This is a genomic window from Pandoraea sp. SD6-2 (genome assembly GCF_000389825.1).
Lineage (GTDB): Bacteria > Pseudomonadota > Gammaproteobacteria > Burkholderiales > Burkholderiaceae > Pandoraea > Pandoraea communis.
Genome location: NZ_KB944457.1, coordinates 328956 through 385562, shown reverse-complemented (window position 1 = coordinate 385562; position 56607 = coordinate 328956). Strand labels below are relative to the sequence as shown.

General features: G+C 62.4%; 53 protein-coding genes and 1 pseudogene (2 of these 54 running past the window's edge). 29 read left to right on the top strand and 25 right to left on the bottom strand.

What is annotated here, in order from left to right:
* The 5 genes from C266_RS24975 to C266_RS24955 all read left to right on the top strand — a co-directional run.
* Positions 1–673, top strand: partial view of an inner membrane protein YpjD gene (locus tag C266_RS24975; protein WP_010803940.1) — the 3' portion only. It extends 212 nt beyond the left edge of the window; only the last 673 of its 885 coding nucleotides appear in the window; the start codon falls outside the window, past its left edge; its stop codon occupies positions 671–673.
* A 6-nt stretch (positions 674–679) separates the two neighbouring features.
* The gene (locus tag C266_RS24970; protein ID WP_010803941.1) at positions 680–985 is read left to right on the top strand and encodes a PP0621 family protein; all 306 of its coding nucleotides are present in this window, start codon (positions 680–682) and stop codon (positions 983–985) included.
* A gap of 175 nt (positions 986–1160) precedes the next feature.
* A complete protein-coding gene (locus C266_RS24965) occupies positions 1161–1673 on the top strand; it encodes a DUF1269 domain-containing protein (RefSeq protein WP_010803942.1) in 513 nt (170 codons plus the stop codon).
* A 463-nt stretch (positions 1674–2136) separates the two neighbouring features.
* Positions 2137–2736: a 1,6-anhydro-N-acetylmuramyl-L-alanine amidase AmpD gene (gene ampD, locus C266_RS24960; protein ID WP_010803943.1), complete on the top strand. Its 600-nt coding sequence runs from the start codon at positions 2137–2139 to the stop codon at positions 2734–2736.
* A 375-nt stretch (positions 2737–3111) separates the two neighbouring features.
* Positions 3112–6066 carry a ribonucleoside-diphosphate reductase subunit alpha gene (locus tag C266_RS24955; RefSeq protein ID WP_010803944.1) on the top strand — a complete coding sequence of 985 codons (2955 nt, stop codon included), beginning with the start codon at positions 3112–3114 and terminating at the stop codon, positions 6064–6066.
* Positions 6067–6177: 111 nt separating this feature from the next.
* Here the strand turns inward: C266_RS24955 and C266_RS24950 are convergent, their stop codons facing one another.
* Positions 6178–7140: a hypothetical protein gene (locus C266_RS24950; protein ID WP_010803945.1), complete on the bottom strand. Its 963-nt coding sequence runs from the start codon at positions 7138–7140 to the stop codon at positions 6178–6180.
* A gap of 556 nt (positions 7141–7696) precedes the next feature.
* Between C266_RS24950 and C266_RS24945 the strand changes: the two genes are divergently transcribed.
* Together C266_RS24945 and C266_RS24940 are read left to right on the top strand one after the other, a co-directional pair.
* Positions 7697–8839: a ribonucleotide-diphosphate reductase subunit beta gene (locus C266_RS24945; RefSeq protein WP_036664344.1), complete on the top strand. Its 1143-nt coding sequence runs from the start codon at positions 7697–7699 to the stop codon at positions 8837–8839.
* Positions 8840–9566: 727 nt separating this feature from the next.
* Positions 9567–10082, top strand: a complete 516-nt coding sequence (locus tag C266_RS24940) for a histone H1-like DNA-binding protein (RefSeq protein WP_010803947.1) — start codon at positions 9567–9569, stop codon at positions 10080–10082.
* Positions 10083–10296: 214 nt separating this feature from the next.
* Here the strand turns inward: C266_RS24940 and C266_RS24935 are convergent, their stop codons facing one another.
* The 10 genes from C266_RS24935 to C266_RS24890 all read right to left on the bottom strand — a co-directional run bounded on the left by C266_RS24935 (position 10297) and on the right by C266_RS24890 (position 18357).
* Positions 10297–10776, bottom strand: a complete 480-nt coding sequence (locus C266_RS24935) for a hypothetical protein (protein ID WP_010803948.1) — start codon at positions 10774–10776, stop codon at positions 10297–10299.
* A gap of 19 nt (positions 10777–10795) precedes the next feature.
* Positions 10796–11731, bottom strand: a complete 936-nt coding sequence (locus C266_RS24930) for a carbohydrate kinase family protein (RefSeq protein ID WP_010803949.1) — start codon at positions 11729–11731, stop codon at positions 10796–10798.
* Between the two features lie 186 nt (positions 11732–11917).
* Positions 11918–12418 (bottom strand): thiol peroxidase, encoded by a 501-nt coding sequence (gene tpx, locus C266_RS24925; RefSeq protein WP_010803950.1) that lies wholly within the window; start codon positions 12416–12418, stop codon positions 11918–11920.
* 32 nt (positions 12419–12450) lie between these two features.
* Entirely contained in the window at positions 12451–13545 is a 1095-nt protein-coding gene (locus C266_RS24920; protein WP_010803951.1) for a DUF3426 domain-containing protein, read from the bottom strand.
* A gap of 32 nt (positions 13546–13577) precedes the next feature.
* Positions 13578–14471, bottom strand: a complete 894-nt coding sequence (gene prmA / locus C266_RS24915) for a 50S ribosomal protein L11 methyltransferase (protein WP_010803952.1) — start codon at positions 14469–14471, stop codon at positions 13578–13580.
* Between the two features lie 27 nt (positions 14472–14498).
* Positions 14499–15860 (bottom strand): acetyl-CoA carboxylase biotin carboxylase subunit, encoded by a 1362-nt coding sequence (accC, locus tag C266_RS24910; RefSeq protein WP_010803953.1) that lies wholly within the window; start codon positions 15858–15860, stop codon positions 14499–14501.
* Between the two features lie 100 nt (positions 15861–15960).
* Positions 15961–16419 (bottom strand): acetyl-CoA carboxylase biotin carboxyl carrier protein, encoded by a 459-nt coding sequence (gene accB / locus C266_RS24905; RefSeq protein ID WP_010803954.1) that lies wholly within the window; start codon positions 16417–16419, stop codon positions 15961–15963.
* Between the two features lie 69 nt (positions 16420–16488).
* Positions 16489–16935: a type II 3-dehydroquinate dehydratase gene (aroQ, locus tag C266_RS24900; protein WP_036664542.1), complete on the bottom strand. Its 447-nt coding sequence runs from the start codon at positions 16933–16935 to the stop codon at positions 16489–16491.
* A 144-nt stretch (positions 16936–17079) separates the two neighbouring features.
* Complete coding sequence (locus C266_RS24895) at positions 17080–17604, bottom strand: TlpA disulfide reductase family protein (protein WP_010803956.1); 525 nt, start codon at positions 17602–17604, stop codon at positions 17080–17082.
* A 99-nt stretch (positions 17605–17703) separates the two neighbouring features.
* Positions 17704–18357, bottom strand: coding sequence for a hypothetical protein (locus C266_RS24890; protein ID WP_036664537.1), 654 nt, complete (start codon positions 18355–18357; stop codon positions 17704–17706).
* Positions 18358–18475: 118 nt separating this feature from the next.
* Between C266_RS24890 and mpl the strand changes: the two genes are divergently transcribed.
* The 7 genes from mpl to mtgA all read left to right on the top strand — a co-directional run bounded on the left by mpl (position 18476) and on the right by mtgA (position 26460).
* Positions 18476–19858: a UDP-N-acetylmuramate:L-alanyl-gamma-D-glutamyl-meso-diaminopimelate ligase gene (gene mpl / locus C266_RS24885; RefSeq protein ID WP_010803958.1), complete on the top strand. Its 1383-nt coding sequence runs from the start codon at positions 18476–18478 to the stop codon at positions 19856–19858.
* 53 nt (positions 19859–19911) lie between these two features.
* Complete coding sequence (locus C266_RS24880; protein ID WP_010803959.1) at positions 19912–20523, top strand: YqiA/YcfP family alpha/beta fold hydrolase; 612 nt, start codon at positions 19912–19914, stop codon at positions 20521–20523.
* Positions 20524–20600: 77 nt separating this feature from the next.
* A complete protein-coding gene (locus tag C266_RS24875; RefSeq protein WP_010803960.1) occupies positions 20601–22805 on the top strand; it encodes a ribonuclease catalytic domain-containing protein in 2205 nt (734 codons plus the stop codon).
* Complete coding sequence (locus C266_RS24870) at positions 22799–23758, top strand: energy transducer TonB (protein ID WP_010803961.1); 960 nt, start codon at positions 22799–22801, stop codon at positions 23756–23758. The genes C266_RS24875 and C266_RS24870 overlap by 7 nt, the downstream gene beginning before the upstream one ends.
* A 91-nt stretch (positions 23759–23849) precedes the next feature.
* On the top strand, positions 23850–24746 hold the full coding sequence (lpxO, locus tag C266_RS24865) for a lipid A hydroxylase LpxO (protein WP_010803962.1): 897 nt from the start codon (positions 23850–23852) through the stop codon (positions 24744–24746).
* Between the two features lie 91 nt (positions 24747–24837).
* Complete coding sequence (aroE, locus tag C266_RS24860) at positions 24838–25710, top strand: shikimate dehydrogenase (protein ID WP_010803963.1); 873 nt, start codon at positions 24838–24840, stop codon at positions 25708–25710.
* A 9-nt stretch (positions 25711–25719) separates the two neighbouring features.
* Positions 25720–26460: a monofunctional biosynthetic peptidoglycan transglycosylase gene (gene mtgA, locus C266_RS24855; RefSeq protein ID WP_010803964.1), complete on the top strand. Its 741-nt coding sequence runs from the start codon at positions 25720–25722 to the stop codon at positions 26458–26460.
* Between the two features lie 91 nt (positions 26461–26551).
* Here mtgA and C266_RS24850 read toward each other — a convergent pair whose 3' ends face one another.
* The gene (locus C266_RS24850; protein ID WP_010803965.1) at positions 26552–27427 is read right to left on the bottom strand and encodes a mechanosensitive ion channel family protein; all 876 of its coding nucleotides are present in this window, start codon (positions 27425–27427) and stop codon (positions 26552–26554) included.
* Positions 27428–27685: 258 nt separating this feature from the next.
* Here C266_RS24850 and corA point away from each other — a divergent pair, with 258 nt between their 5' ends.
* Together corA and pyrF are read left to right on the top strand one after the other, a co-directional pair.
* A complete protein-coding gene (gene corA / locus C266_RS24845) occupies positions 27686–28648 on the top strand; it encodes a magnesium/cobalt transporter CorA (RefSeq protein ID WP_010803966.1) in 963 nt (320 codons plus the stop codon).
* A 161-nt stretch (positions 28649–28809) separates the two neighbouring features.
* On the top strand, positions 28810–29622 hold the full coding sequence (gene pyrF, locus C266_RS24840; protein ID WP_010803967.1) for an orotidine-5'-phosphate decarboxylase: 813 nt from the start codon (positions 28810–28812) through the stop codon (positions 29620–29622).
* A gap of 223 nt (positions 29623–29845) precedes the next feature.
* Here pyrF and C266_RS24835 read toward each other — a convergent pair whose 3' ends face one another.
* From C266_RS24835 to thiL, 3 genes are all read right to left on the bottom strand, one after another.
* Positions 29846–30349: a CinA family protein gene (locus C266_RS24835; protein ID WP_010803968.1), complete on the bottom strand. Its 504-nt coding sequence runs from the start codon at positions 30347–30349 to the stop codon at positions 29846–29848.
* 159 nt (positions 30350–30508) lie between these two features.
* Complete coding sequence (locus tag C266_RS24830; protein WP_010803969.1) at positions 30509–31030, bottom strand: phosphatidylglycerophosphatase A; 522 nt, start codon at positions 31028–31030, stop codon at positions 30509–30511.
* Positions 31027–32028: a thiamine-phosphate kinase gene (thiL, locus tag C266_RS24825; RefSeq protein WP_010803970.1), complete on the bottom strand. Its 1002-nt coding sequence runs from the start codon at positions 32026–32028 to the stop codon at positions 31027–31029. The genes C266_RS24830 and thiL overlap by 4 nt, the downstream gene beginning before the upstream one ends.
* Before the next feature lie 488 nt (positions 32029–32516).
* On the opposite strand from thiL, the gene C266_RS24820 reads away from it, so the two are divergent.
* The 3 genes from C266_RS24820 to C266_RS24810 all read left to right on the top strand — a co-directional run bounded on the left by C266_RS24820 (position 32517) and on the right by C266_RS24810 (position 36067).
* A complete protein-coding gene (locus tag C266_RS24820; protein WP_010803971.1) occupies positions 32517–34820 on the top strand; it encodes an NADP-dependent malic enzyme in 2304 nt (767 codons plus the stop codon).
* A gap of 295 nt (positions 34821–35115) precedes the next feature.
* Complete coding sequence (locus C266_RS24815) at positions 35116–35511, top strand: ribonuclease domain-containing protein (protein WP_010803972.1); 396 nt, start codon at positions 35116–35118, stop codon at positions 35509–35511.
* Positions 35512–35518: 7 nt separating this feature from the next.
* Positions 35519–36067 (top strand): barstar family protein, encoded by a 549-nt coding sequence (locus C266_RS24810; protein WP_036664343.1) that lies wholly within the window; start codon positions 35519–35521, stop codon positions 36065–36067.
* A gap of 368 nt (positions 36068–36435) precedes the next feature.
* Here C266_RS24810 and C266_RS24805 read toward each other — a convergent pair.
* Both C266_RS24805 and gstA read right to left on the bottom strand, forming a co-directional pair.
* Positions 36436–37033: pseudogene (locus C266_RS24805) on the bottom strand (LysR family transcriptional regulator); the annotation flags it as partial.
* A gap of 15 nt (positions 37034–37048) precedes the next feature.
* Positions 37049–37654 carry a glutathione transferase GstA gene (gene gstA / locus C266_RS24800; RefSeq protein ID WP_010803976.1) on the bottom strand — a complete coding sequence of 202 codons (606 nt, stop codon included), beginning with the start codon at positions 37652–37654 and terminating at the stop codon, positions 37049–37051.
* A gap of 132 nt (positions 37655–37786) precedes the next feature.
* Between gstA and C266_RS24795 the strand changes: the two genes are divergently transcribed.
* A complete protein-coding gene (locus tag C266_RS24795; protein WP_210400024.1) occupies positions 37787–38680 on the top strand; it encodes a LysR family transcriptional regulator in 894 nt (297 codons plus the stop codon).
* Positions 38681–39108: 428 nt separating this feature from the next.
* On the opposite strand, the gene C266_RS24790 is transcribed toward C266_RS24795, so the two are convergent.
* The 4 genes from C266_RS24790 to C266_RS24775 form a co-directional block, all read right to left on the bottom strand.
* A complete protein-coding gene (locus C266_RS24790) occupies positions 39109–39747 on the bottom strand; it encodes a YidB family protein (RefSeq protein WP_010803978.1) in 639 nt (212 codons plus the stop codon).
* Between the two features lie 49 nt (positions 39748–39796).
* Positions 39797–40534: a 16S rRNA (uracil(1498)-N(3))-methyltransferase gene (locus C266_RS24785; protein ID WP_010803979.1), complete on the bottom strand. Its 738-nt coding sequence runs from the start codon at positions 40532–40534 to the stop codon at positions 39797–39799.
* A gap of 78 nt (positions 40535–40612) precedes the next feature.
* Positions 40613–41035, bottom strand: coding sequence for a glyoxalase/bleomycin resistance/extradiol dioxygenase family protein (locus C266_RS24780; protein ID WP_010803980.1), 423 nt, complete (start codon positions 41033–41035; stop codon positions 40613–40615).
* Positions 41036–41176: 141 nt separating this feature from the next.
* Positions 41177–42094 carry a spermidine synthase gene (locus C266_RS24775; RefSeq protein WP_010803981.1) on the bottom strand — a complete coding sequence of 306 codons (918 nt, stop codon included), beginning with the start codon at positions 42092–42094 and terminating at the stop codon, positions 41177–41179.
* A gap of 197 nt (positions 42095–42291) precedes the next feature.
* Here C266_RS24775 and tkt point away from each other — a divergent pair, with 197 nt between their 5' ends.
* Both tkt and gap read left to right on the top strand, forming a co-directional pair.
* Complete coding sequence (tkt, locus tag C266_RS24770) at positions 42292–44304, top strand: transketolase (protein WP_010803982.1); 2013 nt, start codon at positions 42292–42294, stop codon at positions 44302–44304.
* 28 nt (positions 44305–44332) lie between these two features.
* Entirely contained in the window at positions 44333–45343 is a 1011-nt protein-coding gene (gene gap / locus C266_RS24765) for a type I glyceraldehyde-3-phosphate dehydrogenase (protein WP_010803983.1), read from the top strand.
* A 300-nt stretch (positions 45344–45643) separates the two neighbouring features.
* Here gap and fur read toward each other — a convergent pair whose 3' ends face one another.
* The gene (fur, locus tag C266_RS24760) at positions 45644–46075 is read right to left on the bottom strand and encodes a ferric iron uptake transcriptional regulator (RefSeq protein WP_010803984.1); all 432 of its coding nucleotides are present in this window, start codon (positions 46073–46075) and stop codon (positions 45644–45646) included.
* Positions 46076–46241: 166 nt separating this feature from the next.
* On the opposite strand from fur, the gene C266_RS24755 reads away from it, so the two are divergent.
* From C266_RS24755 to C266_RS24725, 7 genes are all read left to right on the top strand, one after another.
* On the top strand, positions 46242–46922 hold the full coding sequence (locus C266_RS24755) for an outer membrane protein assembly factor BamE (RefSeq protein WP_246831224.1): 681 nt from the start codon (positions 46242–46244) through the stop codon (positions 46920–46922).
* Positions 46923–46950: 28 nt separating this feature from the next.
* Positions 46951–47748 carry a 4-hydroxy-tetrahydrodipicolinate reductase gene (gene dapB, locus C266_RS24750; RefSeq protein WP_010803986.1) on the top strand — a complete coding sequence of 266 codons (798 nt, stop codon included), beginning with the start codon at positions 46951–46953 and terminating at the stop codon, positions 47746–47748.
* Positions 47749–48046: 298 nt separating this feature from the next.
* Positions 48047–50641, top strand: a complete 2595-nt coding sequence (leuS, locus tag C266_RS24745) for a leucine--tRNA ligase (protein WP_010803987.1) — start codon at positions 48047–48049, stop codon at positions 50639–50641.
* Positions 50642–50736: 95 nt separating this feature from the next.
* Entirely contained in the window at positions 50737–51252 is a 516-nt protein-coding gene (lptE, locus tag C266_RS24740) for an LPS assembly lipoprotein LptE (protein WP_036664525.1), read from the top strand.
* A gap of 11 nt (positions 51253–51263) precedes the next feature.
* Positions 51264–52343, top strand: coding sequence for a DNA polymerase III subunit delta (holA, locus tag C266_RS24735; RefSeq protein WP_010803989.1), 1080 nt, complete (start codon positions 51264–51266; stop codon positions 52341–52343).
* Between the two features lie 95 nt (positions 52344–52438).
* Positions 52439–53707 carry a glutamate-5-semialdehyde dehydrogenase gene (locus C266_RS24730; RefSeq protein WP_010803990.1) on the top strand — a complete coding sequence of 423 codons (1269 nt, stop codon included), beginning with the start codon at positions 52439–52441 and terminating at the stop codon, positions 53705–53707.
* Between the two features lie 21 nt (positions 53708–53728).
* Positions 53729–54337 carry a HutD family protein gene (locus C266_RS24725; protein ID WP_010803991.1) on the top strand — a complete coding sequence of 203 codons (609 nt, stop codon included), beginning with the start codon at positions 53729–53731 and terminating at the stop codon, positions 54335–54337.
* A 338-nt stretch (positions 54338–54675) separates the two neighbouring features.
* Here C266_RS24725 and purH read toward each other — a convergent pair whose 3' ends face one another.
* The 3 genes in view from purH to dusB are tightly spaced (at most 59 nt apart) and all read right to left on the bottom strand, a layout consistent with a single transcriptional unit that may run on beyond the window.
* Positions 54676–56241: a bifunctional phosphoribosylaminoimidazolecarboxamide formyltransferase/IMP cyclohydrolase gene (gene purH, locus C266_RS24720; protein ID WP_010803992.1), complete on the bottom strand. Its 1566-nt coding sequence runs from the start codon at positions 56239–56241 to the stop codon at positions 54676–54678.
* A 59-nt stretch (positions 56242–56300) separates the two neighbouring features.
* Complete coding sequence (locus C266_RS24715) at positions 56301–56534, bottom strand: Fis family transcriptional regulator (protein ID WP_010803993.1); 234 nt, start codon at positions 56532–56534, stop codon at positions 56301–56303.
* Positions 56531–56607: the 3' portion of a tRNA dihydrouridine synthase DusB gene (dusB, locus tag C266_RS24710; RefSeq protein WP_081636400.1), read on the bottom strand. It continues 952 nt past the right edge of the window; only the last 77 of its 1029 coding nucleotides appear in the window; its start codon lies off the right edge, out of view — the gene reads right to left on this strand; the stop codon is at positions 56531–56533. The genes C266_RS24715 and dusB overlap by 4 nt, the downstream gene beginning before the upstream one ends.

Genomic DNA, 56607 nt, shown 5'->3' with positions numbered 1-56607 from the left:
CCGCGCGGACAGCATGCACTTCGGTTTCGCGTACATGCTCTCGGCCATGCTGTGGCTCTCGGTCGGCATTTACTGGATCGAGAGTTTCTTCTTCCCGCTCGACAGCCTGCGACTGATGGTCACACCCGTGGCCGCCGTTGCGTGTCTGTTGCCGATGATTTTTCCGGATGTGCGCATTCTCGGTTTTGCCGCAGATCCGATTTTCAAGGTGCACTTCATCATCGCCAACATGGCCTACGGGCTGTTCGCACTGGCCGCGCTGCACGCGCTGCTGATGATTTATGCCGAGCGGCAACTGCATCCGTCGCGCAGCAATGAGGCGACCGGCTGGCTTTCGCGCTGGCTCGAGACGTTGCCGCCGCTGCTCACGATGGAGAAATTGCTGTTCCGGTTGATCGGTGCCGGGTTCGTATTGCTGACCCTGACGCTGATTTCCGGTGTGATGTTCTCCGAGGCGCTGTTCGGGCGCGCGGTGCGCATCGATCACAAGACCGTGTTCGCAGTGGTGTCGTGGCTGATGTTCGGCGCGGTGCTGCTGGGCCGGCACTTTTATGGGTGGCGCGGTAAGGTCGCGCTGCGTTGGGTTCTGGCGTCGTTCGTGGCGCTTTTGCTGGCGTATGTCGGCTCTCGCTTCGTGCTTGAGGTGGTGCTGCATCGCATAACGGAGACTTGAAGCGCGATGCGCAATATCCTGCTGTTACTGGTGTTGTTGGTGGCTGGCACATGGTGGATGCGGTACAACGAGCGTAAGCGCAACACCGAGCGCGATGAGCGCAACGAGCGCAACGAACAGCGGCGTCCGCCGTCGGCGAACGGTCCGCGCCCGACCGTGCGCGAAGCGCTGCCGCCGACGGAGCGTATGGTGCAATGCATCGAGTGCGATACCTACCTTCCCGAGAGCGAAGCCATCGGCGGTTCAGGCGGCAAACATTTTTGCAGCGCTGCGCACCGCGACGCCTATCTCACGCGCGAACACCGCGCCTGAGTCCCGCTGCGCAGCCAGACTGCGCAGCGATTCCGAATTTCCCCCTCGTCTCTGGCATGGCGCTCGAATGGGCCGCCTTGCGCATGCCTGTCGCATGCACTAAAACACAGTAACCGGCTCTGTATAAAAGAACCATAACAACAGAGACGAGATGACAGGAGGGCGCAACATGCTAATGCGCAGACGGATGTATTTTCTTCTTCCCGATCTGGCCAGTGCCGGGCGCACGATGAGCGATTTGCTGCTCGCCCGGATCGACGAGCGTCACATCCACTTTATGGCACGTGACGAAATGGACCTGGAGGGACTGCACGAGGCTAACCTGCTTCAGACTTCCGATATCGTGCACGGCGCAGAAGCCGGACTCGTGATCGGCGGGTTCTGTGGTTTGGCAGTCGGTGCAGTCGCCGCGTTTTTCCCCATCGTGGGCACACGTCCCCAATGGGAATTGATGATCGTGACCGCACCTCTCGGCGCGCTCTTCGGCGCCTGGGTGTCGAGCATGATCGGTGTGTCGGTGCCGAACTCCCGGCTCAAGGCGTTTCGCGAACCGCTCGAGCGCGGCATGATCCTGCTCATGGTGGATGTGCGCGACGGTCGTGTTGACGAGATTCGCGACATGCTCAAGGAGCATCACCCTGAAGCGCATATGGAAGGAGTGGAGTCGGCAATTCCGGCATTTCCGTGATGGATGGCAACGAACGAGGCGATCGGATCGACATCGAATACCGGATTGACGCAGGAGACGAGTATCACCGGCCGGGAACGGCCAATAGCGCCGCACCTGTGAGCGGCGCGGGGTGGTGCGCGTGTCGTATGACACGAGTACGACGCCATCCCAGGGCGTGGTCACGCCCACAGAAGCCTCTCGGCCAAGCACGGCGGGAGGCTTCTTCTTTGGGAATTCGCCATCGCTATCGCCCAGTGGCCCGCAGGCACCCGGCAACAGGCGATATGTCGACGCACTGCTCGCATCCGGCATGCCGGGCATGCTGGCGGCAGGCGCGGGCCAAGTGGGCTACAATGGCGCCCCTCGCTCTACGGGAGTTCGCCATGCCCGTCATGCTCCAGTCATTTGCGTCCCCTAACGTTGCGCCTCGGTCGTGTGATCGTGTTGAGCGGCGCACCTTGCCGATGCCGCGAGGTCGCGCATGAACGCGCCGGATCAACGTCCGTCGCTCACCCTCGATGCCAACGGATGGGTGCGCGAAGCCGAACGTCTGCCGTCGCCCAATTTCGACACGCGGCCCGACGGGATGCCGACCGACCTGCTCGTGGTGCACAACATCTCATTGCCGCCGGGTCAGTTCGGCGGCGATGAAATTGCGGCATTTTTCCAGAATCGGCTCGACCACGATGCGCATCCGTTCTTCGACGAGATTCGTGGCGTGCACGTCTCGTCGCACTTTCTGGTGCGACGCGATGGTGCGTTGCAGCAGTTCGTGTCGTGCGATGCACGGGCGTGGCATGCGGGGGCGTCGTCGTTCGAAGGCCGTTCGCGCTGCAACGATTTTTCAATCGGCGTTGAGCTTGAAGGCACCGACGAACTGCCGTTCACTGCGGCGCAGTATGCAACGTTGGCGGCGCTCACGCGTGCGTTGTGTGAGCGTTATCCGATTCAAGCCGTGGCCGGACATGCCGACATAGCCCCGGGCCGGAAGACCGATCCGGGACCGCATTTCGAGTGGCAGCGATTGCGCCGCATGGCGGATCTGAGCCCCGAAGCATTGCCGTTTCAGCCGGCCGATTAATCCCCATCCGGGGACAGGTTTTGCTTGACAGGGCGATGGCACGGGCGTCCCCGGCGCGTGAAATTTTTGGGTTTGCGGAGTGCGTCATCTCCACTATACTTAGTGCCAATTCCAGTGCCGACCACTACATCTAGTGGTTGATGTCGGGTTCGGCCCAGGATGCAATAACCATCAATACCGTGCTTGTCCCGCGGCGTTTAGTGGGGCGGCACAGCAGCAAAGCCGTGCAGCGGACACCTCGAACCCTTGGCCGTCCGTCGGTCGTGCGGTGTTCAGCACTTCGCTCCATCGGCGCCCCCAGGGCGCATTTTTGCCGGCAATAAAACTGGTAGAGACGCGCTAACAGCACCATCTCATTGGAACGGGAGTTTTTACATGCAGACTAACGAAAACCTCACCCGCCCGAACCCCACGCCCGCCGCAGCTGCTGGCAGTGGCGCGGGTGCGTCGGCGCCCCAGACGACGGGCGCATTCGAGCCGGCCACCAACGCCGACTTCAAAGTGATTCGACGCAACGGCGCGGTGGTGGGTTTCGAGCCGTCGAAGATCGCCATCGCTGTGACCAAGGCGTTTCTTGCCGTGAACGGCGGTCAAGGTGCGGCTTCGGCGCGCGTGCGCGAACTCGTGGAGCAATTGACGCAGAACGTCGTGCGCGCGTTGGTGCGTAGCCGTCCGAACGGCGGTACGTTCCACATCGAAGATATTCAGGATCAGGTCGAACTCGCGCTCATGCGCGAAGGTGAGCACAACGTGGCTCGCGCCTACGTGCTGTACCGCGAGAAGCGTTCGCAAGAGCGTGCTCAGGCGGTCGAGACCACGCAGGAAGCCGCTGCGCCCGACGCGCCGGTGCTGCGTGTCACCGACGACGGTGTGACGCGTACGCTCGACATGGCCGTGCTGCGCGGCGTGGTGCAAGCCGCCTGCGAGAATCTCGGCGATGAAGTCAAAGCCGATCCGATCCTGACGGAGACCATCAAGAATCTGTACGACGGCGTGCCGCTGTCGCAGGTCTACGATTCGGCGATTCTCGCTTCGCGTACGCTCATCGAGAAGGAACCGGCGTATAGCCAGGTCACGGCCCGTATCCTGATGCACACGATCCGCCGCGAAATTCTCGGCGAAGAAGTGCCGCAGGGCGAAATGGCTGCGCGCTACATCGAGTACTTTCCGCGTTTCATCAAGCAAGGGGTTGAGGCCGAACTGCTCGACGAGCAACTGCTCTCGTTCGATCTGGCCAAGCTGGGCGCCGCGCTCGACGCGTCGCGCGACCTGCAATTCAACTACCTGGGCCTGCAGACGCTGTACGACCGCTACTTCCTGCACATCGACAGCCATCGTATTGAAATGCCGCAGGCGTTCTATATGCGTGTGGCAATGGGTCTGGCGCTCAATGAAGTCGAGCGCGAAGCGCGTGCGATCGAGTTCTACCAGATTCTGTCGAGCTTCGACTTCATGAGTTCGACGCCGACGCTGTTCAATTCGGGCACGCGTCGCTCGCAGCTCTCGTCGTGCTACCTGACGACGGTCTCGGACGATCTGGAAGGTATCTACGAAGCGCTCAAGGAAAACGCACTGCTCTCGAAGTTCGCGGGCGGTCTGGGCAACGACTGGACGCAGGTTCGCGCACTTGGCTCGCACATCAAGGGCACGAACGGCAAGAGCCAGGGCGTGGTGCCGTTCCTGAAGGTGGTCAACGACACGGCCGTGGCCGTGAACCAGGGCGGCAAGCGCAAGGGCGCTGTCTGCGCGTACCTGGAAACGTGGCACCTGGACATCGAAGAATTCCTGGAACTGCGCAAGAACACGGGCGACGATCGTCGTCGTACGCACGACATGAACACGGCGAACTGGATTCCCGATCTGTTCATGAAGCGCGTGATGGAAGGCGCCGAGTGGACGCTGTTCTCGCCGTCGACCTGCCCGGATCTGCACGACAAGTACGGCAAGGCCTTCGAACAGGCTTACACGGCCTACGAAGAGAAGGCCGCGCGCGGCGAGATCAAGCTGTTCAAGAAAGTGCCGGCGCAGGCGCTCTGGCGCAAGATGCTGGGCATGCTGTTCGAAACCGGCCATCCGTGGATCACGTTCAAGGACCCGTGCAACATCCGCTCGCCGCAGCAACACGTGGGCGTGGTGCACTCGTCGAACCTGTGCACGGAAATCACGCTCAACACGAGCGAGACCGAAATCGCTGTGTGTAACCTGGGCTCGGTGAACCTCGTGGCTCACCTGAAGCAGACGGCCAACGGCTACGCGCTGGATCACGAAAAGCTGCAGCGCACCATTCGCGTGGCGATGCGCATGCTCGATAACGTCATCGACATCAATTACTACGCGGTGGCGAAGGCGCGCAATTCGAACCTGCATCACCGTCCGGTGGGCATGGGCATCATGGGCTTCCAGGACTGCCTGCACCTGCTGCGCACGCCCTACGCGTCGAACGACGCAGTCGAGTTTGCCGATCGTTCGATGGAAGCCGTGTGCTACTACGCCTACTGGGCGTCGACCGAGCTGGCGAAGGAACGCGGTCAGTATTCGTCGTACAAGGGCTCGCTGTGGGATCGCGGCATCCTGCCGCAGGATTCGCTTAAGCTGCTGGCCGAAGAGCGTGGCGGTTATGTCGACGTCGACCTGTCGAGCACGCTCGACTGGGACAGCCTGCGCAAGCACATCGCCGATCACGGCATGCGCAACTCGAACTGCGTGGCGATCGCACCGACCGCGACGATCTCGAACATCATCGGCGTCTCGGCCTGTATCGAGCCGACGTTCCAGAACCTGTACGTGAAGTCGAATCTGTCGGGCGAATTCACGGTGGTCAACGAGTATCTGGTGCGTGACCTGAAGGCTCGCGGCCTGTGGGACGAAGTGATGGTCGCCGACCTCAAGTACTTCGACGGCTCGCTCGCCCGTATCGATCGCGTGCCGGCCGATCTGCGCGAGATTTACGCCACGGCGTTCGAAGTCGAGCCGAAGTGGCTGGTCGAGGCGGCGTCGCGTCGTCAGAAGTGGATCGATCAGGCGCAGTCGCTCAACATCTATATGGCGGGCGCTTCGGGCAAGAAGCTCGACGAGACGTACAAGCTGGCTTGGACGCGTGCACTGAAGACCACGTACTACCTGCGTACGATGGCTGCAACGCACGTCGAGAAGTCGACGGTGAGCCACGGCGCGCTGAACGCGGTGAGTTCGGGGGGGGTGACGCCGAGCGGAAGCTTCTCGGCCGAGCCGAGCTCGCCGCTGGCACAACCGATGCCGGAAGCCGAAGGCGCGGTCTGCACGATGCGTCCGGGCGACCCTGGCTTCGAAGAGTGCGAGGCTTGCCAGTAAGCTGAGCGTGCCGAGGTGCCCGACAGGGACCCGGCACCTGGGAAAAACCCCGTCGCCCTTGCGGGCCGACGGGGTTTTTTCTTGGGTGATTCGTCTGGCGATCTGGCCAGATCAGGCCAGATCGATGCGCATCGACAGGTCGAGCGTTTGTCCGTGCGCCAGCACGACGTGATCGTCGTCGAACTCGCCGACCCGGTGTGTCGACGGCTCGAGGCACAGGTACGGACGTCCCGCCGGCGAGTGCAGCACCAGCCAGGTGGTGTTGTCGCTGCGCACGGTGACCGAGCGCAGGCCACCAGCGTAGTCGATACGCGCGTCGAATCGTCCGGACTCGGAGGGCACTTCGGCGAACCAGGTCGATCGTCCCCCGGTATCGAGTCCGCCGCCGACGGACACGACTTCCATCGCGCCGACATGCACACGCTGCTCGCTCGGCCAGCGGATGTCTTCAGAGGGCGAACGCCAGATGGCTTCCGATTCGAACATCAGACGCGCGCCCGCAGGCCAGCGGAAGTACGGGTGCAGCCCGAGTCCGGCCGGCATGTCTTCGGCGGAGAGATTGGTGATCGACAACAGCATGTCCACCCCGTGCTCGTCGAGCGACACCGAGAGGTACGCCTGATAGTGCCAGGGCCATTCGGGTTGGGCGGGGCTGTCGAGTTGCAGCACACAACAGTCAGGGCTCTCGTCGACGACGTCCCACTCGCGCCGCAGCCCCCAGCCGTGCAGCGAACTCGACGCCGCAGGCGCCTCGCGAACGCCAATCGTGCGCTCGCGCCAGTGCAGGGTGTCGTCGCGCAACATATTGGTATACGGCAGCATCGGAAAGGCACCGGCCTTCGGCCATTCGTCAGACGAGAACGGTTCGTTGCCCAGCGGTACGAGGTAGTCGAACAGGTCGCCGCGCGTGTCGCGGCGAGCGAGTCGCGCGAGCCGGCCGCCGCAACCGGGTTGGACTTCGGCCACGAGCGAGCCTTTCGAGAGGCGGATCGGTTTGCCTGGCGTGAGTATGCGTGGGGTCGGGCCTGGCGAGCCCGCTTGAGTCTGTGCGCTGTCGGCGCTTGGGAATGTCATCGTCGGTATCTCCTTCGTCGGCGTCTGGCGGTGGCGCGCGCCGGAATCTGCCGTTCCGGTCCGCTGCGCGGTGACGCTCGCCGCCACAGGATACGCCAATGTGACGCCACCCTCTCCGGAGGCAGCGCCATGACTGTCGTGCGACGCCGTTTCGTGGCAAGATGCCGGTCCCGCGAGACCGGATGCCAATCGGCTAAGGGAAATCGCCAAACACTAGGTATAGTGGTTATCGTGCGGTGCGACACTATATCTAGTGTCGCGTGCTGGAATGAGTGACGTAATTGTGCTAAATTGGAGTCATTCAATTCGACGTCGGGAGGTCATGATGTTGTTATCGCTCTCGTGTCGGCGTTGTTGTTCAAAACTGCGCAATTGCGCATCTGCATTACCCCCGAAACACGGCAACTTTTCCGGCGAACTTCGCACTGACGGCGATAGGTCGCCGACTGCCGGATCGCAAGTTTTTTGTCAGCCTTCGCTCGCGAACGGCTGATCTGTCACTTCGGCGATGTGCGCGCCTGTGTGCATCGCATCAACCTGAACGGACTGAGACCCTATGCTTAACTGGGAAGAAGACACCACCTCCGCCAAACCGGCTGCTCCCTCCGCCGCTCCGGCGCCTGCGTCGAACATTCTTGGCACCCAAGGGGATACCCCGAGTGTGATCGCTTCGCAGTCGACGCGTCGCGTGAGTGCGTCCGACAAACGCGTGATCAACGGCACGACGGATGTGAACCAGCTGGTGCCCTTCAAGTACAAGTGGGCCTGGGAGAAATATCTCGCGGGTTGCGCGAACCACTGGATGCCGCAGGAAATCAACATGTCGCGCGACATCGCCCTGTGGAAGGACCCGAACGGTCTGACCGAAGACGAGCGCCGCATCATCAAGCGCAACCTCGGCTTCTTCGTGACCGCCGACTCGCTCGCCGCGAACAACATCGTGCTGGGCACCTATCGCCACATCACCGCGCCGGAGTGCCGCCAGTTCCTGCTGCGTCAGGCGTTCGAAGAGGCGATTCACACGCACGCTTATCAGTACATCGTCGAGAGCCTGGGACTGGACGAAGGCGAGATCTTCAACGCGTATCACGAAGTGCCGTCGATTCGCGACAAGGACGAATTCCTGCTCCCGTTCATTGAAGTCGTGGCCGATCCGTCGTTCCAGACCGGCACGCAGGAAGCCGACCAGAAGCTGCTGCGCTCGCTGATCGTGTTCGCCTGCATCATGGAAGGTCTGTTCTTCTATGTCGGCTTCACGCAGATCCTCGCGCTGGGCCGTCAGAACAAGATGACGGGTGCTGCAGAGCAATATCAGTACATCCTTCGCGACGAGTCGATGCACTGCAACTTCGGCATCGATCTGATCAATCAGGTGAAGCTGGAAAACCCGAACCTGTGGACGCCGGAGTTCCGCGAAGAGATTCGCGAGCTGTTCAAGAAGGCGGTCGAGTTGGAGTATCGCTACGCTGAAGACACGATGCCGCGCGGCGTGCTTGGTCTGAACGCGGGCATGTTCAAGAGCTATCTTCGCTTCATCGCGAACCGTCGTTGTGCCCAAATTGGTCTCGAAGCGCTCTACCCGAACGAAGAGAATCCGTTCCCGTGGATGAGCGAGATGATCGATCTGAAGAAGGAGCGCAACTTCTTCGAGACGCGTGTGATCGAGTACCAGACCGGCGGTGCGCTGAGCTGGGACTAAGCCCAGAGTGAAAAATGTGTGCTCGCTGCAAAGCGAGTATCCATGCGGGTTTCGAGAGGGTGGTGTGTGCGTGCATGACACGCGTGACCAGCAGCAAGAGAAGCAAAAAAGAACGTGCAGGTCACGCACATCATCCTCACTCGCAAGACGTTTCGATCGCTTCGCAAGTGCTTCGCAAGTGCTTCGCATGCGTCGACATGCGAGTGCGATGTGCATCAAATACAACAGATTGACTTCGTCATTACGAATGTTGTGCGCTTTTTTACGTGCAAAGTATTAACATCGCATCACAAAAGAATTATGATTCGCTCAAATAAATTGCAGTCTCGATGAACACACGAAAGCACATTGCTTTCCTCCCGCGACAGAGAGCTGGTAGTTACGGAGCGTAAAAACCTTGGTGCATAGCAAGCAGTATCGCTTATCCGCTATCGCAATCTCCTCCATCCCGATGACGGGACAGGCAAGCTACCCCCCGAAGAATCTGGCGAATCCCCCTTCTCAAGACAATCGAATTGCTGGCGGCAATGTCGCCGGCAATTTTTTTGCGCGCGTGACCACACACGGTCAGCGTCATGCGTGCAGCGCCGAATTCATTAGCGTAAGCCGTCGTTGTCCGATGCGTACGCCGATGAATAGCCCGCTCGCCGGCGGTTCACCGCACGGTGGTCGGGTTTCCTTCTCAGGTGGTTTGTTTGAGTGATCTTTCACGTTAAGGAGCAAAGTGATGGCTACTACTGCTAAGAAAAAACCCGCAGCCAAGAAGGCTGTTGCCAAGAAGCCGGTAGCGAAGAAGGCTGCCGCCGCCAAGAAGCCTGTCGCCAAGAAGGCTGTGGCTGCTAAGAAGCCGGTCGCGAAGAAGGCAGCTGCCGCCAAGAAGCCGGCAGCGAAGAAGGTTGCTGCCAAGAAGCCGGCAGCCAAGAAGGTTGCGGTGAAGAAGGTTGCCGCCAAGAAGCCGGTCGCCAAGAAGGCAGCAGTGAAGAAGGTTGCTGCCAAGAAGCCGGCAGCCAAGAAGGCAGCAGTGAAGAAGGTTGCTGCCAAGAAGCCGGCAGCCAAGAAGGTTGCGGCGAAGAAGCCCGCTGCCAAGAAGCCTGCTGCTAAGAAGCCCGCTGCTGCCAAGAAGCCGGCAGTGAAGAAGGTTGCTGCAAAGCCTGCTGCGGCTCCGGCTGCGGCACCGGCAGCACCGAAGACGGCGCTGAACCCGGCAGCGGCATGGCCGTTCCCGACCGGCAGCCGTCCGTAATTCGAGTGCCGATGCAGGAACCAGGGCACTTAGGTGTCTTTTGATCGAGTAGGCCTACTCGATCCGAAACCCGCTGTGATGAGCCATCGTCGCAGCGGGTTTTTTCATGGCGCAAATGAAAACGGGCGACCTGAGTCGCCCGAGTCATGCGTGCGCAAGCGCGATACGAGATTGCCCCCGGCAAGTACCGCGCGCGTCAGCGCAACGTGAAGACTTAGTGCGTCACACGTGTCACGCCGCCGCTCGAGAGCAGACGCACGCGCTGTCCCGGCTGGAACGCCTCGTCGGCATCCTGCGTGATCGCACGCAGCTCGCCGTTGTCGAGTCGCACCGTGATTTCCAGACCCGCCTTCTTGCTCATGCGGCTCTCGATGGCTTGACCTGCCACTGCGCCCAGCAGACCGCCGACGATGCCCGTCGCAATCGAACCGCGGCCGCCACCGATGGCGCTGCCGCCGATGGCACCGAGCGCGCCGCCGCCAGCGATGCCGAGAATGCCCGGGTCGCCGTTGCTGCTGTCGATCGTCACCGGGCGCACCGATTCGACCGTGCCCATGCGCACGACCTGTTCGCGTTGCGCCTGACGGCTGTTGTAGACGCTCGCAGAATTGCTCGGGCCGAACGCCGTGCAGGCGGACAGAGAGAGCGAAGCCGCGGCAGTGAGAATAATGAGCGGTGTGGTCAGTCGTGCCATCGTTGTGCCTTTTCTAAGATCATTCGAAGCGGTGGCCGAACGCTTCTGCAAATTGCGCCTCGATTTCGCTGCGCGCCGGTGCATACGTCTGCGGGCCTTGCTCGGCAATCTTGAGTGAACCCATCAGGCTGGCCAGGCGGCCGGTCGTCGGCCAGTCGAGGCCCTTTTCAATGCCATACAGCAACCCGCCACGGAACGCATCGCCGCAACCGGTGGGGTCGACGATGCGCTTGGCGCTCACGGCAGGAATGTCGTGTTGCTTGCCGTCGGCGAAGATCAGGGCCCCGTGTTCTCCGCGCGTGACGACAAGTGCCTCGACTCGGGACTGCAGGTCTTCCATCGACCAGCCGGTCTTCGAGCAGAGGAGCTTGGCTTCGTAGTCGTTGACCGCGAGATACGTTGCGAGTTCCACCATGCGGCGCAGTGCCTCAGCCGAGAGCAGCGGCAAACCCTGGCCCGGATCGAACACGAAAGGCACTCCCGTCGCGGCGAAGCCTTCGGCGTGGGTAAGCATGGCGTCCGGGGCATCGGGGGCGACGATACCGAGCGTGGCGCCTTTGACATCGGCCACGCGATTCTCCGCCGAAAACATCATTGCGCCGGGATGGAAGGCGGTGATCTGGTTGTTGTCCAGATCGGTGGTGATCATGGCGTTCGCCGTCATGCTGTCGGTGACGGTGCGCACGAATTCCGTCGTCATGCCAAGCGATTGGAAACGCTCGAGGTAGGCAGCGCCATCGTCACCGACCGTACCCATCACCACCGGCGACCCCCCCAGCAGATGCAGGCTGTAGCCGATGTTGCCGGCGCAGCCGCCGAAGTTGCGGCGCATCGTCGGCACGAGGAAGCTGACGTTCAGGATGTGTACCTGATCGGGCAGGATGTGCTCGCCGAAGCGGCCTTCGAACGTCATGATGTTGTCGTAGGCGAGCGAGCCGCAGATCACGGTAGTCACGGAACAGGTCCTTGCGAAAGGTAATAAGGGGGGGCAACAAGGGCGGCAGCAGATGACTCTCAGTCGAGCCGCCTCATGCTGTCAAAAAAACTGGCCGGCGCATCCGTTGCGCCGGCACGGGAACTGCGATCCGGCGCGCGCCGGTCGAATCGACCGACGCGGGCGAGCCGGCTGAACGGCGGTGATTTACGACAGGGCGGCGAGCGCGGCGTCGTAGTTCGGTTCGTTCTTGATCTCGGGCACGAGTTCGGCGTGGATCACGCGGTTATCGGCGTCGAGCACCACGACGGCACGGGCTGCCACACCGGCGAGCGGGCCGGTCGTGATCGCCACGCCGTAGTTCTTGAGGAACTCGCGACCGCGCATGGTGGAGAGCGTGACGACGTTGTTCAGGCCTTCGGTGGCGCAGAAGCGGCTCATTGCGAACGGCAGGTCGGCCGAGATCACGAGCACGACAGTGTTCTCGAGCTTGCCTGCGGCTTCGTTGAATTTGCGGGTCGAGGTGGCGCAGGTCGGCGTGTCGAGGCTCGGCACGATGTTGAGCACCTTGCGCTTGCTGGCGAAGTCCTCAAGCGTGACGTCCTGCAATTTGGCGTTGACGAGCGAGAATGCCGGTGCGGTCTGACCCTTCTGCGGGAACTGGCCGTCGACTTCGATGGGGTTACCCCCGAGCGTGACTTGGGACATCAATATCTCCTGAATTGAGTGCAACAGCGCTATCAAGGATAGAACGCGAGCACCCGGTAATTACTGGCTAGCGCTGCCTGCGCCGACAATCGTAACCGAATCGTGCGTTCCTTGCGTGAAGCCAGCCCGGCCTCGCGCTGTGCGGCATCGGTAACGTAGTCGCTGGCCGCAAAAACGCGTCGCACGACGGGCTTGCCGTCGATGTCCGACAGCGTTAGTTCGAGCGATGGCCAGGCTACCGCGTAGTCCGCCTGATTGCGGATGAACACGGTGAGCGTCATGGGGACGGCGTCGGCCAGGGAGGCAGACGCCGCGCTTGCCGTTGCGTCGGTGGCGTCTGCTGCGCCGGCGTCGTCGGTGACAAGCGTCACGCTGGAAAGCTGAATCATGTCCGGCTGACGCGGCGGTGCGATCGTCACATGCATCGGCCGGCAGATAGCGGCGAACACGCCGCGCAATGCCGGAACCCGGTCGACCAGTGCGGCGTGTTCGATCCAGGCCCACTGTGCAGCCAGGCCGAGAATCGCCAGCGTGAGCAGCACTCGCCAAATCACGCGGCCGGCACCGGGGCGTTGCGGTTGCCCGGCGAGGTGGATCGATGTCGGCGGCCCGGCGCGGGGGGACGAGGCGGTGGATGCGGTCGGCGCGGTGAGTCCTGCGGGCTCGTCGTCGTCGATGTAGCGCCCCGGGCCATGTTGCATTTGCGCCCGGCTTTCGTCGGCGGTGCCCAGCAATGCGGCGATGGCGGTGGGCGTGAGCATCTCGGGCACCGGCGGCCGTTCGGCGCGGGGGACGGATTCGTTTGCCGATGCCGCAGATACCACTTTATCGATCGGCAGCGACGACACCTGCGGTTCGCCCGCGATGTCGTGGGTAACGGGGCCGTGCGGCGGGACGGTATCGCTGAGGGCAGTGCCATCGTCTGGCGTCGCACGCATTGCCTCGGCGGCCGGCGCGTCACTTGCGTCGCTGGGCGCATCGCAGAGATAGGTGCGTCCGTCGAACACTTCACGACAATTGCCGCAACGCACCAAGCCGTCGCGCAGCTTGAGCTGATCCGCGACGACGCGAAAGACGGTATGGCAGTGGGGGCAGCGAGTAGCGAGAACGCGCGAGGGCTGGGTCATGGGACTCGAAGGCTCGGCGCGTTGTGCGCGGTTTAGCTGGCGGCCTGCCCGTGCAGGCAGACCCAGCCATCGTAAGCGCGCCAGACCGACATCTTCATATAGGGCGCGTAGGCGGCGATCACTTCGTCGGCTTGTCGTTCCAGCACGCCGGACAGCGCGAGGCGTCCGCCCGGTGCCACCCGCGAGGTGAGCATCGAGGCCAGCAGCTTGAGCGGATTCGACAGGATGTTGGCGACCACAATGTTGAACTGGCCGTCGCGCAGGTCATCGGGCAACCCGTATTCGACCGGCGCGTGATTGCGTTCGCTGTTGTAGCGGGCGGACTCGACGGCCTGCGGATCGATATCGATACCAATGACCGGATCGGCGCCGCACTTGCGCGCAAGAATTGCCAGAATGCCGGAGCCACAACCATAGTCGAGCAGCGACTGGCCCGGCTGTACGTTCTGTTCGAGCCACTCCATGCAGAGTCGCGTGGTCGGATGGCTGCCGGTGCCGAAGGCCAGACCCGGATCGAGTTCCAGGATGAGGGCGTCGGCGTCCGGGGCGTCATGCCACGACGGCACCACCCAGATCCGCTGGCCGATCTGCATCGGCTCGAACTGCGATTGCGTGAGGCGCACCCAATCCTGCTCCTCCACGTCACGCAAGGTGAACGCGGGTGATGCGGCGAGCCCCAATTCATTGACCGCCGCCGCGAGCAGCACGGCGGCATCCTGGTCTTCCCCCACCAGCGCGACCACGCGCGAGTGCTGCCACGCGGTGTCCGGCGGGGTGAGACCAGGCTCGCCGAACATCGGTTGCTCGTCGGGCGTGTCGGCGTCCGCGTCTTCCACCGAGACGGACAGCACGCCGAGATCGAGCAGGGCGTCTGACAGGGCCTCGGCTTGGGCACGGGCAACTTCTACGACGAGTTCGCGATACATAGCGAGTAGTTCCTGCGAATGAACGACTTAATTGCTGCCGACGGCAGACTTCTGCGCCAGCTTGTGTTCCAGATAATGGATGCTCGTGCCGCCTTCGACGAACTTGGCGTCGAGCATCAACTCCCGGTGCAGCGGGATGTTCGTCTGGATACCTTCGATCACGATTTCCGACAGCGCCACACGCATGCGGCGAATCGCCTGGTCGCGCGTTGCCCCGTAGGCGATCAGCTTGCCGATCATCGAATCGTAGTTAGGCGGCACGAAGTAGCCGTTATAAGCATGCGAATCGACGCGGATGCCGGGGCCGCCCGGCATGTGCCAGGCGGTGATGCGACCCGGCGACGGCGTGAACTTGAACGGATCTTCGGCGTTGATCCGGCACTCGATGGCGTGCCCCTGGAACTGGATGTCGCGCTGACGGTAAGCGAGCTTCTCGCCGGCCGCGATGCGGATCTGCTCCTGCACGATATCGATGCCCGTGATCATTTCCGTGACCGGGTGTTCGACCTGCACGCGCGTGTTCATTTCGATGAAGTAGAACTCATTGTTCTCGAACAGGAACTCGAACGTGCCGGCGCCGACATAGCCCATCTTCTTGCAGGCGTCGGCGCAGCGATCGCCGATGCGCTCGATCAGACGGCGCGGGACCAGCGGTGCGGTCGCCTCTTCGATCACCTTCTGGTGACGGCGCTGCATCGAGCAGTCGCGCTCGCCCAGCCAGACCGCATTCTTGTGCTTGTCGGCGAGAATCTGGATTTCGATATGGCGCGGGTTCTCGAGGAACTTCTCCATATAGACTTCCGGATTGCCGAACGCACGGCCCGCTTCCTCGCGGGTCATGTTGACCGCGTTCACGAGCGCCGCTTCCGTGTGCACCACGCGCATGCCGCGGCCACCGCCGCCGCCTGCGGCCTTGATGATCACCGGATAGCCGATCTGACGTGCAATGCGCACGATTTCCTTCGGATCGTCGGGCAACGCGCCTTCCGAACCCGGCACGCAGGGCACGCCGGTCTTGATCATCGTCTGCTTGGCCGAGACCTTGTCGCCCATCAGGCGAATGGTGTCGGGGCGCGGGCCGATGAACGTGAAGCCCGATTGCTCGACGCGCTCGGCGAAGTCGGCATTCTCGGAGAGAAAGCCGTAACCCGGGTGGATGGCCTGGGCATCGGTGACTTCTGCCGCGCTGATGAGCGCAGGCATGTTCAGATAGCTAAGCGGCGAGGGCGCCGGGCCGATACAAACGGCTTCGTCAGCGAGCTTGACGTACTTCGCTTCCTTGTCGGCTTCGGAGTAGACCACGACGGTCTTGATGCCCATCTCGCGGCACGCGCGCTGGATGCGCAAAGCGATTTCGCCGCGGTTGGCGATGAGAATTTTTTCAAACATTATGTGCAGTCCTGCCCGTAAGGGGAGAGGAGCGGGGCCGGACGCCGCTTGCCGCCAGGCGGTACACAGCTGTGCTGCGCGGGGCGTCCGACAACCGGCATTAGCCGATCACGAACAGCGGCTGACCGTATTCCACGGCTTGACCGTTCTCGACCAGGATTTCCTTGATCACGCCAGCCTTGTCCGACTCGATTTCGTTGAGCAGCTTCATGGCTTCGATGATGCACAGCGTCTGGCCTTCCTTGACCGAGTCGCCGACTTGCGCGAACGGATCGGCGCCCGGCGACGGGGCACGGTAGAACGTACCGACCATCGGCGACGTCACGATATGACCTTGCGGCAGCACCGGCGCGGCCGGGGCGGGGGCGGCGCTCGGCGCGACGGGAGCTTGCGCAGCGGCTTGCGGGAGTGCCGGCATGGCCATCTGCATCGGGGCGGCGATCACTTGGGGCGGCGCCTTGACGATGCGGACCTTGCCTTCGCCTTCGGTGACTTCGAGTTCGGAAATACCCGATTCGGCCACGAGGTCGATCAACGTCTTGAGTTTGCGCAAATCCATGAAGGAAGCTCCTTGATTCGATATCGGCACGGGGGCGACGCCCCGCGCGGGGAAATGGGGAAGAGAGGACTACCCGCCGGCGAGTCGCCGCAGGGCAAAATCGAGTGCGAAGGTGTAGCCGCGCCAGCCCAGGCCGCAAATCACGCCTTGCGCAATATCGGAAAAGTACGAGTGATGCCGGAAGGCTTCGCGCGCATGGACGTTCGAGAGGTGGACCTCGACGAACGGAATGCCCACCCCGGCCAGCGCGTCGCGCATCGCCACGCTGGTATGGGTGTAGGCCGCAGGGTTGATGACGATGAAGTCGATCGACTCATCGCGCGCCGCCTGAATCCGGTCAACCAATGCACCTTCGTGATTGCTTTGGAATGTCACCACCTCGGCACCCGCCGTCTTGGCCTGCGCCACAAGGGCAGAGTCAATGTCGGCCAACGTCGTGCGGCCGTACACCTCCGGCTCGCGAGTACCGAGCAGGTTCAGGTTGGGGCCATGGAGCACGAGAATGCGGTGAGGCATCGGCGAATCAAATTTCACGAAATTGGGCGCAATTAAACGCCAGTTGGTCGATTTTGTCCAGTGGGGCGAAAATTGTGCCGTGCCACTCACGTCCGGCGGGACTTCTCGTGACGTCCCCCGTGACTTCCTGTTTCCGCTGTGGGGTCAGATGAGCGGCTTGAGCGCCGCGCGGACCTCGTCCGACGTGATGCGGCCGAGCTTCTCATAGTGCAGGCGGCCCCGCGGATCGACAACGACGGTGAACGGTAACGCCCCGGCCTTGTTTCCCAGGGCGCGGGCCAGATCGGTTCCCGCGTAGCCGGCCACGAGCAACGGATAGTCGACTTTTACCTTCTGCTCGAACGTGATCATGTTCTGGGCGGTATCGATGCCGATTCCCACGAATTGGACGTTTTTACTACGGAATTCCGAGGACAATGCCTGCAAATCGGGCATTTCTTCCACGCAAGGCCCGCACCACGGCGCCCAGAAGTTGACGACCAGTGTCTTGCCGCGCCATTGCGAGACGGCCTGCTCGTTACCGCGCAGGTCGGGCAGCCGGGTGGCGAGCAACTGCGCGACGGCGGCGTCCGGGGCGTTTGCCGGCGGCGGGTTCCGGTGGCCGAGCCAGAAGCCGCCCGCCAGCCCTGCGAGCGCCAGAATCACCAGAATAACAATGCGTTTTGCCATGATGGGAGGGAGGGCAGAGGTGCCGGGATCAACGGTAGATGAAAAACGGAAGGTAATTGAAGAGAATGCGTGGCGATTTTGCAGCAACATGACGGCAGATCAACTGCTGGCCGCTTGCTCCGCGGTGGTTTCGGCAATCAGCGCGCGGAGGCCTTTGGCATCAACGCGGACCGGGCGGCCGTTGCCGTCGGTTGTCTTGAGCGCACCGCGCATGTCATCCAGGGAGTACAAGGACAGATGCACGCCTGCAGGTTCACCCCGCTGATGACGCTCGCGCCACAGGAAACTCAGCGTCTCGACCATGCCACGGCCATTGAAATGGCGGCTCTCCGAGACCTCGTAGTCGATACCCCGATTGAGCAGATCGATGGCAACTTCCTTCGGATTGTCGCAAAAAGCCTGCAAATAGATATCCGACAGCGCCGTTGCCGTGCCGTTGTAGACGGCGCCGGTAATGAACGGCCGGTAGCGTGCCAGTTCCGTCATGACGGTGAGCGCCACTTGGCGCAGGTGCGCCAGCTCGGCAGGCTGCGTGTCGGAGAGGAACGTCTGGACGTATTCGCGGACTTCCGCTTCTATCTGATCGTTATCTGGCAGCAACTCGCCGGCAATCCGCGTCTCGCCGGTGACCTGCTTCGCCGCCTTGCGCTTCGCGGTAGCGTAGTCGGCACCCTCCTCGGCGATGAGGCGGGCGGCGGCCAGCGCAATTTCTTCGCGCAGGCGTTGGGCGTCGGTCCAGGATTTGCGTGTCATGCGGACGATGATACCCGAAAGGCATTGCGGAGCACGCCACAGGTACAATGGAGCCCTTGGCTTTTCGGCACTCCATTTCCCGCACGGGTTCGGCCCGTCCTCACCACGCTCCCCATCCATGCATATTCATATTCTTGGCATCTGCGGCACGTTCATGGGCGGTCTGGCAGTCCTCGCACGTCAGGCCGGCCACACCGTCACGGGTTGCGACGCCAACGTCTATCCCCCCATGAGCACGCAACTCGAGGCGCAGGGCATTCGGTTGATCGAGGGGTTCGACGCCGAACAGGTCTCGCTGGAGCCCGACCTGTTCGTCATCGGCAACGTCGTCTCGCGCGGCAATCCGCTGATGGAAGAGATCCTGAATCGAAACCTGCCTTACACCTCTGGCCCGCAATGGCTCGGCGAGCATGTGCTGTCGAAGAAGTGGGTGCTGGCCGTGGCGGGAACGCACGGCAAGACGACAACCACGTCGATGCTGACCTGGATTCTCGAGGACGCCGGGTATCACCCGGGCTTCCTCGTCGGCGGCGTGCCGATGAACTTCGGGATCTCGGCGCGTCTGACCGATAGCGATTTCTTCGTGATCGAGGCCGACGAGTACGACACGGCCTTTTTCGACAAGCGCTCCAAATTCGTCCACTACCATCCGCGTACGGCGATTCTGAACAACCTGGAATTCGATCACGCCGACATCTTCCCGGATCTGGCCGCCATCGAGACGCAATTCCATCATCTGGTGCGCACAGTGCCGGGACAGGGCCGCGTGATCGTCAATGGTCGCGAGCCGGCGCTCGAACGCGTGCTGGCGCGCGGCTGCTGGAGCGAGGTTGAACGCTTCGGTGTGGCGGACGGCTGGCACGTCGCTCAGGCGAACGACGCACTCGCGCCGGGGCAGGAAGCCTTCTGGGCCCATCACGGCCCGGTGGCTGCCGGGGAAGTGAAGTGGTCACTTCAGGGCGAGCACAACCGGATGAACGCACTGGCAGCGCTGGCGGCGGCACGGCACGTGGGGGTGCCGCCGGAGCAGGGCGCGGCGGCGCTGGGCAAGTTCCAGAACGTGAAGCGCCGCATGGAAGTGCGCGGCGAGGTGGCGGGCGTCACTGTTTATGACGACTTCGCTCACCATCCGACCGCCATTCAGACGACATTGGCCGGACTGCGCCGCCGGGCTGGCACTGCGCGCATTCTGGCGGTGCTCGAACCGCGCTCGAATACGATGAAGCTCGGCGTGATGAAGTCGCAACTGCCCGCGAGTCTGGCCGATGCCGATCTGGTGTTCGGCTACGGTGCACCGTCGGGCAAAGACGCGCTTGGCTGGAATCTTGCCGAAGCACTCGCTCCGCTCGGCGCCCGGGCGCAGGCATTCAGCGATATTGACGGGCTGGTGCGTGCGGTGAGTGCGGCAGCACAGCCCGGCGACCAGATCGTGGTGATGAGTAACGGCGGCTTCGGCGGCATTCACCAGAAATTGCTCGACACGCTGGCGGCGCGCGCCTGATTCCGGCACCGTCGCCGTTTGTGCATACTGATTGGGTTTTATCGGGGGCTCACATGATTCTCTATTTGCACGGCTTCCGTTCGTCGCCGCGTTCGTTCAAGGCGCAATTGATGGCTGCTCGCATGCACCGGCTCGGGCTGGGACATGCCTGGGCGTGTCCGCAATTGCCGCCGTCGCCGCTGGCGGCGGTGGTGGACGCCCAGCGTCTGCTGACCGGCGTGGCGCCCGACGAGTTGACCATCGTGGGCAGCTCGCTGGGCGGCTACTACGCAACCTATCTGGCCGAGAAACTTGGCTGCCGCGCGGTGCTGCTCAATCCGGCCACGCGGCCGTACGACGACCTGGGTAAATGGCTCGGCGAGCAGCCGATGTGGCATGGCGGCGGCACTATCGTCGTCGAGCCGCGCCACCTGGACGAGTTGCGCATGATCGACGTGGCGCAGATCACGCGCCCCGAGCGCTACTACCTTGTGGCGGCGACCGGCGACCAGACCCTGGACTACCGTGACATGGTGGCGAAGTTCCCGGGGGCCAAGCTCACCCAGATCGAAGGCAGCGACCACGGTATTTCCGATTTTGTCGATTACATGGACGACGTGCTGCGCTTCGCCGGCATCGATGTCACCACTTCGCCCGGTGCCGCGGGTTCGCTCGCGAGCGAATGACGCGTTTGCCCGTTCTGCCCTAAACCGCCGTAGTTTGGCGGGCTACAATATCGCCTATTGCGATCGATGGCTGTTTCATGAACATTTTTTTTGAGGAATCCGGCGGCTTCAAGGCTGGCACGGTGTTGTCGCAGCAGGGTGAGTCGTATCAGGTGGAACTGCCTGGCGGACGCCGTAGCAAGATCAAAGGACGCGACGTCCTGTTGCGTTTTGAGTCGCCCTCTCCCGCTGAGTTGATCGCCCAGGCTCAGGCTGCTGCACAGGACATCGATATGAGTTTCCTGTGGGAATGCGCGCCTGCCGAGGAGTTTCCGTTTCCGACGCTCGCCGCCGAGTACTTCGGTGAAGGCGCGAGCGTTGCGCAACAGGCTGGACTGGCACTGGCCCTGCAGGCCTCGCCGATCTACTTCCGCCGCAAGGGCCGCGGCCAGTATCAACGCGCGCCGCAGGAACAAATCCAGGCCGCGCTCGCGGGACTCGCCCGCAAGCAGCAGCAGGCAGAGTTGCAGGCCAGCTATGCAGATCAGATGATTGCAGGCACGCTGCCCGACGCGCTCAAGGGCAAGGAACTGCTGCTGCTGTTCCGCCCGGACAAGAACGCCATCGAGTGGAAGGCGCTCGACGCCGCCGCCAGCGCCCTGGGTAAGACGCACGCCGAGGTGATGCTCGCCTGTGGCGGCATTGCGTCGCCGCGCGCGTATCACGAGGCGGCATTCCTCTATGAGTACTTCCCGCGCGGTACCGGCTTCCCCGATGTGGGGCCGGTTCCCCTGCCGGGCGACGATCTGCCGCTGGCCGACGTACAGGCATTCTCCATCGACGATTCGACGACGACCGAAATCGACGACGCGCTCTCGGTGCAGTTGTTGCCCGACGGCCTGCTGCGCGTGGGTATCCACATTGCGGCGCCGGCGCTCGGCATCACGCGCGGCGACGCCATTGACGCTATCGCGCGGGTACGCCTGTCGACGGTCTACGCGCCCGGCGAGAAGATCACGATGCTGCCCGACGCCGTGGTCGAGGCGTACACGCTCGCCGAGGGCGGTGCCCGTCCGGCGTTGTCGCTGTATGTCGTGGCCAAGGCCGACACATACGAGATCGTTGCCACCGAGACGCGCGCTGAACGCGTGCCGATCTCTGCGAACCTGCGCCACAACGAACTCGACTCGATCATCACGGCCGAGGCGCTGGCCGACGGCAGCGGCGACTATCCGCACAAGGAAGCACTGCGTCTGCTGTGGCCGTTCGCGCAGTCGCTTTACGACAAACGTCAGGCCGCGCGTGTGGGCTATGGTCTGCGCCCGGAAGTGCAGAACAAGACCGACTTCAGTTTCTACGTCGACGGCGAGCACGTCACGATCAAGCAGCGCCTGCGGGGTGCTCCGCTGGATCTGATCGTCGCCGAGATGGCGATTCTCGCGAACAGCCGTTGGGGACGCCTGCTGGCCGAATGCGGCGTACCCGGCATCTACCGTGCACAGCGTGCCTACGGTGTGAACCGTACGCGCATGCAGACGTCGCCGGCACCGCACGAGGGCCTCGGGGTCGAGCAGTACGCGTGGAGCACGTCGCCGCTTCGTCGCTACGTCGATCTCGTGAATCAGTGGCAGTTGATCGCGTGTGTGCGTCACGGAGTGACGGCCAAGCTGGCGGCGCCCTTCAAGCCCAAGGACGCCGATCTGTATGTCACCGTCTCGAGCTTCGAGGCCGCTTATGCTGCCTATGGCGAGCATCAGAGCCGGATGGAGCGTTACTGGTGTCTGCGCTGGCTGCTTCAGGAGAACAAGTCGCAGGTGCAGGCGAGTGTGCTCAAGGGCGACACGGTGCGTCTGAACGACATCCCGCTGACGTTGATCGTGCCGGGACTCGGTCTGCACGCGCGTGGCACGCAGATCATGCTCGACGTGCTGTCGCTCGACGTCGTCACGCTCAGTATTTCGGTGCGTATCTCGCAGGTGCTCGGCGCCAGCCAGACCGTGCTTGCCGATGACGATGACGAAGGGGAGGGCGGCGCGGGTGAGGGCGGCGACGGCGGCGAAGGGAGGGCTGAGGGGGCAGGCGGTGCGGACGGCACCGATGACACCGACAGTACCGACAGTAACGACAGTAACGACGATACCGACAGTGTCGAAAGCCGCAGCGAAGAGGACGCCGTGTCGGCCTCGCCCGACACGAGTGCGCTTGTCGAGCAGCCGGCAGATGCCGGCTCGGAGACCTCGCCGCTCGCCGCGGCGCTGATGGCTGCGGGCGCTCGCGACGCCTCTGCCAGCTCGGCGTGCTGAAACCGGCCCTCGCTTCTGGCAATTTGGGCGCGGCACGCCGCCGTGGCTGGTCGCTCATGCGCGAGCATCCGCTTGCCACGGGCCTCGTATTTTCGGCCGTGGTTCATCTGCTCGCGCTGGCGGTGCATTTCGTTGCGCCTGATAGTTTCCGGCTACACAGCGCAGACTCGCCGCTAGAGGTCGTTCTCGTCAATGCGAAGTCGGCCAACGCACCCGACAAGGCCGCCGCGCTGGCGCAGGCCAACCTTGTGGGCGGTGGCGAGCATGACGGTGAGCGCGCGACGTCGCCCTTGCCGTCGCGCGCCGTCGAGCGCGACGGCGCGCCTGTCGCGCAGATCCAGCGCAACGTGAGCGACCTTGAGGCGACCCAGGAAAAGTTGCTTTCGCAACTGCGCAGTCAGTACGCCGCCGCGCCTGAGTCGCAGCGCAATCGTGCCGATGCCGTGCAGCGCGGACAAGGACACGACGATCAGAGTGTCGATCAGCAGATCGCCCGTCTGCAGGCGGAAATCGACAAGCAGTTGCGTGCGTATCAGACTCGTCCGAAACGCGGCCAGGTCACGGCCAACACGCGCGAGGTGGTGTACGCCCGATACTTCGATACGCTACGTCATCGCGTGGAGCGCTACGGCACGGAGCACTTTCCGCAGATCGGCAACGACCGCCTTTACGGCGAGCTGATTGTGACGCTCAACGTCAATCAACGCGGTGGACTGGGGTATCACAAGGATGGCTGGAATGTCACGGGTGTGGAGATCACGCGAAGCTCCGGCAATCGCGATCTGGACCGCCGCGCCGTGGCGATCGTGCAAGCGAGCGCTCCGTTTGGCGACTTCTCTTCCGAGATGAAACAGCGCTACGACATCCTTGAAATCGTCACGCGGATGACATTCTCCCGTCAGGGCGTGCAGGCCGAAACGCTGGCCGCACCGCCGGGGGCCGAGGCACGGTAATACCTCGTATTTCAAGGGGCGGTCTGGTCGGAAAAAACTTCCAACTATTTCTATAATTGCGAAGTTTTCTCCGACTCTTGGAAAGTCCGCCATGAAATGGATTGTGTTGGCGATCTTTGCTGCGTGTGCTGCATATGTGCATTTCCGGGGTAAGGTTCGCCACAAATTTTTCCGCCAACTCTCTGACCATTCGACGTTTCTGTCGCCACTGAACGTGTTCATGTACACGTTCTCCCGTGTGCCGACGACACCGTATCTGAAAACCGAGTACTTCCCGGAACTCGAGCCGTTGCGCCAGAACTGGGAAGTGATTCGTGCCGAAGCGGTGTCGCTGCTTGACGCGAGCCGAATCAAAGCGTCGGATAAGTACAACGACCTCGGCTTTAATTCCTTCTTCAAGAGTGGTTGGAAGCGTTTCTATCTGAAGTGGTATGACGACGCGCATCCGTCTGCCAATGAACTCTGTCCGGTGACCACCGGTCTTGTGCGCCAGATTCCGACGATCAAGGCGGCGATGTTTGCCGAACTGCCGCCCGGCAGCCGCCTCGTGCGTCACCGGGATCCGTTCGCGGGGTCGCTGCGTTTTCACCTCGGGCTGGTTACGCCGAACGATGATCGCTGTTACATCGATGTCGACGGTCAGCGCTATAGCTGGCGCGACGGCGAGGGCGTGGTGTTCGACGAGACGTACGTTCACTATGCCGAGAACCAGAGCGGTCGGAACCGCATCATTCTGTTTTGCGACGTCGAGCGCCCGATGAAGTATCGCTGGACGCAGGCGATCAACCACTGGTTCGGCCGCCATCTGGTCGGTGCGGCGGCGTCGCCCAACGAGGCTGGCGACCGTACCGGCGGGTTGAACAAGGTGTTCAAGTATATTTATTCGATCCGCATTGCCGGCAAATGCCTCAAGGCGTGGAACCGCTACGTGTACTATGCGGTGAAATGGGCTTTGTTCGGCGGCATCGCGCTGTGGATCTTCTGGTGATCGGCGCTCGCCGAGCGTCGGCCAAACGCCGTATTTGACGCATGCAACAGCGGCGCCTGAGCGAAAGCCAGGCGCCGCGTCTTTGAAAACGATGACAAACCAAACGCCACCCGGGGACCTGCCGGCTGATCGCTACGCGGTGATCGGTCATCCTGTCGAACACAGTCAGTCGCCGTTCATTCACGCCGAGTTCGCGCGCGAGACGGGACAGCATCTCACCTATGAACGTCTGCTCGCGCCACTCGACGCGTTCGCGGCCACTGTCCGAACTTTCATCGAGAGCGGCGCGCGGGGTGCCAACGTTACGGTGCCGTTCAAGCTCGAGGCTCACGCGCTCGCAGATCGTCTGACCGAGCGCGCGCAGGCGGCTGGCGCGGTCAACACGCTGGTTTTCGACGCACAGGGAATTACCGGTGACAACACCGACGGTGTGGGGCTCGTGCGTGACATCGAGGGGCCGCTTGGCATTTCGCTCAAGGGGCGCCGCGTGTTGCTGCTCGGCGCCGGCGGCGCGTCACGCGGCGCGATGCTCCCGCTGATCGAAGCGGCGCCGGCGACGCTGTTCGTCGCCAATCGCACGGCCGCACGCGCCGATGAGCTTGTCGCACGTTTCGCGACGGCGGCGCGGCGTCACGGCGTTGCGCTGGCCGGCGGCGGTTGGGACGCCACCCCGGCGGCGTTCGATGTCGTCATCAATGCCACGGCCGGCAGTTTGCAGGGTGAGGTGCCGCCGTTGCCGGCGGGCGTCTACGCGCCCGGCGCCTTGGCCTACGACATGATGTACGGTGCGCAACCGACAGTGTTCATGACACATGCATTGTCGGCCGGCGCGGCACGCGCGGCGGACGGACTGGGCATGCTGATCGAACAGGCGGCTGAAGCGTTTGCGGTGTGGCGCGGCGTGCGTCCGTCGACCGATGCCGTGCGCGCAGCGTTGCGTGCACAACTCGCTGCCAAGGGCTGAGCTTCCGCGATGGCTGTGCAGCGACGCGCTCCGCGCACGACCCGTCAACGCCGTTGGGGGCCGTGGCGATGGACGGCCTACGTCGTCACGCTGCTGTTCGTCGGCGTGCTGGCCACACAGCTTTACTACTTTGTACAGATCGGCTGGTGGGTGCATTTCAATCCGCAGTCGACGGCGTTCATGCGGGCGGCCGAGGCGAGGCTGCGCGAGACCGATCCGAACGCGACGCTGCGGCACGAATGGGTGCCGTACGATCAGATTTCGCGCAACCTGAAGCGCGCGATCATTGCGAGTGAGGACGCGAACTTCGTCAACCACGATGGCTTCGAGATCGACGCGATGCTCGGCGCGTGGGAGAAGAATCAGAAGAAGGGGCGCATTGTCGCTGGCGGTTCGACCCTTTCGCAACAGTTGGCCAAGAATCTGTTTCTGTCGAGCGAGAAGAGTTATCTGCGCAAGGCCGAAGAGCTGAGCATCACCTGGATGCTCGAGTTCTGGATGGACAAGCAGCGCATCTTCGAGATCTATCTCAATTCGGTGGAGTGGGGCGAAGGCGTGTTCGGTGCCGAAGCGGCCTCACGTTACTACTATGGCATTCCGGCCGCCAAGCTTTCGCCATGGCAGGCGGCGCGACTGGCCGTGATGCTGCCGCGTCCGCGTTATTTCGACGCTCATCGCAATTCGCCGTATCTCGCGCAGCGCGCCGGCGTGATTTCGCGTCGTATGGGCGCTGCGGAGTTGCCGCAGTAGCGCGTTGCCGATGCCGTGCCGTTTCTGCGGCGTCTACGCCGCCCCGGTGTTCCGCAACCCGAGCCCCGCGTGAGCGGGGAGGCGAGCGGGGCTAGTGTCTCGGCTGTGCCGCGTCCGGTACGGGCTGTGCAGGCACCTGCATGATGGTGCGCGTCGGGAACGGCAGCGAGCAACCCACGCCCTCGACCGTCTCCTTGACACGACGCTGGAGATCCCAATACAGCCCCCAGTAGTTGCCCAACAGCGACCAGACGCGCACGTTCACAATCACGGCGCTATCGCTGACCTGCTTGACCATGATTTCCGGCGCAGGTTTATCGAGCACCCGGTCGTCGTGCGCGACGTGTGCACGCAGCGCGGCCATGGCTGCGTCGAGATCGTCATCAAGTGCAATGCCTACGGTGATCTCCATGCGACGCGTGGCGTTCCGGCTGAAGTTCGTGATCGGCTGCCCCCAGATCTGATTGTTAGGCACGCAGACGTAAATACCGTCGGCACTCGTGAGCGTGGTGGTGAACAGGCCGATCTCGTCGACCGTTCCCGCGACCGAGGCACCGGCGGTAATGTAGTCGCCGTTGCGGAAGGGGCGAAGCACCAGCAGCATTGTGCCCGCCGCGATGTTCTGCAACGTGCCTTGCAGCGCGAGACCGATCGCCAGACCGGCGGCACCGAGCACCGCGATGATGCTGGCCGTTTGTACGCCGAACTGCGCCAGTACCGCAACGATGGTGATGATGCGTACCGACCAAAGCACGACCGACTCGATGAGCGGCCTGAGCGTGGCGTCGAAATGCGGTGAACGGCTCAGTGTGCGGTGAACGAAGCGGGCCAATCGTTTCGCAATCCAGAAGCCGATCAGCAGAATCAGCACAGCCTGTACGAACGACAGCCCGTAACGAACGGCATTGCCCGCGAGAAAACCCATCACCGCGTCGAAGGACGCGAGAGGGGTTGTGACTTCATTCATCTTGCTGTTCTCCCTGTCGATGGACGCGTGAACGCGTCGATACCAAGGTTGACGCAAAGTGCGTAGATTGGTTCGACTAGCTTGCCACCGTTCCCGGCTGGCTGCGCCGACTTTGGGGATTTTAGGAGGATTCTTACCGAAGAATCGTCCACAGACCGACGACAGAAGACGCGTGTCATCGCGAAAGGTTGCCGCTCTTGGCGTGTCTGTGGCGTGGCTGCTACACTTGCCGTCGCTGCGTAGCCGGGAGAACCTCGTTTGATCAATGCCTTCGTCATCCATCATGGCCGCCTGCAACAGGTGACGTGTGACCACCCCAGCGACCTGGCCAGTGTCTCACCGGTCTGGGTCGATTTACATAGCGAATCGGAAGAGGAGCGCCGCTGGGTAGAAGAGGCCTACAACGTCAAGTTGCCATCACGCGATGAGGTGACCGATATCGAGGCATCGGCCCGTTATTACGAAGACGATGGTGGCGTGCTGCACATCCGCACGGATTTCCTGCTCGACGACGAAGAGCAGTCACGCAACGTACCTGTCGCGTTCGTGGTGCTCAAGGATCTGTTGATTTCCATCCACGACGAAGATTTGCCGGTGTTCCGGTTGGTGCGCATGCGTGCGCGCATTCGTCCGGGGTCGGTTCGCGACGCCATGGACGTATTGCTCGACCTCTATTCGACCGACGCCGAGTATTCGGCCGATTCGCTCGAAGGGGTGTACGCTGCGCTCGAAGCCGTGAGCAAGCGAGTGCTCGGCAAGAATCTCACCGACGCCGATGCCGCCAAGGCGCTGGAGAGTATCGCCGCCGAGGAAGATCTGAACGGCCGGATTCGGCGCAACGTGATGGATACGCGCCGCGCCGTGTCGTTTCTCATGCGTGCCCGCATGCTCAAAGACGAGCAGTATCAGGAGGGCAAGCAGATTCTGCGCGATATCGAATCGCTCGATAACCACACGGCGTATCTGTTCGACAAGATCAACTTCCTGATGGACGCCACGATCGGCTTCATCAACATCAATCAGAACAAGATCATCAAGATATTCTCGGTGGCGGCGGTTGCCTTTCTTCCGCCCACGCTGATCGCCAGTATTTACGGGATGAATTTCCAGATGATGCCGGAGCTGCGTTGGGAGGTCGGTTATCCGTTCGCCATCGGCTTGATGATCCTTTCGGCGATTGCACCGTTCCTGTATTTCCGTCATCGCGGCTGGCTCGACTGAACGGCTGAGGCGGTGCCTGACGCCGCCATCGCAGCCAGCTTGCGCCGGACAAGGGAGGCGAGGCCGCCGAGCAGGTAAAATAGCGGCCATCGCTGGATGGAACCAGTCTCGAATCACCCTCCGCCGGACTACTGCCGCCGGAACCCCGCCGGAACCCCGTCATGACATTCACCGAAGTTCTCAACGCCGCCTGGACGCGCAACAATTCACTGCTTTGCGTGGGACTGGACCCTGAGCCGTCGCGCATCCCCGCATATCTGCAAGGTCAGCCCGACGCGATTTTCGAGTTCTGCCGCCAGATCGTCGATGCTACCGCGCGCTACGCTTGTGCTTTCAAGCCGCAGATTGCCTACTTCGCCGCACATCGTGCCGAAGACCAGCTCGAGCGGCTGATTGCGCACATTCACGCCGATCATCCGGGCCTGCCGGTCATTCTCGATGCCAAGCGCGGCGATATCGGCAGCACCGCCGAGCAGTACGCGCGCGAAGCATTCGAGCGCTATCGTGCCGACGCCGTGACGGTGAACCCGTATATGGGTTTCGACTCGCTGGAACCGTACCTCGCGCATGCCGATAAGGGCGTGATCGTGCTGTGCAGGACGTCGAATCCGGGGGGCAGCGATCTGCAATTCCTCGATGTCGACGGCAAGCCGCTGTATCAGACGGTGGCGCGTTTGGCGGCGGGGCCGTGGAATACGAGCGGTCAGATCGGTCTGGTGGTCGGTGCAACGTTCCCGGCGGAAATCGCGACCGTTCGCAGCATCGTTGGCGATATGCCGTTGTTGATCCCAGGCGTGGGCGCTCAGGGCGGCGACGTCGAGGCGACGGTCAAAGCCGGCCGTACCGCCAACGGCACGGGCATGATGATCAATTCGTCGCGAGCCATCATCTATGCCGGTCGCGACGAGCAATTCGCCGAGGCTGCGGCGACGGCTGCGCAGAAGACGCGCGACAGCATCAACGCTTATCGCTGATCGGGTGTCGTATTGATGCGCGAGTCGTCGACGTCATTGTCCAATACGTAACGGCAGCCAAGTCGGGCTTTACCACCGCGCCATCGGTGATGACGCCCCCAAAAAAACAGCGCCTTGCGAGTGAATCGCAGGCGCTGTTTTTTTATGATTGCCGGATGGCTGCGTTCGCGCAGTCTTGTGCTCTCCGCTGCGCGTTTGGCGCGACGCGGGACGAGCCCGGCAGCTACGCTTCGGCTTTGTCGAGCAACTCGATAACGCCACGCAGCGCGTGTAGTGCCGCCTGACTGCGCACCTGCGTGCGATCGCCCTTGAACTGCTTCGTCTCGACGAGGGTCGTGACGCGGTTGCTCCACGCGAAGCACACCATGCCCACGGGCTTATCGGCTGTGCCGCCGCCAGGACCGGCGACGCCAGTGATCGACAGCGAGATCTGTGCACGGCTATTGAGTAGTGCACCTTCGGCCATAGCGCGTGCCACGGGTTCGCTCACAGCGCCATGCTTCTCGATCAGTTCGGCCGGAACACCAATCATCTCGGACTTGGCTTGATTCGAGTAGGTGACGAAGCCGCGCTCGAACCAGTTGCTGCTGCCGGAAATGTCGGTGATCGCAGCGGCGACGAGGCCACCGGTGCACGACTCGGCCGTCGTTAGCATCAGGCGTTCGTCACGCAGACGGTTGCCGACCTTTACCGACAGTTGAGCTAGAAGATTTTGTTCGGAGACCACGGGACGACGCCTTCAAAAAGTCTATGCAACGAATACGTAACGGGCGCGGGCGAGGCATTTGCGGGACGCCCGTTGTGGCGCTGTCTCAGCGTGACCCCACAGCGAAAACCCGGCAGTCACGCCGCCGTCACGCCACTGTCACCACGGTAGAAAGGCCGGTCAGATCGAGCGCCACAATGCAATCACGAGCAGCGTGCAGAACGCGGCGACGAGATCGTCCAGCATGATACCGAGGCCGCCCTTCACCGTGCGATCGAAATAACTGATGGGCGGCGGTTTGACGGCATCGAAGAAGCGGAACAGGACGAACGCCACCAGTTGGCCACCGAAGCTCGCCGGGGTAACGAACAGCAATACGATCCAGAACGCGACGATCTCGTCCCAGACAACCGCGCTCGGGTCCTGTATGCCGAGCTTGCGTGCCGTAAAGCTGCAGATCCAGATGCCGCCAATAAGGGATGCGGCGATCAACACGCCCCATCCGGTGACGGTCAGATACAGATTGAGCACCAGATACGACGCCCACCCGAACAGTGTTCCCACGGTGCCTGGCGCGAATGACGACAGGCCTGTGCCGAAACCGAGCGAAAACAGGTGCGCGGGGTGCGACAGCAGGAAACGCGAGGTCGGCCGGCGCGGGCCGCTGCCCGGGTTGACGGCGGCCGTTTGATCAGTGCTCATTGGAAATGGTCGAAACTTTTGTAATCGGCAGCGACGGCCGCGCCAGTCTTGTCGTGAAGATGCAGCATCGTTTGGCGCGTGTCGGGAAGCGCTATTGTACCGATACGCGTGAGACGTATGCCAAGTTCGTCACCGATCGCCGCGATTCGAGGCCGTTGGGCGCTGTCGGCGCAAAAGCACAATTGATAGTCGTCGCCACCTGCGAGCGTGCAAAGGCGTTGAACCTCGCGGGTTTGCGATGCCAGCAGGGGCGAGCGTGGCAGGTCATCGACATTCACCTGCGCACTCATGTTCGAGCGCTCAAGAATGTGGCCGAGGTCGCCGAGCAATCCGTCCGAGACATCTAGCGCAGCACGTGCCACGCCTCGCAGCGCCAGCCCGAGTGCGATCTGAGGCTCGGGCCAGTCCATCGCGCGGCGCGCGAGCGCGAGATCGTCCGGGTGAAGCGACCATTCGTCGCGCAATGCACCGAGCGCGAGCCGGGCATCGCCGAGGGTGCCGGAGACCCAAATGTCGTCGCCGGGCCGCGCTGCATCGCGACGCAGCGCCTGGGGGCCCGGCACACTGCCGAACACCGTCACGCAGAGATTGCGCGGACCACGTGTGGTGTCGCCACCAACCAGCGGGCACGCGTAGCGGTCGGCCAGCGCCGAGAGGCCTTGCGCGAATGGTGCGAGCCACGCGGGATCGCTGTCGGGCAGGGCGAGGGCCAACGTGAATCCCATGGGACGTGCGCCCATTGCCGCCAGATCCGACAGGTTGACGGCGAGCGTTTTGTGGCCGAGTGCGCGCGGATCGGCATCCGCGAAGAAATGGCGGCCCTCGACGAGCATGTCGGTCGAAATCGCGAGTTGCTCGCCTGCCGGCGGGTGCAGCAGGGCGCAGTCGTCCCCGATGCCGAGCGTCACATGTTCACCCTGGCGCGTTGCGTGGGCGAAGAAGCGGTCGATCAGCGAGAACTCGGACAGCGGCGAAGGTGACGGGATTGTCGTGGTCATGGGTACCGGTACAACCGTTGCCAGCGCTTTGGCGGGATGCGTTGCATTGCAGCGCGGCTGCGTGGCAACGTGAGGCGTCAGGCGGCGGGCAGTGAGTAAAAGTGTAGAGGCGTAAAAGGGTGAAGAGGGTGAAAAGGGTGAAAAGGGTGAAAAGGGTGAACGGGCTGCCGAAATGCACAACGCGAACCCCTATTCTAAGAGGCTGCTCCCGCTTTCCCAAGTGGACAACCGGGGCCCGTCACGAATTCAGCCTATCTCTCATGATCCTCTCGGATAACACCTGAGTCGACCTTCATCCCTCGTCTGAAATGGCAGATGATGGTGCAATGCAGCGTTGATTTCACATGGATTTATGACCACTATCGTCGTGGAAATGCAGTAACGCAGGTGCGGCCCTTATCCGTTTTTTGCATAAATTGCGCGAATAAATGGGGCTACAATTCGCAGTGAAAATTTGACTCATTCTGCTCGTCCAAGAGCCTCTCCCCATGCCCACGCCGATCGATCCGAAACTGCGCGAAGCTGCGCTCGAATATCACGAATTTCCCACGCCCGGCAAAATCGCCATCGCGCCGACCAAGCAGTTGCTCAACCAGCGCGATCTCGCGCTGGCGTACTCGCCGGGCGTTGCGGCCGCGTGTGAGGAAATCGTCGTCGATCCGCTCAATGCATCGCGTTATACGGCGCGTGGCAATCTGGTCGGTGTCATCTCGAACGGCACTGCCGTGCTTGGTCTGGGCGACATCGGTCCGCTGGCATCGAAGCCGGTGATGGAAGGCAAGGGCGTGCTGTTCAAGAAGTTCGCCAATATCGACGTGTTCGATATCGAGATCGACGAGAAGGACCCCGAGAAGCTCGTCGACATCATCGCCGCGCTGGAGCCGACTTTCGGCGCGATCAATCTTGAAGATATCAAGGCGCCCGAGTGCTTCATCGTGGAGCGCAAGCTTCGCGAGCGCATGAAGATCCCGGTCTTTCACGACGATCAGCATGGCACGGCCATCGTGGTTGCTGCCGCACTCATCAACGGCCTGAAGGTTGTCGGCAAGGAACTGACGTCGGTGAAGGTAGTTACGTCCGGCGCGGGCGCCGCCGCACTCGCGTGTCTGGACCTGCTCGTCGACATGGGCCTGCCTATCGAGAACGTCTGGGTGACGGATCTGGCGGGCGTGGTGTATGAGGGCCGTACCGAACTGATGGATCCGGAAAAGATCCGTTTCTCGCAAAAGACCGATGCCCGCAGCCTTGCCGAGGTGATCGGCGGCGCAGACGTGTTCCTCGGCCTGTCGGCTGCCGGCGTGCTCAAGCAGGAAATGGTCAAGACGATGGCCGATCAGCCGCTGATCTTCGCGCTGGCCAATCCGAACCCGGAAATCACGCCGGAACTCGCGAAGGAAGTGCGCCCGGATTGCGTGATGGCCACCGGTCGCACCGACTACCCGAATCAGGTCAACAACGTCCTGTGTTTCCCGTTCATCTTCCGCGGCGCCATCGATGTTGGCGCGACGACGATCACGCGCTCGATGGAAATTGCCGCCGTGAACGCACTGGCGGAATTGGCGCGTCAGGAGCAGAGCGATATCGTGGCGTCGGCTTACGGTATCAAGAACTTGTCGTTCGGCCCTGAATACCTGATTCCGAAGCCGTTCGATCCGCGCTTGCTGGTCAAGGTCGCCACCGCTGTGGCCGAAGCGGCGATGGCCGCTGGTGTCGCCACGCGCCCGCTCGCGGATGTGGATGCCTACTCGCAGTCGTTGCAGCAGTTTGTGTACCACAGCGGCAGTCTGATGAAGCCGCTGTTTTCCGTGGCGCGCAGTGTGCCCGCCGACAAGAAGCGCATTGCGTTTGCCGAGGGCGAAGAAGAGCGTGTGCTGCGTGCCGTGCAGGTACTCGTGGACGAGCGCGTGGCGACACCGATTCTGGTGGGGCGCCCGGCCGTGATCGAACATCGCATCGAGCAATATGGTCTGCGCCTTACGCCGGGTGTCGATTTCACCGTCGTCAATCCGGACCACGACGAGCGCTATCGCGATTACTGGGAGACGTATCACCAGTTGACCAATCGCAAGGGCGTGACGGCGTCGTACGCACGCGTCGAAATGCGCCGGCGCACGACGCTGATTGCCGCCATGCTGGTGCGCAAGGGCGAGGCCGACGGCCTGATCTGCGGCACGGTGTCGACGCCGGGCCGTCACCTGCACTTCATCGATCGCGTGATCGGTAAGCGCGCGGGCGGCCACGTGTACGCCGCGATGAACGCGCTCATTCTGCCGAATCGCCAGATTTTCCTGGTCGACACACACATCAACCAGGACCCGAGCGCGGAGGAACTGGCCGAGATCACGTTGATGGCGGCCGACGAGATTCGCCGTTTCGGCATCCAGCCGAAGGTGGCGTTGCTCTCGCACTCGAACTTCGGTACGAGCGATGCCAATTGCGCCCGCAAGATGCGCGAAACACTGGCGATTCTGCAAGAGCGTGCGCCAGAACTGGAAGTTGACGGGGAAATGCACGGTGATTGCGCACTCGACCCGGAACTCCGCGCTCGCATCATGCCGGACTCGACGCTTACCGGCGCCGCCAACCTGCTTGTCATGCCGAACATCGATGCCGCCAACATTGCCTACAATTTGCTCAAGACGGCAGCCGGCAACAATGTCGCGATCGGCCCGATCCTGCTAGGTGCGGCGAAGCCGGTGCATATCCTGACCGAGTCTGCGACGGTACGCCGCATCATCAACATGGCTGCGCTCGTGGTGGCCGATGCGGCAGCGCAGCAAGAATCGCGCTGATCTGACGAGGACGCAGGGCAGTTTGGCGCTGTTCGCCACACGTTAACGACAAAACGCCGCACCGATTCGGGGCGGCGTTTTGTCATTTTCGCGACGCATTTCACCCAGCGAAAATCTCCGTGTGGGTGCTTACTGTCGTGAAGACCCCTGTGTTTTCATGAATTTGTTGACTAGTTTGGTTGCAAAATGTAAGCCGACATTGATTCTCGGGAGCAATAGCGATAACCTTACGGCTTCACCCACCAGAACAAGTCCGCAGCGCAAAACGGCGTCGGGCGACAGGCTAGCTATGACAATGGCACGTTGGCTTCATCGGGGCATCGTGGCGCTGACGGCGGCTGGTAGTGTTTTTCTGGCGGGCAATACCGTGGCGCGCGAAACCGCGCCATACGTCACGGATCAAACGGCGGCGGTATCCGTTGCCGAGTTGCCTCGTGAAGCGCAGCGCACGCTGACGCTGATTGCTCAGGGCGGGCCGTTCCCCTATGCCAAAGATGGCATTGTGTTCGGGAACTACGAAAAGCGTCTGCCCAAAATGCCACGCGGCTATTACCATGAATATACGGTGCCGACTCCCGGTGCCCGCAATAGAGGTGCTAGGCGCATCATCTGCGGCGGTGACCAACGCACAGTGGATCCGTGTTACTACACGCAAGATCACTACAACAGCTTTAGACGCATAAGGGAATGACAGCAGTATGAGTGAGCCGGTTTTCGCACAGGAACGCGGGAAAGATCTTATGGCAGATCCATTCGGTGCGGGCGAGGGCAACTTGTTCAAGCAGGTGCTGGGCCTGCATGCTGTAGCGCGGGCCGGCCGCCGCCATACCTTATCGGAAGAGGGAGATATGAGTCTTTTCAAGACCGTCAGGCCGAATATCGTGCAGTCGATCCGCGCATTCCGCGTGCCGGAACTGGCCGCAGAGGCCGAGCGACTCGGGCAGCACTTCCTATACGCCAATTGTTCACAGGCGCAGAGCAAGGCCGAGGTGCTGGAGACGATTGCCACGTCGTTTCTATTTCCCAAGCATTTCGGGAAGAATTACGACGCATTGCACGACTGTCTCACCGATCTTGTCAGCCACTCTGGCCCGCAACCGGGTTTCGTGGTGGTGCTTGAGGGACTGCCGGTGGTGACGAAGTTCGATAAGGATGGCCGGGAAACGCTGCTTGATGTCTTCCGTGACGCTGCTGAGTTCTGGTCGGAGCGTCGTGTCAGTTTCCGTGTTTTCTACTCATTTGCCTGATCGCTACTGGTGTTATCGGCGGTGAATCCTCTCGAAATCGCCGCCCCTGACGTAGACAGATGAGTGCCGTGATGTGATCTTGTGTCATATCGAAGGCAAGAAAAAAGGTCCGCAATGCGGACCTTTTTTGATTTCACCATGACTCCAGTGCCGCATTTCGCTGGACTACGCCGAAGCTCGATACAGCAGGTTTATCAATAAATTAGGCGCGTCCACCATATGCCGGTGCTTTCCGAAACCTGACCCGACTTCCCGGCTGGTAGCCCCTATGAGGCTCCCGGGAATCGGGCCATTCCGAGGAGTCATCATGACAAAACTCAAGCTCGCCAAGCCTGCCTTGGGCCAGTACGGGGGATTGACCGTCGTCAGATGTGCGGGTCGCACATCACCAGCGGATACCGCAACACCTCTTCCAACGGGATGCGCTTGTGTGTCAATAGGGGAGGCCGTGCAGGAACGGCCCCTACCAGTGGGTCGCTCCAGGCCAGTTCGGCCAGCAGGCTGTCGCCGGCTTCATCGGACTGAGCGAACCTCACGTCGTACAGGTCGTCATGCAGCCCCTTGATCTGTTGCGACAACGGCACTTCGACCAGATGGATATCGACCTCGGGATCGTCCTCGTGGCACTGCATCAAGAAGGCGCTCAGGCGCGGCGATGTGATGCCATCGGACAGCGCCACACGCAGTTGGTTGGCCGTCGTAGCCGGCCGCGACGGCCTTGACACTCTCACGGGCCTGCTGAAAGGCAGTGAAGATGCGTGGGACGCGTTCCAGGAACATCTGCCCGGCGCGCGACAGGCGGGTGTGGCGCGAGTTGCGGATGAACAGGCGAGTGCCCAGTTCTTCCTCCAGTTCCTTGATGGCTCGCGACAGCGGCGATTGCTCGATATGCAACTTCTCCGCCGCACGGGCGAAGTGCAGTTCTTCGGCTACGGCCAGGAAGCAGCGCAGATGCCGAAACTCCATCACGCCCTCTCGTCGCTACTGCAAGGCTTCGGCCCGTAACGCGGCCTGCACGGCAGGCCGAGCGCCGACCCGCTTCACATAGGCCGGCAGCGCGGGCCAGCGGCTGAGGTCGATAGAGAAGAACTTGCACCAGCCCAGCACGGTGAACAGGTAGGCGTCGACCACGCTGAAAGCTGCACCTGCCAAATAGTCCTGCCGGCTCAGGGTGTCTTGCAGGTAGTCGAATCGCTTGAACAGCTTTTCGCGGAAAAACGCTTTGGCTTCCTCGGGTAACGCAGCGTTGAACAGCGGAGCCGAACCAGCGTGGATTTCGCTGGTGACGAAGTTCAGCCACTCTTGCAGGCGCACCCGCTCCCAGGTGCCCGCAGCCGGTGCCAGTCCGTTCTCCGGTTTGAGGTCGGCCAGGTACTGCACGACGGCTGGACCTTCGGTCAGGACTTGGCCGTCGTCCAACTCCAGTGCGGCGACGTAGCCCTTGGGGTTGACGGTGCGGAAGTCGCGGCCGTCGGCGGTCTGCTTGGTCTTGTTGTCCACCTTGACCAGCTCGAACGGTAGGTCTAGTTCGCGCAGCACGATGTGCGGGGAAAGCGAGCAGGTATAGGGGGCGTAATACAGCTTCATGAAGACTCCATGGGAAGTTGAAAGCCAGTCGCGCGGCACGTTGCCTTGCGCTGCATGCCACTGTGCTGGCATGGAGTCTTTCTGTAAAATTAATGTTTAATTTTTTATGTATTAGCTGGGCTACTGATATTCATGATGAACCTCCTGCACTGGCGTCTGCTAGTGGCTGTGGCCGAGGCGGGCAACATCTCGCGCGCTGCCGAGCGCGTGGGCATCACCCAGTCGGGTGCCAGCCAGGCCATCGCCCAGTTGGAAGCCGCGCTGGGCTTCCGGGTGTTCTCCCGGGAGCGGCGGCATGTCGGCGTCACGGCCCTGGGCGGACAGGTCATCGAGCACGCGCGCGCCATGCTGGAACGGCTGGACGCCATCCGTGTACTGGCCGATGACAGCCAAGGATTGAGCGGCGGACGCATCCGTCTGGCGAGCTTTCCGTCGGTGATTTCGACGCTGCTGCCCGGCCTGCTGCGCGACTTCCAGCGCCGTCATCCTGGCATCGAACTGGTGGCACTGGAAGGTACAGACGAGGAAGTGGAAGACTGGCTGGCCGCCGGCACGGTGGAGTTGGGTGTGGTGCTGAACCCCGCACCGAGCCGGGCGGCGGCGGTGTTGGGGCACGATGCCTGGGTGGCGGTGCTGCCGGCCAGCCATCCGCTGGGGCGTCGCGCCAGCGAGAGCGGTGTCACTCTGGAAGAACTGGCCGCGCAGCCCTTCATCCTCGCCACCGGCGGCTGCGCCGTGAATGGGCAAAGGCTGGTCGAACAAGCGGGCCTGCGCCTGTCAGACTTGCGGGTGACGGTGCGCGATTGGGCCAGCGCTTGCGTACTGGTGCGCGAAGGCATGGGCGTGGCGTTGGTGCCTGAATCGACCTTGCCCGATGAGCAGCGCGGCCTGCGTGTGATGCCGCTGGTGCCAGTAATCCACCGCGAGTTCGGTCTGGTGTGCTCGGATGCCGGGAAAGCGTCGCGACCGGTGCAGGCGCTGCTGGAAGGGCTGCTGTGCAAAGATGGCTCTCCCGGCAACAGATAGCTGCCGGTGCTATCCGATTGCAGGCCCGCGCTACCGTCGAGTACCGTCGCGGCGATCCACTGCCCCAGCCGCTGCTTGATCGCGAGCCTCCACGGCACTAGCGAGGAGCCTATGCCGTCTTCCAGCATCGCGTAGCGCCCGTTGGCGAGCACAGATAAGCGCCGGCCACATGCTGCCCACCCGTGAAGGGATGATGCCCTTTCCAACCTACGCTAGATATTGCTGTATCGCTTCAGGGTTCTCCGTCGCACTGTGCACCTATTTGGCCCCTGAGGCATAAGGCGTTGGAGGCAACCAGCCGCTGAAATCCGGCCTAACCTATTGCCCCACAAGACCTTTCACGCCGCTGCATAGGTCCGAAAAAAAAGTGACAGCGGACATTTTTCATTTCTGGCCAGGGGCCGACTATCCGACGCTTCGGTGCCACCTCAGCCGGTATGGCCGCCAAGGAACTTCTGCGCGAGACTTGCCAGATCCAACTGGCCTTGCGGCAGGTCGCCGTTCGGCGTGAGTTGATTGACTACCTCCGGCAGAAGCGAGGACAACTGCTGTGCGGCGTCGTCCTGGCTGATGCCTGCGGTATCGGCCAGTTGTTGCAGTCGACCGCCGGGCCCAAGCGCTTGCGCGACCTGATCGGCTGAGACGGGCTGGTTGCTTCCGGTACCGACCCACGAACGCATGGCGTCGCCGAGTCCGCCGGTTTCCAGCATCTGCGTCAGGCCGCCCAGACCGCCGAGCGCGCCAACCAAATCACCGGGGGAGGTCGCCTGGGCGCCTGAGCCCGTGGGCTGCGGTGCCTGCGCACCGCCCAGCAAGCCGCCCAGCAGGCCGCCGAGACCGCCACCGCCCGCTGCGGCGCCACTGCCGCCCAGCATTCCACCGAGTGCACCGCCTAGCGAACCGAGCAGGTCGCCGCCCTGACTGCCTTGACCTTGCGCGTTACCGGAGCGACTGGCGATCATCGCCAGCAAGCCCATCAGTAGCAGCATCTTGGTATTGCCGCCGCCGCTACCGCCACCGGCCTGATTGCCGGACACGCCGCCGAGAATGGAATCGAGGATACCCATGAGGAATTGCTCCTTAGGTTTGAGAAGCCGTTGATCGAGTCATCTATGCTTACCAACCGCCCCAGCGCGCGGCCAAAGCAGCGAGCACCGCAATGCCTGCCGTTTCCGTCCGTAAGATACGTTCTCCTAGGCGAATTGCCGCAAAACCGGCCTCCCGCGCAAGCGTTTCTTCCTGAGGTGTCAGCCCGCCTTCTGGGCCGAAGAGCAACACGCCAGATTCAGTCGGCGCTTCGTGCGGCAGCGAATCGAAACCGCTGTCCGCTCTAGGTGACAATAGTACACGCCATCCGTAGCACGTCATCGTGTTCTGCTCGCGTAACCATGGTCCGATCGGCCGGATCGGCAGGATGCGCGGCACGCGGTTTCGCCCGCACTGCTCGCACGCGGCTTGCGCCAGCGCTTGCCAATGCGCTACCCGTTTTGCGGCGCGCTCTGCATCGAGGCGGATCACCGAGCGTTCGGTGGCGAGCGGTTGGATGTCTGTCACGCCAAGTTCGATGGCCTTTTCGATCAGCCAGTCCATCTTGTCGCCGCCGGCGATGCCTTGTGCCAGCGTGACGCGATACGGCGCCTCCGTTTCCCGCGTATTGCGCTCTGCGAGCTGCGCCGTGGCGTGCCGCTTTTCCAGCGTCGTGAGTACGGCCGGATACTCGCCGCCCGTGCCGTTAAAAAGCGTGAGCGTGTCACCCGCCTTCAGGCGCAATACCTGAACGTGACGAACCACGGTGTCGGGAAGATCGAGCAGGGCGCCGGCGTGCAGTGGCGCATCGATGAAAAAGCGAGGCATACGGGCGAAAGGTGAAGGAAGGCTGCGAGGCCGGGCGATGGGGACAGAAGCATACCCCAACGCGATCGAAGCGAGCGTTTAGCCGCGCGGTGCCACGGGGCGAGCGAAGCCCCAGCGATACCCGTCCGGGTCTTCCAACTGGCAGAAGCGATCGCCCCAGAATTGATCGCTGGGTGGCATCAGCCCTTTTGCTCCGGCGGCAATGGCGCGGGCATATAACGCATCGACGTCTTCTGTATACACGTAGAAGCTCTGCGGCGCTTCCACGCCGGCGCTGCGCGGCGTGCGTGCCGTGCTGGCAAACGCGCCTTCGGGCGCGAACATCAGGATCAGTTGGCCCTGATAAAACATTTCGACATGCATGACCGCACCGTCGTCGTCCACCATGTCATGCATCGTGAAACCGAACGCCTGGGTATAGAACGTTGCGGCCGCTTTGGCGTCGCGCACGGTCAGATAAGGCGTCAACCACGGTACATGAGGCGGGCGGGAATCGGACATGACGGTGCTCCGGTAGGTCTGCCGGCGGGGGCAATGGGCGCGCGTTCCGAATCATGAAAACGGGGAAGGAACGGGCGTGGCCGACGGTCGTGACGAGCCCTCAATATACAAGGAACGCGTGTTCGCTTCACGCGCAGTGTGTCATCTTGATGCCGAGTGATCCGGCGAGCCGCCAAGCACATCCGTCAGTTCCGGCGGGACGTCGAACAGCGCGGCGTGCCGCGAGGGCGAATAGTGGCGCAGGGGTTGCAACGCGTCCGGCAGAGCGTCAGAGACGCTTGCGCGCACATCGAGAGAATCGCTGGCGAACACGAGTGCCCATTGCGTGCCATACAGTGGCACATACGTCGTTATGGGCTGGACGCAGGCGAACACCGAGCGCAGGGCGGCAAGCATCCGTCGCACCGGATCGGCCTCGAACCAGGGGGCTCCCAGTTGCAGGGCGATCCCGCCGCGTGGTGTGAGTAACGCGCGAATTTTGGCGAAGAACGCCGCATCGTGAAGCGTCGCCGCCTCGCCATCGGCTTCCGTCAGATCGAAAATCACGGCATCGAATCGTTCGCCACGTGCGAGCGCGGCATCCACGAGATGCCGGGCGTCGCCGATGACGAGCGTCGTGCGCGGATCGTCAAATGCACCGTCGGCCAGCGCCGGCATGTACCGAAGGATTGTTGCGGGAACCTGAGCATCGAGTTCGGCAACGACGACCTCACGCACACTTGCGTGGCGCAACGCCTCGCGTGCCGAGCCGCCGTCACCGCCGCCGAGTATCAGCACGCGCTCGACACTGCCGTGCGCAAGCATCAGCGGGTGCACCATGCATTCGTGGCAGATATGCGCATCGGCGAGCGAGGCCATGAACCGGCCATCGAGCCGATAAGCGCGTCCGAGCGCGCCGAATGCCGGCAGATCCAGGATCTCGATGTGTTGGTGAGCCGTCGTGGCGGCGAATACCGGGTGCGCGGCGAACGAATAACCGGCCCACTGCCCGAGCGGTGCCGTGTAACGGGGCGGCGCGATGCCGGCTTCATGTTCGGGGACGTCACGTTTGGCGGGCATTGGCAGGGTAACTTCCTCTAATTTGGGGCGATTACGCCACTTTCTCGCATGATTCCACGTTCCCGCCGGTTGGGGAAGTTCGCCACGAACGACCCGGGCAAGTGCCGTATCTGGTAAAATCTCGGTCTTTTCCTGCATTTGAATTTCGCGCGGCAGCTTGCGGCAACGGGGCACGCCCGCTCTTTCGGCTGGTCACCATGACGAACTCCTCTTCTGCTACGGCTGCACTGATGGCCTCTGCCATTCGCGTCCTTTCCATGGATGCGGTCCAACAGGCCAACTCCGGTCACCCTGGCGCGCCGATGGGCATGGCCGATATCGCCGTTGCTCTCTGGGGCCGTCATCTCAAACACAACCCCGTCAATCCGCACTGGTTCGATCGCGACCGCTTCATCCTGTCGAACGGCCACGGTTCGATGCTCATCTATTCGCTGCTGCATCTGACGGGCTACGATCTGCCGATCGAAGAGCTCAAGCATTTCCGTCAACTTCACAGCAAGACACCGGGTCACCCTGAAGTGGGCGTCACGCCGGGTGTCGAGACGACCACCGGCCCGCTGGGGCAGGGCATCACCAACGCCGTGGGCTTTGCGCTCGCCGAGGCGCTGCTTGCCAAGGAATTCAATCGCCCGGGCAACGACATCGTCGATCATTACACTTACGCATTCCTCGGCGACGGTTGCCTGATGGAAGGCATCTCGCACGAAGCCTGTTCGCTCGCGGGCACGCTGCGTCTGAACAAGCTCATCGCGCTGTACGACGATAACGGCATCTCGATCGACGGTGACGTCGAGTACTGGTTTGCCGATGACACGCCCAAGCGCTTCGAAGCTTACGGCTGGAACGTGATTCGTGGCATCGACGGGCACAATGCCGACGCCGTGGATGCCGCCATCGCGCAAGCCAAGACATCGGACCGCCCGACGCTGATCTGCTGCAAGACGCTCATCGGCAAGGGGGCTCCTAACAAGCAGGGCGGTCACGATGTGCACGGCGCACCGTTGGGCGCGGACGAAATCGCTGCCACGCGCGCTGCGCTGGGTTGGCATCTGCCGCCGTTCGAAGTGCCGGCCGAAGTCTACGCCGCATGGGATGCCAAGGTGGCAGGGCAGAAAGCCGAAGCCGCGTGGAACGAGCGTTTTGCCGCCTATCGCAGCGAGTTCCCGGCAGAAGCCGCCGAGTTCGAGCGTCGTATGAAGGGCGAATTGCCGGGCGACTTTAAGTCGGCTGCCGCGGCATTGATCGCCAAGACCAACGAGAAGGCCGAGACGGTCGCGACGCGCAAGGCGTCGCAACTGGCTATTGAGGGTCTGGCAGCGGTGCTGCCGGAATTCCTGGGCGGCTCGGCCGACCTGACCGGCTCGAACCTGACGAACTGGAAGGCCAGCAAGGCCGTGCGTGCGAACGCAGAAGGCGTGCAGTTCGGCAACCACATCAACTACGGTGTGCGCGAGTTCGGCATGAGCGCCATCATGAACGGTATTGCACTGCACGGCGGATACATTCCGTTCGGCGGCACGTTCCTGACGTTCTCCGACTACAGCCGCAATGCGCTGCGTATGGCGGCGCTCATGAAGCTGCGTTCGATCTTCGTATTCACGCACGACTCGATCGGTCTGGGCGAAGATGGCCCGACGCACCAGTCGATCGAGCATGTCTCGAGCTTGCGTCTGATTCCGCAAATGGACCTGTGGCGTCCGTGCGATACAACGGAGACGGCGGTCGCGTGGGTGGCTGCGGTGGAGCGTCACGATGGTCCGTCGAGTCTCGTGTTCAGCCGCCAGAACCTGCCGTTCGTCCCGCGTGACGATGCGCAGATCGCCAACATCCGCCGTGGCGGCTACGTGCTGCGTGACGTGGCGAATCCGCAGATCGTGCTGATGGCGACCGGCTCGGAAATGGATCTGGCCCTCAAGGGCGCCGAAGTGTTGGCTGCCGAGGGGATCGCGGCGCGTGTCGTGTCCATGCCGTCGACCAATGTGTTCGACCGTCAGGACAAGGCGTATCGCGAGAGCGTGCTGCCGCGCGGTGTGCCGCGTGTGGCCATCGAAGCCGGTGTGACGGCATTCTGGCATAAGTACGTCGGCCTGGAAGGCGGCGTAGTCGGCATCGATACCTTCGGCGAGTCGGCACCGGCCGGCGTGCTGTTCAAACACTTCGGCTTCACCGTCGACCACGTGGTTGCGACGGTCAAGTCCGTGCTTGGCTGATTTCGTTAGACCTTACGGAGATACCCCCATGACCATTCGCGTCGCTATCAACGGCTACGGCCGTATCGGCCGCAACGTACTGCGTGCCCACTACGAAGGTGGTAAGAAGCACGACATCGAAATTGTCGCCATCAACGATCTCGGCAATGCGCAGACGAACGCTCACCTGACGCAATACGACACCGCTCACGGCAAGTTCCCGGGCACGGTGTCGGTCGACGGCGACTTCATGGTCGTCAACGGCGACAAGATCCGCGTGCTGGCCAACCGTAACCCGGCAGAACTGCCGTGGGGCGAGCTGGGCGTGGATGTCGTGCTCGAGTGCACGGGCTTCTTCACCTCGAAGGAAAAGGCCAGTGCCCACCTGAAAGGCGGCGCGAAGAAGGTCATCATCTCGGCCCCCGGCGGCAAGGATGTGGACGCCACCATCGTGTTCGGTGTGAACGAAGGCGTGCTCAAGTCGACCGACACGGTCATCTCGAACGCTTCGTGCACCACGAACTGCCTGGCGCCGCTGGTTCAGCCGCTGCATGAGAAGATCGGTCTGGAAACGGGCCTGATGACGACGGTTCATGCTTACACCAACGATCAGGTGCTGACGGACGTCTATCACGAAGACCTGCGTCGTGCGCGTTCGGCCACGATGAGCATGATCCCGACCAAGACGGGCGCCGCTTCGGCTGTCGGTCTGGTGCTGCCGGAACTGAACGGCAAGCTCGACGGCTACGCCATTCGCGTCCCGACGATCAACGTGTCGATCGTTGACCTGTCGTTCATCGCCAAGCGCGACACGACGGTGGACGAAGTCAATGCGATCCTGAAGGAAGCCGCTGAAGGTTCGCTGAAGGCCATCGCTACGTACAACACGGCACCGCTGGTGTCGGTCGACTTCAACCACAACCCGGCCTCGTCGAACTTCGACGGCACGTTGACCAAGGTGTCGGGCCGTCTGGTGAAGGTCAGCTCGTGGTACGACAACGAGTGGGGCTTCTCGAACCGCATGCTCGACACTACCGTCGCCCTGATGTCGGCGAAGTAAGCGCGTTCGACGCGAGTTGTAAAAAAAGCCGCTGTCGTGAGACAGCGGCTTTTTTCATTGGTGATCGCTTTCGGGATTCGTCCGGTATCGGATTCGGTGGCGGGCAATATTCCGCGATTCAGGTGAGAAGTCGGGTGGGAAGCCTTGATCCGGCGATGTGCCCACAATGCCTGAGACGCACCGCACTTTACGGAGAGCTATCGTCAGCGAAGCGCAGTAACGTGGCGCTAAATGAGCGGCGGGGATGCGGGGAAAATCCCAGAACGCCCTTGCGGAAAGGCATTCTGACAGGGGCAATTTTTAGTTTTTTTGACGGTACGGGCACGGTTCCTTTGTGCAACTCCCGTACATGGCGAGCGAGTGTTCCTGAAGCTCGAAGCCGTTTTCCTTTGCAATCATCTTCTGGCGGCGTTCGATTTCTGCGTCGAAGAACTCTTCGACACGGCCGCAGTCAAGACACACCAGGTGATCGTGGTGATTGCCCTGATTGAGTTCGAAAACGGCCTTGCCGGATTCAAAGTTGCTGCGCGACAATAGTCCGGCTTGCTCGAATTGGGTCAGCACACGGTAGACCGTGGCGAGGCCGATGTCGAGATTTTCATTGAGCAGATGACGGTAGACGTCTTCAGCGGTCAGATGGCGCACCTTGGTACTCTGGAAAATCTCCAGAATTTTCAGGCGCGGAAGCGTGGCTTTCAGTCCGATATTTTTCAAATCGGCGGGATTCGGCATCGCTCTACGTCCCTAGAGTACAATACAGCCCCAATAATAATGCCTTTTTGCCTTGCCCGGGTGCAAACCGGGGCAAACGGGACGGTAATCGCCGTCAATGGGGGCGATGTGGCGGCGCGCCCGGCGTGCCGGAGTCAAGTTCGATTTTTTTGAAAGCGAGTCAGATTTGCGTCGTTATCTCTCCCTTCCGTTCTCCGTCTGTGCTGCGGCGGCATTCCTGGCGTTGGCCGGCTGCTCGACGTATGACAGCGTGACCGACAAAGTGATCGGCGTGGTCACGCCGTATCGAATCAACATCGTTCAAGGCAATTTCGTCTCGAAAGAGGCCTATGACCAGCTCAAAGCCGGCATGACCCGCGATCAGGTGCGCCAGTTGCTGGGCACGCCGCTGCTGACGGACATATTCCACGCAAACCGCTGGGACTACGTCTTCTACTTCAAGCGCGGCAATGCCTCCGTGGTGCAAGAGCGCCATCTGAGGGTGTATTTCGAGGGCGATACGCTGGCACGTTGGGAGGGCGGCGAAAACTTGCCGACCGAGTACCAGCTCGTTCAGGAAATCGACGGCCAGAAGGGCAAGACCGTGAAGACCGAGGCGCCCGCGCCGTCGACCGCGAGCGCTGCCGCCGCTGAGGCCGCAGCACCGTCGCCGGATGCTGCCGCCATCGCACCGACAGCCGCACCGGCGGCAAACGGCGTCTCGACGGGGGCGGCCGCCCCTGCCTCGCAGGCCGCGTCTGCTGCTGGCGACAGCGCATCGGGGAGCGCCGGCGCATCCAGCGGTACGGGGCTTGTTCCGTCGCCGGGCGTGACCTCCGGTGGTGGTCTGTTCTCGATGCCCAAGTAAGCGGTTGAACGTCTAAAGAATCATGATGATGAAAATTGCGATTGCTGGCGCCTCCGGCCGTATGGGCCGGATGCTGATCGAAACCGTCCTGGCGGCCGACGACGCCGAGTTGGTCGGTGCCCTCGATCGTGAAGGCAGCCCGGCACTGGGGCACGATGCCGGTGCGTTTCTGGGCCGCGAGACGGGGGTGAAAATCACCGCTGACCTCGACGCCGCGCTCGCCAACGCCGAATACCTGATCGACTTCACGCGCCCTGAAGGCACGCTGGCGCATCTGGCTGCCGCCGAAAAGCACGGCGTAAAGATGATCGTCGGCACCACGGGCTTTTCGGAAGAAGACAAGGCGCGTCTGGCTGCGGGGGCCGAGCGTGTGGCCGTTGTGTTCGCTCCGAACATGAGCGTTGGCGTGAACGCTACGTTCAAGCTGCTCGAAGTCGCCGCCAAGATCCTGAATACGGGTTACGACATCGAGATCATCGAAGCCCATCATCGCCACAAGGTCGACGCCCCGTCCGGTACGGCGTTGCGCATGGGCGAAGTCGTGGCCGAGGCGTTGGGCCGCGATCTGAAGGAATGTGCCGTCTATGGCCGCGAAGGCGTGACCGGCGAGCGCGATCCGTCGACTATCGGCTTTGCTACCGTGCGCGGCGGCGATATCGTCGGCGATCACACGGTGCTCTTTGCCGGCATCGGTGAGCGCATTGAAATCACTCACAAGTCGTCGAGCCGTCTGTCGTACGCGCAGGGCGCGCTACGTGCTGCCCGCTTCCTCGCGCAACGCAATACCGGCCTGTTCGACATGCAGGACGTGCTGGGCCTGCGCTGATCCAGCGTTGGCTTCTGGCCAGGGAGCCGGCTGGGCGTATCGCGCGTGATGCGCCGGCCGGTCTCTGAAGTCCTTGAAAGGGTCGGACTTCACCGCTGATCGCACGACGCATCGGCGGGTTCCGGAGTCAAAGCGACCTAAAGGCCGCATCCCCTCGCAGCCGCCGCGCCGAATCCGCTCCCGGCGGCGTTATAATTATCGTTTTCCCCGGATTTGCCCTGAAAGTCTTGCGTGCCGCGCCATCTGTGCCGCATGTCAATGGGGGCCGACCGAGCCGAATCCTATCCGCCGACCCATCATGCAAGAAAAATACGTTCCCGCCGACGTCGAAGCCTCCGCCCAGTCTCACTGGCAGGCGATCGATGCCTATAAGACCACCGAGCGCGCGGACAAACAGAAATTCTATTGCGTCTCGATGCTGCCGTATCCGTCGGGCAAGCTGCATATGGGGCATGTGCGCAACTACACCATCAATGACGTGATGTACCGTCAGATGCGTATGCGCGGCTACAACGTGCTGATGCCGATGGGCTGGGACGCCTTTGGCATGCCGGCGGAAAATGCGGCCATGGCCAACGGCGTGCCGCCGGCCAAGTGGACGTACGACAACATTGCGTACATGAAGAAGCAGATGCAGGCCATGGGCCTGGCGATCGACTGGTCGCGCGAAGTTGCCACCTGCAAGCCGGAGTACTACCGCTGGAATCAGTGGCTGTTCCTCAAGATGCTCGAGAAGGGTGTCGCTTATCTGAAGACGGGAACGGTTAACTGGGACCCGATCGATCAGACCGTGCTTGCCAACGAGCAGGTGATCGACGGTCGCGGCTGGCGCTCGGGTGCGCTTGTTGAAAAGCGTGAAATCCCGATGTACTACATGCGTATCACCGAATACGCCGACGAATTGCTCGGCGACCTGGACGAACTCGGCTGGCCCGAGCGCGTGAAGGTGATGCAGCAGAACTGGATCGGCAAGAGCTTCGGCGTGAACTTCGGCTTCCCGTACGAACTCGACGGCGAGAGCAAGTTGCTGCGCGTGTTCACCACGCGTGCCGACACGATCATGGGTGTGACCTTCTGCGCGATTGCCGCCGAGCATCCGCTGGCCACGCGTCTGGCAGCCGGGCGTCCCGACTTGCAGGCGTTCATCGCCGAATGCAAGCAGGGTGGCGTCGCGGAAGCCGACATCGCCACGATGGAAAAGAAGGGGATGCCGACGGGCTTCTTCGTCACGCATCCGCTCACCGGCGACAAGGTTGAAGTGTGGATCGGCAACTACGTGCTGATGGGTTACGGCGAGGGTGCCGTGATGGGCGTGCCGGCGCACGATGAGCGCGATTTCGCGTTCGCGCGCAAGTATGGCCTGCCGATCAAGCAGGTTGTCGCGACGGCCGGCGAGACGTACTCGACGGAGGCCTGGCAGGCTTGGTATGGCGACAAGGAAGGCGGCACGCTGATCAACAGCGGCAAGTACGACGGCCTGGGCTTTGCGGCTGCCATCGACGCCATTGCCGCGGATCTCAAGGCGAAGGGCATGGGCGACAAGCAGGTCACGTTCCGTCTGCGTGACTGGGGCATTTCGCGTCAGCGCTACTGGGGCACGCCGATCCCGATCATTCATTGCGACGCGTGCGGTGCCGTGCCGGTACCCGAGAAGGATCTGCCGGTTGTGCTGCCCGAGGATCTCGTGCCGGACGGCACCGGCAATCCGCTCGCCAAGTCTGAAGCGTTCCTCAAGTGCGATTGCCCGAAGTGCGGCAAGCCGGCACGCCGTGAGACCGATACGATGGACACGTTCGTGGACTCGTCGTGGTACTTCTCGCGCTACGCCTGCCCGGACGCCGACAAGATGGTCGACGAGCGCACCAATTACTGGATGCCGATGGATCAGTACATCGGTGGCATCGAGCATGCGATTCTTCACCTGTTGTATTCGCGCTTCTGGACCAAGGTCATGCGCGATCTGGGGCTGGTGAGCTTCAAGGAGCCGGCGCAGAACCTGCTCACGCAGGGCATGGTGCTCAACGAGACGTACTATCGCGAAGACGCCTCGGGCAAGAAGACATGGTTCAACCCGCTCGACGTGCAAGTGCAATTCGACGACAAGGGCCGTCCGACCAGCGCGACGTCGAAGGCCGACGGGGCAGATGTGACGCTTGGCGGCATCGAGAAGATGTCGAAGTCGAAGAACAACGGGGTCGATCCGCAATCGCTGATCGATCAGTACGGCGCCGATACGGCACGTTTGTTCGTGATGTTCGCCGCACCGCCCGAGCAGCAGCTCGAGTGGTCGGGCGCTGGCGTTGAAGGCGCGAGCCGCTTCCTGCGCCGTCTTTGGGGCTTTGGTCAGTCGCAGGCTGCGCTGCTGCGTCAGACGGACGCCGCCATCGAGACGGCTAACCCGGCGGCTCAGGCGCTGCGCCTCGAGATTCATAGCGTGCTCAAGCAGGCCAACTACGACTATCAGCGTGTGCAGTACAACACGGTGGTGTCGGCCGCGATGAAGATGCTCAACGCCATCGAAAGCGACAAGGGCGCTGCGGGTGCTGGCGCGGTGCGCGAATGCTACGGCATTCTGTTGCGCGTGCTGTACCCGGTGGTGCCGCACGTCACGCACGGTCTGTGGGCCGAGTTGGGCTATGCCGCCCAACAGGGCGATCTGCTCGACGCTGCGTGGCCGGAAGTCGACGAAGGCGCGCTGGTGCAAGACGAAATCGAACTCGTGTTGCAGGTGGCCGGTAAGGTGCGCGGTGCCGTGCGCGTGGCGAAGGACGCTTCGCGCGAGACCATCGAGCAAGCCGCACTGGCACACGAAATGACTGCCAAGTTCGGCGAAGGCAAGCCGGTGAAGAAGGTCATCGTCGTGCCGGGCCGTCTCGTGAACGTAGTGGTCTGAGGCGGCAGCCGCTGCCGCTGGTCGATGAATTGATGACGTTTGGTGACAAGAGGGCACATCACGTGCAAATCACATCCGGGCAACGAGGCGTCGGCGTGACGCGCAGGATTTTCGGCTGGGTCGCCTTGCTGGGCTGCGCGTTGACGCTGTCCGCGTGTGGCTTCCAGTTGCGTGGCGCAAGCGAGTACGCGTTCCATCGTCTGTACATCTCGGGTGGCGGTCAGATGGCGACCGATATCTCGCGCTATATTCGCTACGGCAGCAAGGGGACGGTCGTTGTGACCGAACCCAAGGACGCCGATGCCCGGCTCGAAATCGTGAGCGCGACGGGGTCACGCTCGGCGATCAGTCTCGACGCAAACGGCCAGGCGCGCGAGTATGAAATGCGCGCCTCATTCACCTTTCAGCTCGTGACGCCGGACGGAACGCCGATCATTCCGTTGAGTACGATTCGCCTGACGCGCAATCTGCCGTATAGCGACAGCGAAACGACGGCACGCGACGCGGAAGCTGCGCTGCTCAATCGAGACATGCAGAAGGACGCCGTTGCTCAGATCATCCGTCGCATGGAAGCGGTAAAGTCCATGCCGGCGAAGAAGCCGGAAGAGTAACGCCTACCCTCATGCAACTGCGTCCCGACGCGCTCGACGCGCATCTCGCCAAGACCCTCTCGCCGATCTATACGATCTACGGCGACGAGAGCCTGCTCGTGCAGGAGGCGGTGGATCGCGTGCGTGCAGCAGCGCGTGCGGGGGGCTTCACCGAGCGTGACGTGCTCAGCGTCGAGCGCAGCTTCGATTGGGGCGCCCTTGCGAACGCGGGCCAGTCGATGTCGTTGTTCGGCGACCGCAAACTCATCGAGTTGCGCATTCCCGGCGGAAAGCCGGGCAAGGACGGGGGCGCTGCGCTCAAGGCGCACGCCGATGCTGCCAATAGCGACGTGCTGACCATCATCACGCTGCCCCGGCTCGATGCCACTGCGACCAAGTCCGACTGGTTTTCGTCGCTCGATCGCGTGGGTGTCACGATCAAGATCGATCCGGTCGACCGGAGCCGTCTGCCTGACTGGATCGCCCAACGCCTCACCGCGCAGGGACAGCGCGTCGAAGCCGGTGAGCCGGGACGTCGCGTATTGCAGTTCATCGCCGACCGCGTCGAGGGCAACCTGCTTGCGGCGCATCAGGAAATTCAGAAGCTCGGCTTGCTGTACCCATCGGGTGTGCTGGCGTTCGAGCAGGTGCAGGATGCCGTGCTCAATGTCGCGCGCTACGACGTCTTCAAGCTCAGCGAAGCTGTGCTGGCCGGCGATGCCGCCCGGCTGGTTCGCATGCTCGACGGTCTGCGCGGCGAAGGCGAGGCCGCACCGCTCGTGCTGTGGGCATTGACCGAAGAGGTTCGCACGCTTGCCAAGATCACGCGCGGGATGGCAGCCGGTAAGCCGCTTGCCATGTTGCTGCGCGAATACCGGGTCTGGGGCCCGCGCGAGCGACTGATGGAGCAGGCGGCGAATCGCGCCACGCCGGCCATGCTTGCGCAGGCGTTGCAGTTGGCGGCGCGCCTGGATCGGCAGGTCAAGGGCCTGCGTGCCGATGGCCTGCCCGGCGACCCATGGGACGGCATGCTGCAACTCGGCCTGCTGCTCGCAGGCGAGCGACCGCCGACGGCGCGCTCCGCCCGCGCATCGCGTCCGGTGCACGCCTAGCGCGCCCTAATTCCCGCCAACGCCGGCTGCCTGCACTGGCTGCCAACAGAATGCAAAGGCGACCGAGTCGCCCAAAGAACTGCCGAACCGACGATATGGATATCAAAGCCTACATGCAATCGCTGGGCCAGCATGCCCGCGAGGCGTCACGCGCCATGGCGCGTGCCGACACTGCCGCCAAGAATCGCGCATTGCTGGCGATTGCGGATGCCATCGAACGCGATGGTGCGACGTTGCAGGAAGTGAACCGCCGCGATCTCGAGCGGGCGCGCGCCAACGGTCAGGACGCTGCGTTCATCGATCGCCTCACGCTGTCCGACAAGGCGCTGCGCACGATGATCGAAGGGCTGCGCCAGATTGCCGGCCTGTCCGATCCCATCGGCGAGATCAGCAACGTGCGCGTGCAACCGAGCGGCATTCAGGTCGGTCAGATGCGCGTGCCGCTGGGCGTCATCGGCATCATTTACGAATCGCGCCCCAATGTGACCATCGACGCCGCAGCGCTTTGCCTCAAGTCGGGCAACGCGACCATTCTGCGCGGCGGTTCGGAAGCCATTGAGAGCAACACTGCGCTGGCAGCGCTCATTGCCCGGGCGCTAGCGGACACCGGACTGCCGGGTGACGCGGTGCAGGTGGTGAATACGCCCGATCGCGCGGCGGTCGGCGAACTCATCACCATGACGGAATATGTCGACGTGATCGTGCCGCGCGGTGGCAAGAGCCTGATCGCGCGTCTGATGCAAGACGCCCGCGTGCCCATGATCAAGCATCTCGATGGCATTTGCCACGTCTATGTCGACGGCCGTGCCGACCCGGCGAAGGCGCTGGCGATTTGCGAGAACGCCAAGACGCACCGTTACGGCACCTGCAACACGATGGAGACGCTGCTTGTCGATCAGCAGGCCATCGGCCAGTTGCCCGCCATTGCCCGCATGTTCCAGGGCAAGCAGGTCGAGTTGCGTGGTTGCGAACGCACGCGCGCAGCGCTGGGCAGTGCCGGCGTGACCGGGGCGGTGGCGGCGACCGAGGAAGACTGGTCGACGGAATACCTCGCACCGGTGCTGGCGATCAAGATCGTCGACGGCCTCGCACCGGCCATCGAGCACATCAATCGTTACGGCTCGCATCACACCGACGCCATTGTCACCGAGGACTACTCCGCTGCGATGCAATTCCTGCGCGAAGTCGATTCGGCAAGTGTGATGATCAACGCCAGCACGCGTTTCGCCGACGGCTTCGAGTTCGGTCTGGGCGCGGAGATCGGTATCTCGAACGACAAGCTGCACGCCCGGGGCCCGGTGGGTCTCGAGGGCCTGACGAGTCTGAAGTACGTCGTGTTCGGTCACGGCGAAGTTCGCCAGTAATCGCGTCGCCAACTACGTCCTATGAAACTGCAAGTGCTCGGCCCGGCCGATTTTCTGAAGATGCCGTGGAAGAACGGCCAGGGTGTGACGACGGAGTTGGCCGTGGCGCGACGCGCTGGCGACGACGGCTTCGACTGGCGGATCAGTACCGCGACGATCGCGGCGCCGGGGCCATTCTCCGTGTTCGCGGGAATTGACCGTTCGCTGGCAATCGTCCGGGGCGGCACACTCACGCTCAACGTCGAGGGCCGTCCGGATGTCACGCTTACGACGCGCACGCCCCCCTACGCGTTTGACGGCGAGCTGAACGTGAGCAGCACCCCGGTGCTGGAAACTGCCGGCGTGCCCATCGACGACTTCAATGTCATGACGCGTCGTGCCGAATGGCAGCACACGCTGGCGCAGCATTGTCTCGATGGGGAGGCAGTGACGTGGAAGTTGCCAGCGGATGCCAACGCGATCGCCTTCCTTTATTGCGCGCACGGACAAGTACAGGTGACTTTCGCTGATGCTCAAGCCGTGAGCGTTCCCGAGGGGCATGCGTTGCGCATCGAAGGCGGTGACACTTGTGAATTGCGTGCCGACGCCGATCCTGCCGAAGTCTTCCTGACGACGCTCTCGCGACGCTAAACACCTGGCCCTGGCTTTGCGCACTACCGTCTCGTCGTGTGGCCGTTAGAGAAGCGCGGGAGGTGTCGGGGGGAGGCACTGAGGGCCTGTGAGGGGATGGACCGGGGCGCCTTTCTGCAGCGAGTTGGGTTTATGTCTGAGAGGCGGAAAGGGGCCCCGGTCCATCTGGAGGGCGGCGTTGAGGGGGAGAGGCAATCCCCACGCTGCCTGGCTGTGGCAAAGCGCGGCGAACTCCCAAAAAAAATGCCGCTTCGAAGCAAATCGAAGCGGCATTTTTGTCTCAATCGAGCGGTATGACGCCCGAAGGCGCAATTCTCTGTCGCAGAGCTTAGGGGCGCTTAGTGACGGAAGTGACGCGTACCGGTCATTAGCATGGCGACGCTGCGTTCGTCGGCAGCGGCAATGACCTCATCGTCGCGCATCGAGCCGCCCGGGTGAATCACGCAGGTGGCGCCTGCGTCGACCACCACGTCCAGGCCGTCACGGAACGGGAAGAACGCGTCCGATGCCACCGCCGAGCCGATCAGCGACAAACCTGCGTTCTGTGCCTTGATGCTGGCGATACGTGCCGAGTCGACGCGGCTCATCTGGCCGGCACCCACGCCCAGCGTCATGCCGCCAGCGCAGAACACGATAGCGTTCGACTTGACGTACTTCGCCACGCGCCACGCGAAGAGCAGATCTTCCATTTCCTTCGGCGTCGGATGACGCTTCGTCACCACACGCAGTTCATGCGGGGCCACGTTCTTGGCGTCCGGCGACTGAACGAGCAGACCGCCGCCCACACGCTTGAAGTCGTATTGATTCACGCCGTTGCCCAGCGGGACTTCCAGCAGGCGCACGTTCTGCTTGGCAGCGAAGATTTGCTTGGCGGCGTCGGTAAACGACGGGGCGAGCAGCACTTCCACGAATTGCTTGACCACCGATTGTGCAGTCGCTTCGTCAACTTCGCGGTTGAACGCGATGATGCCGCCGAAGGCCGACGTCGGATCGGTCTGGAATGCCTTCGCGTACGCTTGCGCGGGCGTGGCGGCTACGGCCACGCCACACGGATTTGCGTGCTTGATGATGACGCAGGCCGGGGCGTCGAACGTCTTCACGCATTCCCAGGCGGCATCGGCGTCGGCAATATTGTTGTACGACAGTTCCTTGCCCTGAAGCTGGCGATAGTTCGCGAGCGAGCCTTCCGGTGTGACGATGTCGCGGTAGAAGGCGGCGCTTTGGTGCGGGTTCTCGCCATAACGCATGTCCTGCACCTTCGTATACGCCAGATTCAGCGTAGCCGGGTAGGCGGAGCGCTCGCTGTGACGCAGCGACTCGTCAAGGCTCGTGAGGTAGTTCGTGATCGCGCCGTCGTACTGGGCCGTGTGGGCGAACACCTTGGTCGCCAGACGGAAGTTCGTGGCGTAGCCGACCGTGTTGCCGTTCGCCTTCATTTCATCGAGCACCACGGCGTAGTCGGCCGGATCGACGATCACGGTGACATCGCGGTGGTTCTTCGCCGCCGAGCGCAGCATGGTCGGGCCACCGATGTCGATGTTCTCGATGGCGTCTTCGAGCGAGCAATCATCGCGGGCGATGGTCTGTACGAACGGATACAGATTCACGACAAGCAGATCGATCGTCGGAATGTCGTGTTTCTCGAGCGCGGCCATATGCTCGGGCAGATCGCGGCGGGCCAGAATGCCGCCGTGCACCTTCGGATGCAGCGTCTTCACGCGCCCGTCGAGCATTTCCGGAAAACCGGTGTAGTCGGCCACTTCGGTCACCTTCAAGCCGGCTTCTGCCAGCAGTTTGGCGGTGCCGCCAGTGGAGAGGATCGACACGCCCTGAGCAGCGAGCGACTTGGCGAAGTCGACGATGCCGGTCTTGTCGGAGACGGAAATGAGAGCTTGCTTGATCATGACGGACGGTAGTGAAGCGGCAAAAACGGGCGAGTTGGGCGAATGGCTGGGCGCAACGGTTAGAGCAGGCCGTGCTGCTGCAACTTCTTGCGCAGCGTGTTGCGGTTGATTCCCAGATATTCGGCGGCGAGCGACTGGTTGCCGTCGGCCTTGCCGAGCACGAACTCGAGCAGCGGCTTTTCAACGACCGAGACGACCATATCGTAGACATCGTGTGGCCGTGCGCCATCCAGATCGCGGAAATACGAATCCAGACTGTCGCGCACGCATTGTTCTATGTTTGTTTTGCTCATGCTGCTAATAGCTCCCTCGGCGATTCTTGTTCATAGCAGAGGCGGTCCGAGTGCGCCTTCTGCTGTTCGAAAA

What these genes read in the sequence shown, in the direction of transcription:
- dapB (WP_010803986.1), top strand. Translation starts at nt 46,951, where the DNA reads ATGAAAATTGCGATTGCTGGCGCCTCCGGCCGTATGGGCCGGATGCTG.
- aroQ (WP_036664542.1), bottom strand. Translation starts at nt 16,935, where the DNA reads ATGCCTCACCGCATTCTCGTGCTCCATGGCCCCAACCTGAACCTGCTC.
- tpx (WP_010803950.1), bottom strand. Translation starts at nt 12,418, where the DNA reads ATGTCCCAAGTCACGCTCGGGGGTAACCCCATCGAAGTCGACGGCCAG.
- thiL (WP_010803970.1), bottom strand. Translation starts at nt 32,028, where the DNA reads ATGACCACGACAATCCCGTCACCTTCGCCGCTGTCCGAGTTCTCGCTG.
- gap (WP_010803983.1), top strand. Translation starts at nt 44,333, where the DNA reads ATGACCATTCGCGTCGCTATCAACGGCTACGGCCGTATCGGCCGCAAC.
- C266_RS24955 (WP_010803944.1), top strand. Translation starts at nt 3,112, where the DNA reads ATGCAGACTAACGAAAACCTCACCCGCCCGAACCCCACGCCCGCCGCA.
- C266_RS24970 (WP_010803941.1), top strand. Translation starts at nt 680, where the DNA reads ATGCGCAATATCCTGCTGTTACTGGTGTTGTTGGTGGCTGGCACATGG.
- C266_RS24785 (WP_010803979.1), bottom strand. Translation starts at nt 40,534, where the DNA reads ATGCCTCGCTTTTTCATCGATGCGCCACTGCACGCCGGCGCCCTGCTC.
- accB (WP_010803954.1), bottom strand. Translation starts at nt 16,419, where the DNA reads ATGGATTTGCGCAAACTCAAGACGTTGATCGACCTCGTGGCCGAATCG.
- gstA (WP_010803976.1), bottom strand. Translation starts at nt 37,654, where the DNA reads ATGAAGCTGTATTACGCCCCCTATACCTGCTCGCTTTCCCCGCACATC.
- C266_RS24810 (WP_036664343.1), top strand. Translation starts at nt 35,519, where the DNA reads ATGAGTGAGCCGGTTTTCGCACAGGAACGCGGGAAAGATCTTATGGCA.
- leuS (WP_010803987.1), top strand. Translation starts at nt 48,047, where the DNA reads ATGCAAGAAAAATACGTTCCCGCCGACGTCGAAGCCTCCGCCCAGTCT.
- C266_RS24850 (WP_010803965.1), bottom strand. Translation starts at nt 27,427, where the DNA reads ATGAATGAAGTCACAACCCCTCTCGCGTCCTTCGACGCGGTGATGGGT.
- C266_RS24875 (WP_010803960.1), top strand. Translation starts at nt 20,601, where the DNA reads ATGAACATTTTTTTTGAGGAATCCGGCGGCTTCAAGGCTGGCACGGTG.
- tkt (WP_010803982.1), top strand. Translation starts at nt 42,292, where the DNA reads ATGACGAACTCCTCTTCTGCTACGGCTGCACTGATGGCCTCTGCCATT.
- mtgA (WP_010803964.1), top strand. Translation starts at nt 25,720, where the DNA reads ATGGCTGTGCAGCGACGCGCTCCGCGCACGACCCGTCAACGCCGTTGG.
- holA (WP_010803989.1), top strand. Translation starts at nt 51,264, where the DNA reads ATGCAACTGCGTCCCGACGCGCTCGACGCGCATCTCGCCAAGACCCTC.
- C266_RS24780 (WP_010803980.1), bottom strand. Translation starts at nt 41,035, where the DNA reads ATGTCCGATTCCCGCCCGCCTCATGTACCGTGGTTGACGCCTTATCTG.
- C266_RS24965 (WP_010803942.1), top strand. Translation starts at nt 1,161, where the DNA reads ATGCGCAGACGGATGTATTTTCTTCTTCCCGATCTGGCCAGTGCCGGG.
- C266_RS24830 (WP_010803969.1), bottom strand. Translation starts at nt 31,030, where the DNA reads ATGAGCACTGATCAAACGGCCGCCGTCAACCCGGGCAGCGGCCCGCGC.
- C266_RS24950 (WP_010803945.1), bottom strand. Translation starts at nt 7,140, where the DNA reads ATGACATTCCCAAGCGCCGACAGCGCACAGACTCAAGCGGGCTCGCCA.
- C266_RS24815 (WP_010803972.1), top strand. Translation starts at nt 35,116, where the DNA reads ATGGCACGTTGGCTTCATCGGGGCATCGTGGCGCTGACGGCGGCTGGT.
- C266_RS24935 (WP_010803948.1), bottom strand. Translation starts at nt 10,776, where the DNA reads ATGGCACGACTGACCACACCGCTCATTATTCTCACTGCCGCGGCTTCG.
- C266_RS24795 (WP_210400024.1), top strand. Translation starts at nt 37,787, where the DNA reads ATGATGAACCTCCTGCACTGGCGTCTGCTAGTGGCTGTGGCCGAGGCG.
- C266_RS24715 (WP_010803993.1), bottom strand. Translation starts at nt 56,534, where the DNA reads ATGAGCAAAACAAACATAGAACAATGCGTGCGCGACAGTCTGGATTCG.
- mpl (WP_010803958.1), top strand. Translation starts at nt 18,476, where the DNA reads ATGCATATTCATATTCTTGGCATCTGCGGCACGTTCATGGGCGGTCTG.
- C266_RS24895 (WP_010803956.1), bottom strand. Translation starts at nt 17,604, where the DNA reads ATGGCAAAACGCATTGTTATTCTGGTGATTCTGGCGCTCGCAGGGCTG.
- C266_RS24940 (WP_010803947.1), top strand. Translation starts at nt 9,567, where the DNA reads ATGGCTACTACTGCTAAGAAAAAACCCGCAGCCAAGAAGGCTGTTGCC.
- C266_RS24730 (WP_010803990.1), top strand. Translation starts at nt 52,439, where the DNA reads ATGGATATCAAAGCCTACATGCAATCGCTGGGCCAGCATGCCCGCGAG.
- pyrF (WP_010803967.1), top strand. Translation starts at nt 28,810, where the DNA reads ATGACATTCACCGAAGTTCTCAACGCCGCCTGGACGCGCAACAATTCA.
- aroE (WP_010803963.1), top strand. Translation starts at nt 24,838, where the DNA reads ATGACAAACCAAACGCCACCCGGGGACCTGCCGGCTGATCGCTACGCG.
- C266_RS24820 (WP_010803971.1), top strand. Translation starts at nt 32,517, where the DNA reads ATGCCCACGCCGATCGATCCGAAACTGCGCGAAGCTGCGCTCGAATAT.
- C266_RS24725 (WP_010803991.1), top strand. Translation starts at nt 53,729, where the DNA reads ATGAAACTGCAAGTGCTCGGCCCGGCCGATTTTCTGAAGATGCCGTGG.
- C266_RS24945 (WP_036664344.1), top strand. Translation starts at nt 7,697, where the DNA reads ATGCTTAACTGGGAAGAAGACACCACCTCCGCCAAACCGGCTGCTCCC.
- C266_RS24775 (WP_010803981.1), bottom strand. Translation starts at nt 42,094, where the DNA reads ATGCCCGCCAAACGTGACGTCCCCGAACATGAAGCCGGCATCGCGCCG.
- C266_RS24880 (WP_010803959.1), top strand. Translation starts at nt 19,912, where the DNA reads ATGATTCTCTATTTGCACGGCTTCCGTTCGTCGCCGCGTTCGTTCAAG.
- C266_RS24890 (WP_036664537.1), bottom strand. Translation starts at nt 18,357, where the DNA reads ATGACACGCAAATCCTGGACCGACGCCCAACGCCTGCGCGAAGAAATT.
- C266_RS24790 (WP_010803978.1), bottom strand. Translation starts at nt 39,747, where the DNA reads ATGGGTATCCTCGATTCCATTCTCGGCGGCGTGTCCGGCAATCAGGCC.
- accC (WP_010803953.1), bottom strand. Translation starts at nt 15,860, where the DNA reads ATGTTTGAAAAAATTCTCATCGCCAACCGCGGCGAAATCGCTTTGCGC.
- C266_RS24920 (WP_010803951.1), bottom strand. Translation starts at nt 13,545, where the DNA reads ATGACCCAGCCCTCGCGCGTTCTCGCTACTCGCTGCCCCCACTGCCAT.
- purH (WP_010803992.1), bottom strand. Translation starts at nt 56,241, where the DNA reads ATGATCAAGCAAGCTCTCATTTCCGTCTCCGACAAGACCGGCATCGTC.
- lpxO (WP_010803962.1), top strand. Translation starts at nt 23,850, where the DNA reads ATGAAATGGATTGTGTTGGCGATCTTTGCTGCGTGTGCTGCATATGTG.
- ampD (WP_010803943.1), top strand. Translation starts at nt 2,137, where the DNA reads ATGAACGCGCCGGATCAACGTCCGTCGCTCACCCTCGATGCCAACGGA.
- fur (WP_010803984.1), bottom strand. Translation starts at nt 46,075, where the DNA reads ATGCCGAATCCCGCCGATTTGAAAAATATCGGACTGAAAGCCACGCTT.
- prmA (WP_010803952.1), bottom strand. Translation starts at nt 14,471, where the DNA reads ATGTATCGCGAACTCGTCGTAGAAGTTGCCCGTGCCCAAGCCGAGGCC.